The sequence below is a fragment of the Rhodopila sp. genome (genome assembly GCF_965277825.1).
Lineage (GTDB): Bacteria > Pseudomonadota > Alphaproteobacteria > Acetobacterales > Acetobacteraceae > Rhodopila.
Map to the genome: position 1 here is coordinate 170,846 of NZ_OZ255846.1, position 55,878 is coordinate 226,723.

55 protein-coding genes, 3 tRNA genes and 1 pseudogene (2 of these 59 only partly in view) are annotated in these 55,878 nt (G+C 64.9%); 42 read left to right on the forward strand and 17 right to left on the reverse strand.

Translation table 11 applies throughout. The features are described 5' to 3' along the window. From ACQY4T_RS01345 to ACQY4T_RS01365, 5 genes are all read right to left on the reverse strand, one after another. Positions 1-37, reverse strand: the start of a protein-coding gene (locus tag ACQY4T_RS01345) for an SDR family NAD(P)-dependent oxidoreductase (RefSeq protein ID WP_428536567.1). It extends 671 nt beyond the left edge of the window; only the first 37 of its 708 coding nucleotides appear in the window; it begins with the start codon at positions 35-37; its stop codon lies beyond the left edge, outside the window. Between the two features lie 16 nt (positions 38-53). Further along, complete coding sequence (gene purF, locus ACQY4T_RS01350; protein ID WP_428536569.1) at positions 54-1,571, reverse strand: amidophosphoribosyltransferase; 1,518 nt, start codon at positions 1,569-1,571, stop codon at positions 54-56. A 12-nt stretch (positions 1,572-1,583) separates the two neighbouring features. After that, positions 1,584-2,168: a CvpA family protein gene (locus tag ACQY4T_RS01355; protein ID WP_428536571.1), complete on the reverse strand. Its 585-nt coding sequence runs from the start codon at positions 2,166-2,168 to the stop codon at positions 1,584-1,586. A 117-nt stretch (positions 2,169-2,285) separates the two neighbouring features. Then, positions 2,286-3,680: a DNA repair protein RadA gene (gene radA, locus ACQY4T_RS01360; RefSeq protein ID WP_428536573.1), complete on the reverse strand. Its 1,395-nt coding sequence runs from the start codon at positions 3,678-3,680 to the stop codon at positions 2,286-2,288. 212 nt (positions 3,681-3,892) lie between these two features. Further along, the gene (locus ACQY4T_RS01365) at positions 3,893-4,840 is read right to left on the reverse strand and encodes an IclR family transcriptional regulator (protein WP_428536575.1); all 948 of its coding nucleotides are present in this window, start codon (positions 4,838-4,840) and stop codon (positions 3,893-3,895) included. A gap of 289 nt (positions 4,841-5,129) precedes the next feature. Between ACQY4T_RS01365 and ACQY4T_RS01370 the strand changes: the two genes are divergently transcribed. The 28 genes from ACQY4T_RS01370 to ACQY4T_RS01505 all read left to right on the forward strand — a co-directional run bounded on the left by ACQY4T_RS01370 (position 5,130) and on the right by ACQY4T_RS01505 (position 32,468). Beyond that, entirely contained in the window at positions 5,130-5,705 is a 576-nt protein-coding gene (locus ACQY4T_RS01370) for a VOC family protein (protein ID WP_428536577.1), read from the forward strand. A gap of 105 nt (positions 5,706-5,810) precedes the next feature. Continuing rightward, a tRNA-Leu gene (locus ACQY4T_RS01375) sits at positions 5,811-5,894 on the forward strand. Between the two features lie 98 nt (positions 5,895-5,992). Further along, complete coding sequence (gene tig, locus ACQY4T_RS01380) at positions 5,993-7,357, forward strand: trigger factor (RefSeq protein ID WP_428536579.1); 1,365 nt, start codon at positions 5,993-5,995, stop codon at positions 7,355-7,357. A gap of 112 nt (positions 7,358-7,469) precedes the next feature. Beyond that, positions 7,470-8,117: an ATP-dependent Clp endopeptidase proteolytic subunit ClpP gene (gene clpP, locus ACQY4T_RS01385; RefSeq protein WP_428542642.1), complete on the forward strand. Its 648-nt coding sequence runs from the start codon at positions 7,470-7,472 to the stop codon at positions 8,115-8,117. A gap of 207 nt (positions 8,118-8,324) precedes the next feature. Then, positions 8,325-9,578, forward strand: coding sequence for an ATP-dependent Clp protease ATP-binding subunit ClpX (gene clpX / locus ACQY4T_RS01390; protein WP_428536581.1), 1,254 nt, complete (start codon positions 8,325-8,327; stop codon positions 9,576-9,578). Positions 9,579-9,918: 340 nt separating this feature from the next. Further along, positions 9,919-12,297 (forward strand): endopeptidase La, encoded by a 2,379-nt coding sequence (gene lon / locus ACQY4T_RS01395; protein ID WP_428542645.1) that lies wholly within the window; start codon positions 9,919-9,921, stop codon positions 12,295-12,297. A gap of 299 nt (positions 12,298-12,596) precedes the next feature. After that, entirely contained in the window at positions 12,597-12,860 is a 264-nt protein-coding gene (locus ACQY4T_RS01400) for an HU family DNA-binding protein (RefSeq protein ID WP_428536583.1), read from the forward strand. A gap of 78 nt (positions 12,861-12,938) precedes the next feature. Beyond that, positions 12,939-13,013, forward strand: a tRNA-Val gene (locus ACQY4T_RS01405). Between the two features lie 66 nt (positions 13,014-13,079). Further along, positions 13,080-13,156: transfer RNA gene (locus ACQY4T_RS01410), tRNA-Asp, on the forward strand. Positions 13,157-13,367: 211 nt separating this feature from the next. Further along, a complete protein-coding gene (locus ACQY4T_RS01415; RefSeq protein WP_428489398.1) occupies positions 13,368-13,733 on the forward strand; it encodes an NADH-quinone oxidoreductase subunit A in 366 nt (121 codons plus the stop codon). Continuing rightward, positions 13,699-14,292: a NuoB/complex I 20 kDa subunit family protein gene (locus ACQY4T_RS01420; RefSeq protein ID WP_428536586.1), complete on the forward strand. Its 594-nt coding sequence runs from the start codon at positions 13,699-13,701 to the stop codon at positions 14,290-14,292. Before ACQY4T_RS01415 ends, ACQY4T_RS01420 begins: the two co-directional genes overlap by 35 nt. Positions 14,293-14,332: 40 nt before the next feature. Then, entirely contained in the window at positions 14,333-14,941 is a 609-nt protein-coding gene (locus ACQY4T_RS01425; RefSeq protein ID WP_428542648.1) for an NADH-quinone oxidoreductase subunit C, read from the forward strand. Positions 14,942-14,945: 4 nt separating this feature from the next. Next, positions 14,946-16,154 carry an NADH-quinone oxidoreductase subunit D gene (locus tag ACQY4T_RS01430; RefSeq protein ID WP_428536589.1) on the forward strand — a complete coding sequence of 403 codons (1,209 nt, stop codon included), beginning with the start codon at positions 14,946-14,948 and terminating at the stop codon, positions 16,152-16,154. Between the two features lie 3 nt (positions 16,155-16,157). Beyond that, positions 16,158-16,784 (forward strand): complex I 24 kDa subunit family protein, encoded by a 627-nt coding sequence (locus tag ACQY4T_RS01435; RefSeq protein ID WP_428536592.1) that lies wholly within the window; start codon positions 16,158-16,160, stop codon positions 16,782-16,784. Next, on the forward strand, positions 16,785-18,080 hold the full coding sequence (gene nuoF / locus ACQY4T_RS01440; protein ID WP_428536595.1) for an NADH-quinone oxidoreductase subunit NuoF: 1,296 nt from the start codon (positions 16,785-16,787) through the stop codon (positions 18,078-18,080). Between the two features lie 4 nt (positions 18,081-18,084). Beyond that, positions 18,085-20,142 (forward strand): NADH-quinone oxidoreductase subunit NuoG, encoded by a 2,058-nt coding sequence (gene nuoG, locus ACQY4T_RS01445; RefSeq protein WP_428536598.1) that lies wholly within the window; start codon positions 18,085-18,087, stop codon positions 20,140-20,142. A gap of 4 nt (positions 20,143-20,146) precedes the next feature. Continuing rightward, a complete protein-coding gene (gene nuoH, locus ACQY4T_RS01450) occupies positions 20,147-21,154 on the forward strand; it encodes an NADH-quinone oxidoreductase subunit NuoH (protein ID WP_428536601.1) in 1,008 nt (335 codons plus the stop codon). A 108-nt stretch (positions 21,155-21,262) separates the two neighbouring features. After that, positions 21,263-21,751 (forward strand): NADH-quinone oxidoreductase subunit NuoI, encoded by a 489-nt coding sequence (nuoI, locus tag ACQY4T_RS01455; protein ID WP_428536604.1) that lies wholly within the window; start codon positions 21,263-21,265, stop codon positions 21,749-21,751. Then, positions 21,748-22,440: an NADH-quinone oxidoreductase subunit J gene (locus tag ACQY4T_RS01460; RefSeq protein WP_428536607.1), complete on the forward strand. Its 693-nt coding sequence runs from the start codon at positions 21,748-21,750 to the stop codon at positions 22,438-22,440. The genes nuoI and ACQY4T_RS01460 overlap by 4 nt, the downstream gene beginning before the upstream one ends. Before the next feature lie 36 nt (positions 22,441-22,476). After that, a complete protein-coding gene (gene nuoK, locus ACQY4T_RS01465; protein WP_428536610.1) occupies positions 22,477-22,788 on the forward strand; it encodes an NADH-quinone oxidoreductase subunit NuoK in 312 nt (103 codons plus the stop codon). 58 nt (positions 22,789-22,846) lie between these two features. Further along, positions 22,847-24,775 carry an NADH-quinone oxidoreductase subunit L gene (gene nuoL / locus ACQY4T_RS01470; RefSeq protein WP_428536613.1) on the forward strand — a complete coding sequence of 643 codons (1,929 nt, stop codon included), beginning with the start codon at positions 22,847-22,849 and terminating at the stop codon, positions 24,773-24,775. Between the two features lie 7 nt (positions 24,776-24,782). After that, on the forward strand, positions 24,783-26,315 hold the full coding sequence (locus ACQY4T_RS01475) for an NADH-quinone oxidoreductase subunit M (RefSeq protein WP_428536616.1): 1,533 nt from the start codon (positions 24,783-24,785) through the stop codon (positions 26,313-26,315). A gap of 13 nt (positions 26,316-26,328) precedes the next feature. Next, a complete protein-coding gene (gene nuoN / locus ACQY4T_RS01480; protein WP_428536619.1) occupies positions 26,329-27,750 on the forward strand; it encodes an NADH-quinone oxidoreductase subunit NuoN in 1,422 nt (473 codons plus the stop codon). A gap of 407 nt (positions 27,751-28,157) precedes the next feature. Further along, positions 28,158-29,177: a hypothetical protein gene (locus ACQY4T_RS01485; protein WP_428536622.1), complete on the forward strand. Its 1,020-nt coding sequence runs from the start codon at positions 28,158-28,160 to the stop codon at positions 29,175-29,177. Between the two features lie 111 nt (positions 29,178-29,288). Beyond that, the gene (locus ACQY4T_RS01490; RefSeq protein WP_428536625.1) at positions 29,289-30,206 is read left to right on the forward strand and encodes an NAD(P)-dependent oxidoreductase; all 918 of its coding nucleotides are present in this window, start codon (positions 29,289-29,291) and stop codon (positions 30,204-30,206) included. Next, positions 30,203-31,279 carry an alpha/beta fold hydrolase gene (locus ACQY4T_RS01495; protein ID WP_428536628.1) on the forward strand — a complete coding sequence of 359 codons (1,077 nt, stop codon included), beginning with the start codon at positions 30,203-30,205 and terminating at the stop codon, positions 31,277-31,279. The genes ACQY4T_RS01490 and ACQY4T_RS01495 overlap by 4 nt, the downstream gene beginning before the upstream one ends. After that, positions 31,273-31,452, forward strand: coding sequence for an alpha/beta fold hydrolase (locus ACQY4T_RS01500; RefSeq protein ID WP_428536631.1), 180 nt, complete (start codon positions 31,273-31,275; stop codon positions 31,450-31,452). Before ACQY4T_RS01495 ends, ACQY4T_RS01500 begins: the two co-directional genes overlap by 7 nt. A gap of 236 nt (positions 31,453-31,688) precedes the next feature. Then, entirely contained in the window at positions 31,689-32,468 is a 780-nt protein-coding gene (locus ACQY4T_RS01505) for a class II aldolase/adducin family protein (RefSeq protein WP_428536634.1), read from the forward strand. Positions 32,469-32,500: 32 nt separating this feature from the next. On the opposite strand, the gene ACQY4T_RS01510 is transcribed toward ACQY4T_RS01505, so the two are convergent. After that, positions 32,501-33,958: a transglycosylase SLT domain-containing protein gene (locus tag ACQY4T_RS01510; RefSeq protein ID WP_428536637.1), complete on the reverse strand. Its 1,458-nt coding sequence runs from the start codon at positions 33,956-33,958 to the stop codon at positions 32,501-32,503. 470 nt (positions 33,959-34,428) lie between these two features. Between ACQY4T_RS01510 and ACQY4T_RS01515 the strand changes: the two genes are divergently transcribed. Continuing rightward, entirely contained in the window at positions 34,429-35,802 is a 1,374-nt protein-coding gene (locus ACQY4T_RS01515; protein ID WP_428536640.1) for a putative O-glycosylation ligase, exosortase A system-associated, read from the forward strand. Between the two features lie 63 nt (positions 35,803-35,865). On the opposite strand, the gene ACQY4T_RS01520 is transcribed toward ACQY4T_RS01515, so the two are convergent. Next, positions 35,866-36,978, reverse strand: a complete 1,113-nt coding sequence (locus ACQY4T_RS01520) for a serine hydrolase domain-containing protein (protein ID WP_428536643.1) — start codon at positions 36,976-36,978, stop codon at positions 35,866-35,868. 166 nt (positions 36,979-37,144) lie between these two features. Here ACQY4T_RS01520 and ACQY4T_RS01525 point away from each other — a divergent pair, with 166 nt between their 5' ends. The 5 genes from ACQY4T_RS01525 (at position 37,145) to ACQY4T_RS01545 (ending at position 41,881) form a co-directional block, all read left to right on the forward strand. After that, complete coding sequence (locus ACQY4T_RS01525) at positions 37,145-37,450, forward strand: HepT-like ribonuclease domain-containing protein (protein ID WP_428542651.1); 306 nt, start codon at positions 37,145-37,147, stop codon at positions 37,448-37,450. 105 nt (positions 37,451-37,555) lie between these two features. Beyond that, a complete protein-coding gene (locus ACQY4T_RS01530) occupies positions 37,556-38,014 on the forward strand; it encodes a DUF3237 domain-containing protein (RefSeq protein WP_428536646.1) in 459 nt (152 codons plus the stop codon). 2 nt (positions 38,015-38,016) lie between these two features. Then, complete coding sequence (gene mmsB / locus ACQY4T_RS01535; RefSeq protein WP_428536649.1) at positions 38,017-38,916, forward strand: 3-hydroxyisobutyrate dehydrogenase; 900 nt, start codon at positions 38,017-38,019, stop codon at positions 38,914-38,916. Positions 38,917-38,941: 25 nt separating this feature from the next. Beyond that, positions 38,942-40,678 carry an AMP-binding protein gene (locus tag ACQY4T_RS01540; protein WP_428536652.1) on the forward strand — a complete coding sequence of 579 codons (1,737 nt, stop codon included), beginning with the start codon at positions 38,942-38,944 and terminating at the stop codon, positions 40,676-40,678. A gap of 129 nt (positions 40,679-40,807) precedes the next feature. Next, positions 40,808-41,881, forward strand: coding sequence for an LLM class flavin-dependent oxidoreductase (locus tag ACQY4T_RS01545; RefSeq protein WP_428536655.1), 1,074 nt, complete (start codon positions 40,808-40,810; stop codon positions 41,879-41,881). A gap of 157 nt (positions 41,882-42,038) precedes the next feature. On the opposite strand, the gene ACQY4T_RS01550 is transcribed toward ACQY4T_RS01545, so the two are convergent. The 3 genes from ACQY4T_RS01550 to ACQY4T_RS01560 form a co-directional block, all read right to left on the reverse strand. After that, positions 42,039-42,191 carry a hypothetical protein gene (locus ACQY4T_RS01550; RefSeq protein ID WP_428536658.1) on the reverse strand — a complete coding sequence of 51 codons (153 nt, stop codon included), beginning with the start codon at positions 42,189-42,191 and terminating at the stop codon, positions 42,039-42,041. Between the two features lie 522 nt (positions 42,192-42,713). Beyond that, positions 42,714-43,556, reverse strand: a complete 843-nt coding sequence (locus tag ACQY4T_RS01555; protein ID WP_428542654.1) for an ISNCY family transposase — start codon at positions 43,554-43,556, stop codon at positions 42,714-42,716. Further along, positions 43,466-43,894 carry a helix-turn-helix domain-containing protein gene (locus ACQY4T_RS01560; protein ID WP_428536661.1) on the reverse strand — a complete coding sequence of 143 codons (429 nt, stop codon included), beginning with the start codon at positions 43,892-43,894 and terminating at the stop codon, positions 43,466-43,468. Before ACQY4T_RS01560 ends, ACQY4T_RS01555 begins: the two co-directional genes overlap by 91 nt. Positions 43,895-44,255: 361 nt before the next feature. Between ACQY4T_RS01560 and ACQY4T_RS01565 the strand changes: the two genes are divergently transcribed. Together ACQY4T_RS01565 and ACQY4T_RS01570 are read left to right on the forward strand one after the other, a co-directional pair. Further along, positions 44,256-45,194 (forward strand): TrmH family RNA methyltransferase, encoded by a 939-nt coding sequence (locus tag ACQY4T_RS01565; RefSeq protein WP_428536664.1) that lies wholly within the window; start codon positions 44,256-44,258, stop codon positions 45,192-45,194. Between the two features lie 2 nt (positions 45,195-45,196). Then, a complete protein-coding gene (locus ACQY4T_RS01570) occupies positions 45,197-45,979 on the forward strand; it encodes a 2-keto-4-pentenoate hydratase (protein ID WP_428536667.1) in 783 nt (260 codons plus the stop codon). Positions 45,980-46,146: 167 nt separating this feature from the next. Here the strand turns inward: ACQY4T_RS01570 and ACQY4T_RS01575 are convergent, their stop codons facing one another. Continuing rightward, positions 46,147-46,836, reverse strand: coding sequence for an outer membrane protein assembly factor BamE (locus ACQY4T_RS01575; protein ID WP_428536669.1), 690 nt, complete (start codon positions 46,834-46,836; stop codon positions 46,147-46,149). 38 nt (positions 46,837-46,874) lie between these two features. Between ACQY4T_RS01575 and ACQY4T_RS01580 the strand changes: the two genes are divergently transcribed. The 3 genes from ACQY4T_RS01580 (at position 46,875) to ACQY4T_RS01590 (ending at position 50,141) form a co-directional block, all read left to right on the forward strand. After that, positions 46,875-47,414, forward strand: coding sequence for a ubiquinol-cytochrome C chaperone family protein (locus tag ACQY4T_RS01580; protein WP_428536672.1), 540 nt, complete (start codon positions 46,875-46,877; stop codon positions 47,412-47,414). Next, a complete protein-coding gene (locus ACQY4T_RS01585) occupies positions 47,411-47,896 on the forward strand; it encodes a YceD family protein (protein ID WP_428536675.1) in 486 nt (161 codons plus the stop codon). Before ACQY4T_RS01580 ends, ACQY4T_RS01585 begins: the two co-directional genes overlap by 4 nt. A 253-nt stretch (positions 47,897-48,149) precedes the next feature. Continuing rightward, positions 48,150-50,141: a BTAD domain-containing putative transcriptional regulator gene (locus ACQY4T_RS01590; protein ID WP_428536678.1), complete on the forward strand. Its 1,992-nt coding sequence runs from the start codon at positions 48,150-48,152 to the stop codon at positions 50,139-50,141. 21 nt (positions 50,142-50,162) lie between these two features. Here the strand turns inward: ACQY4T_RS01590 and ACQY4T_RS01595 are convergent, their stop codons facing one another. Both ACQY4T_RS01595 and ACQY4T_RS01600 read right to left on the reverse strand, forming a co-directional pair. Then, on the reverse strand, positions 50,163-50,567 hold the full coding sequence (locus ACQY4T_RS01595) for a hypothetical protein (RefSeq protein WP_428536681.1): 405 nt from the start codon (positions 50,565-50,567) through the stop codon (positions 50,163-50,165). Positions 50,568-50,837: 270 nt separating this feature from the next. Next, positions 50,838-51,233 (reverse strand): hypothetical protein, encoded by a 396-nt coding sequence (locus ACQY4T_RS01600; RefSeq protein ID WP_428536684.1) that lies wholly within the window; start codon positions 51,231-51,233, stop codon positions 50,838-50,840. Positions 51,234-51,352: 119 nt separating this feature from the next. Between ACQY4T_RS01600 and ACQY4T_RS01605 the strand changes: the two genes are divergently transcribed. Next, entirely contained in the window at positions 51,353-52,672 is a 1,320-nt protein-coding gene (locus tag ACQY4T_RS01605; RefSeq protein ID WP_428536686.1) for a YcaO-like family protein, read from the forward strand. A gap of 3 nt (positions 52,673-52,675) precedes the next feature. Here ACQY4T_RS01605 and ACQY4T_RS01610 read toward each other — a convergent pair. Next, positions 52,676-53,773 (reverse strand): annotated as a pseudogene (locus ACQY4T_RS01610) (NAD(P)/FAD-dependent oxidoreductase). Positions 53,774-53,886: 113 nt separating this feature from the next. Between ACQY4T_RS01610 and ACQY4T_RS01615 the strand changes: the two are divergent. Beyond that, complete coding sequence (locus tag ACQY4T_RS01615; RefSeq protein WP_428536689.1) at positions 53,887-54,126, forward strand: type II toxin-antitoxin system Phd/YefM family antitoxin; 240 nt, start codon at positions 53,887-53,889, stop codon at positions 54,124-54,126. Continuing rightward, positions 54,120-54,563, forward strand: a complete 444-nt coding sequence (locus ACQY4T_RS01620; RefSeq protein ID WP_428536692.1) for a type II toxin-antitoxin system VapC family toxin — start codon at positions 54,120-54,122, stop codon at positions 54,561-54,563. Before ACQY4T_RS01615 ends, ACQY4T_RS01620 begins: the two co-directional genes overlap by 7 nt. 111 nt (positions 54,564-54,674) lie before the next feature. Here the strand turns inward: ACQY4T_RS01620 and ACQY4T_RS01625 are convergent, their stop codons facing one another. The 3 genes from ACQY4T_RS01625 to ACQY4T_RS01635 all read right to left on the reverse strand — a co-directional run. After that, positions 54,675-55,151, reverse strand: coding sequence for a DUF1178 family protein (locus tag ACQY4T_RS01625; protein WP_428536695.1), 477 nt, complete (start codon positions 55,149-55,151; stop codon positions 54,675-54,677). Between the two features lie 77 nt (positions 55,152-55,228). Next, positions 55,229-55,489, reverse strand: a complete 261-nt coding sequence (grxC, locus tag ACQY4T_RS01630) for a glutaredoxin 3 (protein ID WP_428536698.1) — start codon at positions 55,487-55,489, stop codon at positions 55,229-55,231. A 5-nt stretch (positions 55,490-55,494) separates the two neighbouring features. Continuing rightward, a protein-coding gene (locus tag ACQY4T_RS01635; RefSeq protein ID WP_428536701.1) for a CCA tRNA nucleotidyltransferase crosses the window boundary here: on the reverse strand, positions 55,495-55,878 show its 3' portion. It continues 768 nt past the right edge of the window; 384 of the gene's 1,152 nt are visible here — the last part of the coding sequence; the start codon falls outside the window, past its right edge; it ends in the stop codon at positions 55,495-55,497.

Here is a 55,878-nt window from a genome sequence, read left to right on the forward strand (position 1 = left end):
TGACCAGTGCGATCGTCCCCTCGGCGAAACCCGACATCAGTTCACGCCCGACATCAGTTGTTGGCGACCAGCAGGCTGAGCTGGCGATCCGCGTTGTCCTGCTGATCGGGCAGCGGGATCGGGTAGTCTCCGGTGAAACAGGCGTCGCAATAGTACGGCTTGTCCGGATCCCGACCGGGTTTGCCCAACGCGCGGTACAGCCCGTCTATGGAGATGAACGCCAGGCTGTCGGCGCCGATCAAATCAGCCATTTCCGCCACGCTATGGCTCGACGCCAGCAGCTTGCTGCGTTCCGGGGTATCGATACCGTAGAAGCAGGAATGCGTCGTCGGCGGCGACGAGATCCGCATGTGTACCTCTTTCGCGCCGGCCGCCCGGACCATCTCCACGATCTTCTTGCTCGTGGTGCCCCGCACGATCGAGTCATCCACCAGCACCACCCGCTTGCCCTCCAGCACCGGGCGGTTGGCGGAATGCTTCAGCTTCACCCCAAGATGGCGGATATGCTCCGTCGGCTCGATGAAGGTGCGCCCGACATAGTGGTTGCGGATGATCCCAAGCTCGAACGGAATGCCGCTCTGGATCGAGTAGCCCATCGCCGCCGGAACCCCGGAATCCGGCACCGGAACGATCACGTCGGCCGGGACGTCCGCCTCCACCGACAATTCGGCGCCGATCCGCTTTCGAGCGTCATAGACCGGCATTCCTTCCATCACCGAATCGGGCCGCGCAAAATAGATGTATTCGAACACGCAGAACCGTTCCTTCTGCTTGTTGAATGGTTTGACGCTATGGACGCCCTTGTCGTTGATGACGACGATTTCCCCCGGCTCGACATCACGGATGAAGTCGGCGCCGACGATGTCCAGCGCACAGGTCTCGCTGGCCAATACCCAGCCGCCGGTGCCCTCCGATCCGATGCGGCCCAGGATCAGCGGCCGCACCCCCAGCGGGTCGCGAACCCCCATCAGCGCCTCGTTCGACAGCGCCACCAGCGAATAGGCGCCGACCACCTGTTTCAAGGCGTCGATCAGCCGGTCCACCACGGTCGAGTAAAGGCTGATCGCGATCAGATGGACAAACACCTCTGAGTCGGTGGTGGATTGGAACAGGCAACCCCGTCGCACCAGCGCGCGGTGCAGCACGTGCGCGTTGGTCAGGTTGCCGTTATGCGCCACGGCGAACCCGCCGAACTCGAAGTCGGCATACAGCGGCTGGACATTGCGCAGGATCGTGTCACCGGTCGTGGCATAGCGGTTATGCCCCAGCGCGATACGGCCGGGGAGTTTCTCGATCACCCTGGCGTCGCTGAAATTATCCCCCACCAGACCCATGCCGCGATGCGAATGGAAGCGAGCGCCGTCAAAGCTGGTGATGCCGGTGGCTTCCTGGCCGCGGTGCTGCAAGGCGTGCAGCCCAAGCGCCGTCACCGCCGAGGCGTCGGGCACATTCCAGACACCGAATACGCCGCACTCCTCGTGCAGCGAGTCGTCCGAGTCGCCGGCCCCAAAAGGGTCGCCCGAAGAAGCGTCGCCCGATGCAGCGTCGATACTGCGGCTGTTGAACGCCATCTGTAACAACTCCTACTCGCGATCAGGTGGTTTACCGGTTGCCCGTCCCTGCGGATTGGCGTGCAACAGTGCTTCCGCGGTGGTCGCTCGGCCCAACGGAGGCGCCTCAAAGGCATGTGGGCGGTAGGTCTCAGGCAATTGCTCCCCTACCCAGCGAGCCGCTTCATAGGTCGGCGTCAACGTCCTGGCGTTCAGCACCGCCTCCGGCCAACGCTCGATCGGCAACACCATCTGCCCCAGAATGTAGGCAACTATGACCACCGCCGCACCCCGGGCCAGACCGAAAACCAGCCCCAGCGTACGATCAATCCCGCCCAGTGCCGAACGTCGCGTGATGCGCCCCAGCATTCCGGCGATCACCATCAGCACGATCAGGCTGACCAGGAACACCACGATGAAACTGACCGGATCGACCCAGTCCGGAGTCGGGAACAACTGGCGCACCAGCGGGCGCATGTTGGGCAGCGCCAGGATCGCCACGGCGACCGCACCGACCCACGCGCCCACGCCCAGCACCTCCCGCACGAAGCCGCGCGCGAACGCGAGCAACCCCGAGATCGCCACAAAACCGAAGACCGCGAGGTCAACCCAGGTCATGCCACCGCCCAAGAGCAAGTTCGCGTCGCACCGAACATCCGCGGCGCGGCGTTCCTGCGTCCAGCTAACGCAAGTCAAGCGGGGTTATCGTCCCGCCGGCGCCTCTCGCCAAGCGCATCATGGGGTCCGTTTGACGGATTCAGGGGCAAAACGCGCCACGAGATCGGCAATGTGACCGACTTCCTCCAGTCGCAGGCCCTCGGGCGCCGCCAATTTGCGATTGCCGTGCGCCACCCGCCGGGGCAGCGCAGCCGAGTCGAAGCCCAGCTTGGCGGCCTCCTTGAGACGCGCTTCGGCCTGCGCAACCTGGCGCACCTCGCCCGACAATCCGACCTCCCCGAAATACACCATCCCCGGGCTGGTCGGTGTCGCGAACGCCGCCGAGGCGATCGCCGCCGCCACCGCAAGGTCGGCGGCTGGTTCGCTGACCCGCAAGCCACCGGCAATGTTCAGGTACACGTCGGTCTGGTTCAGCCTCACGCCGGCTCGGGTTTCCAGCACCGCCAGCAGCATCGACAGCCGGCCGCTGTCCCAGCCGATGACGGAACGCCGCGGCGATCCGCCGGGGTTCGGCGCCAGCAGCGCCTGGACCTCCATCAGCACCGGGCGGGACCCTTCCAGCCCGGCGAAAACCGCGCTGCCGGCGATGTTGCCGCGACGTTCGGCCAGGAACAGCGCCGAAGGATTGGGCACTTCGGCCAGGCCGGCCTCGGTCATCTCGAACACCCCGATCTCGTCGGTCGCGCCGAATCGGTTTTTCACCGCGCGCAGGATACGGAACTGATGCCCGCGGTCGCCTTCGAAATACAGCACCGCGTCGACCATGTGCTCCAGCACGCGCGGCCCTGCCAGGGCGCCGTCCTTGGTAACGTGGCCGACCAGTACCAGGGCAAAGTTGCCGGCTTTTGCCAGCCTGATCAGTTCGAACGAGGCGGCGCGGACCTGGGTCACGGTTCCCGGAGCGCTCTCGATCGTATCCATCCACATGGTCTGGATTGAATCGATCACCACCAGCGTGGTGTCCTTGGCCTGTTCCAGGCTGGCCACGATGTCGCGGACATTGATCGCGGCGGCCAGTTCGATCGCGCACTCGGCGACCCCCAGACGCCTGGCCCGCAGCCGGATCTGATCGATCGACTCCTCGCCCGATACATACAGCACCCGCCGCCCGGAGCGCGCCAAGCACGCCGCCGCCTGCAGCAGCAAGGTCGATTTGCCGATGCCCGGATCGCCGCCCACCAGCACCGCCGAGGCCGGCACCAGCCCGCCTCCCAGCACGCGATCCAATTCAGCGATGCCGACACTCGCGCGCGCCGGCGGTTCGGCGCTTCCCGCCAGCCCGACGAAAGCGACGGACCGGCCCGGTGGCGCCTTGGCCGCGGGCCCGGGGCGGGCGACGACGGTCTCCTCCTGCACGGTATTCCACTCGCCACAGGTCTCGCAGCGTCCGGCCCACTTAGGCGTGACGGCGCCGCAAGACTGGCAGACGAAGCGCGACGCTGGCTTGGCCAAATAGGCTTCCCGGTTGAGGCAGGCGAAGGCGGTTCCGGCGCGTGCCTATGCGCGGCCGACCTTCGCGTGATGCGTGGTTCGACGCCGGTCACTTAGGCTGGATCGAGGGTGGGCAACAAGCGCGCACGTACCACGCTCGCCCGGTTGGCCCGAACCGGCCGCCCGCGGCAAAGCCCCCGCGCCGCCCGCGGCAACGCCCCCTGCGCGGTGCCTTACCGGAAGATCGTATGCGGCCGCGACGACGTCAGCATGCCGCCGTTCAACGGCCAGCCCGCTGGGGCCGGCTCGTCGCGCATCAGCCCGCCGCTGGGGGCCGGCTTGGCCGCGGCACCCAGCGCCTGCGACAGCCGGGCTGCGGCGTCGATCACCTGCGGCAGCAGGTTGCGCGGACGCGGCGGGCGCATCCGCATCGACGGAGAACTGATGTAAAGCACCGCGACCACCGCCGCCGCCGCATCACGCACCGGGGCCGCGATGCCCACCGCGCCGGCCACAACCTCGTCCGATGTAATCAGATAGCCGCGTGAGCGAATGCGCTGCAGGTCCGCGGCGATCCAGGTGGCATCGATGCGCGTCGCCGGGGTATAGCGGTTGAGCCGCTGCGCCAGCAGTTGCGTCTGAACCGACTCCGGCGCGAAAGCCAGCAGGATGCGGCTGCTGCCGGCATGCAGCGGACCGCGCTTGCCGACCTCGGAATACATCCGCAGGGTCGGGTCGGTCTGGTAGATCGAAACGGTCTCACTTTCCATCCCGTCGCGCACGCGCAGGTAGACGTTCTCGCCGGTGGCTTTGCCGAGCGCCGCCAGGAACGGCATCGCCGTTGCCGCCAGCGCGCCCTGTTCCGAGGCCGCCCGACCCAGCGCACTCCATCGCGCCCCCAGGCGCCACAACCCACGGGCATCGTCCTGGATGGTAAAACCGCGCGACTGCAGCGTCCGCAACAGACGAAACGCGGCAGTGCGAGTGCAACCCGCGCTTTCCGCCAGCGCCGCCAGCGACGCCGGGCCAAGTCGTGAAAGCGCTTCCAGCAGGTCGATGGTCCGATCGACCGCGGCTATGTTGTAGTCACGCGGGGCCGAGTCTGAAAACCGATCCGGAAGGGTAGGGGGCGCCTTAAGCTTTGGCTTGGAAGTTCCATTGCTACTCTTGGCTATCCCCATCTGTCCGATCCCTTCGCTTTAGGTGCGCGGTAGTGGCTCTCGTACCTCAATTCGCACGAAAGCACCGCACTCGCACCAAAATTACTCGCTAGTAGACTTACATCCCGCAAACGCTCGAGCAAAAGGCCTAAACGCATGGGTGCTATGCGTTCCGCTGGTCGTCCCCTGGGCGTTCCGCTGGTGAACCCGGATCCGCGGGCGCCAAGGTGACCCGGCCGCTTGCACGACGCCGAAGTGTGCGGGACGCTCGAGGCCAACGCGAGGAACGTCCAAAAGCAGGAGGAATGCGATGACCAGGCTGTTGTCCCGCCCCCCGGAACGACTGCATCACCACGCCTACGTGGTCAAGGATCAGGAGGCCAACCGGCGGTTCTTCGAGGATGTGCTGGGCATCCCGCTGACCGCAACTTGGTGCGAGCGGCATTTCAACCCGTGGGTCAACCGCGACGTGGCGTTCTGCCACACCTTCTACAGCTTGGGCGACAGCGGCGCGCTGGCGTTCTTCTCATTCGCCGACGATGAGGTGTATCGGAAGTGCCAAGCCGAGCGGCCGCCGGAGATCGGCAACTTCGATCACATCGCGTTCAAGGTCGACGACGCGATCTACGATGAATTGTTGGCCAGGGTGGAAGCAGCGGGCGAGCCCGTGCGCGAGAGCGATCACGGCTACTGCCGCTCTATATACTGTAGGTCCCCATACTGTAGGTCCCCCGACGGCCTGATCGTCGAATTCACCGTCGATCCCCCAAATGCCGCCCAGATTGACGCGGCGCGCCGCGTCAACGCCCATTCTGAATTGGCGCGCTGGATCGCCGGGGACCACCGAACCAATAACGATCTGCGGACCCACCAGGCGGCCGAATAGCGGGGCTACAATCCTGCTGTAGCGCGTGACATTGCTTGTGGCGCCGCGGAGCCTGCGCTAAAGCGCCGCGTTCGGTCGCATCACGCGATCCCGAACGGTGGCCGCGCGGGCGTGGTGAAATGGTAGACACGCCAGATTTAGGTTCTGGTGGCGAAAGCCGTGGGGGTTCAAGTCCCTTCGCCCGCACCATCCGCGCACGAGCATCCGCTCCGTCCGCATCGCCCACGCGGGGCGCTCTCGGGCGGTGACGTGGTTGAACAGATGATTTGGCAGGAATGGCTGAAAAAATGCATGTTACCGAGACGCTCGCCGACGGATTGAAGCGCAACTACACGGTGGTGCTACCGGTCGCGGACCTCGAATCCCGCCGCACCGAACGGCTGACCTCGATCGGCAAGACGCTGCGCCTGCCGGGGTTCCGTCCGGGCAAAGTGCCGTTCCCGATCGTCAAACAGCGCTACGGCACCGCGGTTTCCGCCGAAGTGCTGGAACAGTCGGTTTCTGAAGCCAGCCGCCAGGTGCTCAGCGAACGCGGCTTGCGCCCCGCACAGCAGCCCAAGGTCGATGTGGTGACGGAAAATCCCGCCGCGCTGGCCGCCGATCTTGAGTTCACCATGATGCTGGAATTGTTGCCCGAGATCGCCCTGCCCGATTTCAGCAATATCGAGCTCACTAGGGTCAAGACCGAGGTGGCGCCTGAAGCGGTCGACAAGGTACTGGAACAGATCGCCAAGGCGAACCACTCCCTGACGCCCATCCCAGCCGAGGCCATCGACGCTCGCGGCCACGGCGCGGCGGCCGGCGAGGTGCTGACGATCGACTACCTGGGCAAGATCGACGACGTGCCGTTCGAGAACGGCGCCGGCAAGGATACCCCCGTGGAAATCGGCGCCACCGGCTTCATCCCCGGCTTCGCCGAACAACTGGAGGGCGCGCGTCCGGGAGAAACCCGGACCATCAACGTCAGCTTTCCCGAAAACTACGGCAAGGCCGATCTGGCGGGCAAGGCGGCGACCTTCGACATCACCGTGCAACAGCTCAGCACCCAGATCATTCCCCCGATCGACGACGAATTGGCGAAAAAGCTCGGTGTCGATGACGTCCCCGCGCTGCGCGAAGCGGTGCGCACCCGCCAGCAGCAGGAATACGATGGTATCTCCCGGCTGCGGCTGAAGAAAGCGCTGCTCGATGAACTGACCAAATTGGCCGACTTCCCAGTGCCCGCCTCCATTGCCGACCAGGAATTCGACCAGATCTGGCAGCGCCTCGAGGCCTCCCGCAAGGAGGGCACCGAGGACGAGGCGGACAAGACCAAGGACGACGAGACGCTGCGTCGGGAATATCGCGAGATCGCCGAACGGCGGGTTCGGCTTGGCCTGTTGCTGGCCGAGATCGGCCGTATCAACAATATCACCGTTTCCGATCAGGAACTCGATCGTGCGCTCTATCAGCGCGCGATGCAGTATCAGGGTCAGGAGATGCAGATGCTGGAACTTTACCGCAAATACCACCAGCTCAGCGACTCTGTCCGTGGCCCGCTGCTGGAGGATAAAGTCGTTGATTTCGTGGTCGAATTGGCCAAACTCACCGATACGGTGGTGACACCGGAGGAACTCGCCAAGGAGCCGGAAGCTGAAACGGTCCAAGTCTAATCGCCTGCGGGCCTGGCACCGGCCGATCATCCGGGTTGCTGGAAATCGCGCTCGGTGCGCCTACTTACGCAATGGCTAACCTGTTCGATCCTTGGAACGTTAGGTGATCAAGATGCGCGACCACGACCCCGTCGAAGTCTATGCCAACTCCCTGGTGCCGATGGTGGTCGAGCAGACCGCCCGCGGCGAGCGCGCGTTCGACATCTATTCGCGGCTGTTGAAAGAGCGCATCATTTTCCTGACCGGAGCGGTTTACGATCAGGTCAGCGCCCTGATCTGCGCCCAGTTGCTCTATCTGGAGTCGGAGAATCCGGGGAAGGACGTCTCTTTTTACATCAACAGCCCGGGCGGTGTGGTATCCGCCGGCCTGGCGATCTACGACACCATGCAGTACATCCGCAGCCCGGTCAGCACGGTCTGCATCGGCCAGGCGGCATCCATGGGCAGCCTGTTGCTGACCGCCGGTGCCAAGGGCAAGCGGTACGCCCTGCCGAACGCCCGCGTCATGGTGCATCAGCCGTCCGGCGGCGCCCAGGGGCAGGCCACCGACATCGAGATCCAAGCCCGCGAAATCCTCACCCTGCGCAAACGCCTGAACGAGATCTATGTCAGGCACACCGGGCAGCCGATCGAAGCCATCGAACGCAAATTGGAGCGTGACACCTATATGTCAGCCGAGGAGAGCCGCGATTTTGGTTTGGTTGACGAAGTGGTGGAGAGCCGGCCATTGCCCGAATCGTCCGATACCTCAAAGAGCTAAACCCGGTTATCCACAGGATCGGCCAGGCGGGTGGCGCCCCGCCGCCCCCGAATCGTGTTTCCGTTCAATTCATTGTGGTCTGCGCGGTCGGTTTCGCCGTATGATTGATGGCGTTTCCAGGGTCTGACCACCCGCGGTGCTTGTCCCGACCGCCTGTCAGGGGTTATCGTTCCCCATTGTGCCCCTGTGTTCGGGGGAGGAGTACGCATGAGCAAGTCCGGCGATTCGAAAAACACCCTCTATTGCTCGTTCTGCGGCAAGTCGCAGCACGAGGTTCGCAAACTCATCGCCGGTCCGACCGTCTTCATCTGCGACGAGTGCGTCGAGCTTTGCATGGACATCATCCGTGAGGAGCACAAGACGCATCTGGTCAAGTCCCGCGACGGCGTCCCGACCCCGCGGGAGATCTGCAAGGTGCTGGACGACTATGTCATCGGCCAGGACCATGCCAAGCGGGTATTGTCGGTCGCGGTGCACAACCACTACAAGCGCCTGGCGCACGGCCAGAAGAACAACGACGTCGAAATCGCCAAGTCCAACATCCTGCTGGTCGGCCCCACCGGATCGGGCAAGACCCTGCTGGCACAGACCCTGGCTCGAATTTTGGACGTGCCGTTCACTATGGCCGACGCCACCACGCTGACCGAGGCCGGCTATGTCGGCGAGGATGTCGAAAATATAATCCTGAAGCTGTTGCAGTCGGCCGACTACAACGTGGAACGGGCGCAGCGCGGCATCGTCTATATCGACGAGGTCGACAAGATTTCGCGCAAGTCCGACAACCCCTCGATCACCCGCGACGTCTCCGGCGAAGGCGTGCAGCAGGCGCTGCTGAAGATCATGGAGGGCACCGTCGCCTCGGTCCCGCCGCAGGGCGGCCGCAAACATCCGCAGCAGGAGTTCCTGCAGGTCGACACCACCAACATCCTGTTCATCTGCGGCGGCGCCTTCTCCGGGCTCGAGCGCATCATCGGTGCCCGCGGCAAGGGTTCGGGGATCGGTTACGGCGCCGAAGTCCGCTCCCCGGATGAACGCCGCATGGGTGCCATCCTGCGTGAGGTGGAACCCGAGGATCTGTTGAAATTCGGTCTGATCCCCGAATTCATCGGCCGTCTCCCGGTGGTCGCCACGCTGGAGGACCTCGACGAAGGCGCCCTGATGGAGATCCTCACCAAGCCGAAAAACGCCCTGGTGAAGCAATACGGCCGGCTGTTCGAGATGGAGGGCGTCAAGCTGTCGTTCACCGACGACGCACTGAAATCCGTCGCCACGCGCGCCATAGCGCGCAAGACCGGCGCCCGCGGGCTGCGCTCCATCATGGAGCAGATTTTGCTCTCGACGATGTTCGACCTGCCCGGCCTGGACGGCGTCGAAGAGGTCGTCATCAACCGCGAAGTGGCGGAGGTGCGCGCCAATCCGCTGTACCTTTATGGCAAGGAGCGGGCAGAAAACTCCGCCTGATCGAACGCCCGACCCGGAATACGTCTCGCGGCGGCGCGACCACGGATTTCAAGGGCTTGCGGCACCCCGTCTGGCGGCCATATCCGGCCAACGAGTTGTGACAGACCCATGAAAGCGTCTTCCGTGCCGCTACCGGGCGGAAATCCACGCTGACTGTCCCTTTAGGAGGTCAAACATGACGGAACAGGATCGACCCTCGGACAAGCCAGGGCCTTCGGACAAATCAGGGCCTTCGGACAAACCAGTCACCGCGGACAAGCCCGCCGCCGACAGACCCGCCGCGGACAATCCCGCCACGGACAAACCGGCCGCGCTGGCAAAGCCAGGCCACGGCGACCTGATGGCGGTACTGCCGCTGCGTGACATCGTCGTCTTCCCGCACATGATCGTTCCGCTGTTTGTCGGGCGAGAAAAATCCGTGCGCGCGCTGGAAGCGGTGATGAAAGAGGACAAGCAGATCCTGCTGGTGGCGCAGAAGAATGCCTCGCAGGACGATCCGTCGGTCGAGGACATCTTCCGCATCGGCACGGTGTCCACCATCCTGCAACTGCTGAAGCTGCCGGACGGTACGGTAAAGGTGCTGGTCGAGGGCGGCCGCCGCGCCAAGATCGCCAGCTTCCAGGAAACCGAATCACACTTCGAGGCGACCACCGAACCGCTGCCGGATGTCGGCGGCGAGAAGAAGGACCTGGAAGCGCTCGGCCGCACTGTCGTCTCGCAGTTCGAGCAGTACATCAAGCTGAACAAGAAGATCGCCCCCGAGGTGCTGGTCTCGCTGAACCAGATCGAGGAGCCTTCGAAGCTGGCCGACACTGTTGCCAGCCATCTCAACCTGAAAATCCCCGAAAAGCAGGACCTGCTGGAAATCGCCAAGATCAGCGAGCGGCTGGAACGCGTGTTTGGCCACATGGAGTCCGAAATCGGCGTGCTCCAGGTCGAGAAGCGCATCCGCAACCGCGTCAAGCGGCAGATGGAGAAGACCCAGCGCGAGTATTACCTGAACGAGCAGTTGAAGGCGATCCAGAAGGAACTGGGCGAAGGCGAGGACGGCAAGGACGAAAACGCCGAACTCGAGGCCCGCATCAAGAAGACCAAGTTCTCCAAGGAAGCGCGCGAGAAGGCCGTCGCCGAATTGAAGAAGCTGCGCACCATGAGCCCGATGAGCGCCGAGGCCACCGTGGTGCGCAACTACCTCGACTGGATGCTATCGATCCCTTGGAAAAAGCGTAGCAAGATCAACAACGACGTGGTCGCCGCCGAAAAGGTGCTGGAATCCGATCACTACGGCCTCGACAAGGTCAAGGAACGTATCATCGAATACCTCGCGGTGCAGGCCCGCTCGCCAAAGGTGCGCGGCCCGATCCTGTGCCTGGTCGGACCACCCGGCGTCGGCAAGACCTCGCTGGGCAAATCCATCGCCAAGGCCACCGGGCGCAACTTCGTCCGCATGTCGCTGGGCGGCGTGCGCGACGAGGCGGAAGTGCGCGGCCACCGGCGGACCTATATCGGCTCGATGCCGGGCAAGGTCATCCAGGGCATGAAGAAGGCCAAGACCTCCAACCCGCTGTTCCTGCTGGACGAGGTCGACAAGCTGGGCTCCGACTGGCGCGGCGACCCGTCCTCGGCGCTGCTGGAAGTGCTGGATCCGGAACAGAACTCGACCTTCGCCGACCATTATCTGGAGGTCGACTACGACCTGTCGGACGTGATGTTCGTCACCACCGCCAACAGCCTGCGTATGCCGCAGCCGCTGCTGGATCGCATGGAGATCATCCGCATCCCCGGCTACACCGAGGACGAGAAGGTCGAGATCGCCAAGCGCCACCTGATCAACAAGCAGGGTGAGGCGCATGGCCTGAAGAAGGAAGAATGGAGCATCACCGAGGATGCCCTGCGCGACGTGATCCGCTACTATTCACGCGAAGCCGGCGTCCGCAACATGGAACGCGAGATTGCCAACCTGGCACGCAAGTCGGTCAAGGAGATCGTCACCAAGCACACGGCGAAGGTCTCGATCACCCGCAAGAACCTGGAGAAGTTCGCCGGCGTGAAGAAGTTCCGCTTTGGCGAGACCGAGGCCGAGGACATGGTGGGCGTGGTCACCGGCCTGGCCTGGACCGAGGTGGGCGGCGAGATCCTCACCATCGAATCGGTGCTGCTGCCCGGCAAGGGCAACGTCAAGCAGACCGGCAAGCTGGGCGACGTGATGCAGGAAAGTGTGTCCGCCGCGCTCAGCTACGTCCGCAGCCGCTCGCTGCGCTTCGGCATCAAGCCGACGCTGTACGAAAAGCGCGACATCCATGTCCATGTGCCCGAGGGTGCCACGCCGAAGGACGGCCCGTCGGCCGGCGTCGCCATGGCAACCTCGATCGTGTCGATCCTCACCGGCATACCGGTGCGCCGCGACGTGGCAATGACCGGTGAGATCACCTTGCGCGGCCGGATCCTGCCGATCGGCGGCCTCAAGGAAAAACTGCTGGCGGCGCTGCGGGCTGGGATCACCACGGTCTTCATCCCGAAGGAAAACGAGAAGGACCTGGCCGAAATCCCGGACAACGTCAAAAAGCACCTGAAACTGATTCCGGTGGCCGACGTCGACGAGGTCATTGCCCAGGCCCTGGCTCGTCGCCCGATCCCGATCGAGTGGGAAGAACCGCCCGAACCGCCCGTGCCGACGCCGGCCGCGCAGCCGGCGACACAGGCCTCGCTACCGCACTGACGGCTCTCAGAACCCCGGGGTGGCTTGGCCGCCCCGGGGGCCCGCGCCAGCCCAAATCGCGTCCTCAGCTCCCTAAGGTCCTTCTTGCGTCGGCGGCAGAGGCTGTTCGGCCAAGCCCTGGGCGCGGCACCGCCGATATCCGCAAAACCCGCCGCGCAGGCCGGTTTTCCCCAGAAATCCGCGCCCTTAGCATTGACGCGGCAGAAATCCCGCCGGTAGTGTCCGCGCGTTCTTGCGGGCGACCCTTCGGTAGCCCCGATTCGCGATCTTGCAGATTGAGAGGAAACGCCGTGAACAAAATGGACCTCGTTGGCGCGGTGGCCGACGGAACCGAACTCTCCCGCGCCAAGGCGGGCGAAGTCGTCGATGCCGTCTTCGGTGCCATCGGCGATGCGCTGAAAAAGAAGGAGGAGGTCCGCCTCGTCGGTTTCGGCACCTTCGTCGCGGCGGTCCGCAAAGCCAGCACCGGTCGCAACCCTCGCACCGGCGAGGAAATGGCGATCCCGGAATCCACCACCGTCCGCTTCAAGGCCGGCAAAGGCCTGAAGGATTCCGTGGGATGATCCGCCTCGCCCGCCGGCGGTCCCCTGCTCTTGCGTGGTCGGACCGCGTTACGTGATGGGTCACGAGACGAGCAAATAGGGCGGTTAGCTCAGCGGTAGAGCGTCTCGTTTACACCGAGAGGGCCGGCGGTTCGAACCCGTCACCGCCCACCACGACGACCGGCGCGCAACGCCCTTGACGCCGATATAAGCCCAGCATAAACGCTCCCCCCTGCCGCTGCGGGTGTAGCTCAGTTGGTTAGAGCGCCGGCCTGTCACGCCGGAGGTCGCGGGTTCGAGCCCCGTCACTCGCGCCAGCGGCGACCACCCCGTCCTTTCTCCAACCGCCGGCTCGGCTATCGCCCGGCGCGGGCATCGATTTGCCGCTGTCCCCTATGGCGGTGCCGGCGAGATCGGTCTACTGTCCGCCTCGTGCTGCATCGCGGGAGGGGACAGGCTGGCGCCACCGGCGTTTGGCTCGTCCCGTGCTGCACTGGCAGCAACTCGACTTAGCGCGGACCCCCCCTCATGCAGCCAGTTCTCTTCGGATATCTGCCGATCCTGGTGTTCCTCGTGATCGCCGGGGGTATCGCCCTCGCCATGGTCACCGCCTCACTGCTCGCCGCCCGCCAGAAACCGTACCCGGAAAAGCTGTCGGCCTACGAATGCGGGTTCGAGGCATTCGACGATGCCCGCCGCCGGTTCGACGTCCGCTACTACCTGGTCGCCATCCTGTTCATCATCTTCGATCTCGAAGTCGCCTTCCTGTTCCCCTGGGCGGTTGCGCTGAAAGGAATCGGCGCTTTTGGCTTCTGGTCGATGGTCGCGTTCCTTGGCGTTCTCACCGTGGGCTTTATCTATGAGTGGTGCAAAGGCGCGCTGGAGTGGGAGTAGCAGCATGAACGATGCCACCGAATTGGCCTGGAGCCCCGACCATCTGCCGCCGGCTGAGCAACAGGACGCCGTCATTAAGGGCATCACCGGCGAAATCGCCGATAAGGGTTTCCTGGTTGCCAACCTCGACAAGGTGGTGAACTGGGCGCGAACCGGCAGCCTGTGGCCGATGACCTTCGGCTTGGCCTGCTGCGCGGTCGAGATGATCCACGCCTACATGCCGCGCTACGACCTCGACCGGCTGGGCGTCATCCCCCGAGCCTCGCCGCGGCAGAGCGACGTGATGATCGTCGCCGGCACGCTGACCAACAAAATGGCGCCGGCCCTGCGCAGGGTGTACGACCAGATGCCGGAACCGCGCTGGGTGATCAGCATGGGAAGCTGCGCCAACGGGGGCGGCTATTATCACTATTCGTACTCCGTCGTGCGTGGCTGCGACCGCGTGGTGCCGGTGGACATCTACGTGCCCGGCTGCCCGCCGACCGCCGAGGCCCTGGTCTACGGCATCATGCAGTTGCAGAAGAAGATCCGCCGCACCGGGACCATCCTGCGTGGCTGAAGAGACCCCCCCAACCGCCGCACCGCCGCCACCCTCGGCAATGGAATTGCTGGGACAAGCCGTCGCCTCAGTCCCCGGCGTGTCCGGCGTCCGCATCGAGGCCGGCGAACTGGTCGCCCAGGCCGCCCGCGACTCGCTGCTGTCGGTCATGACCACGCTACGCGACGACCCCCGCCTGGCGTTCGAGCAGATGATGGACCTGTGCGGCGTCGATTGGCCGGAACGCGGCGAACGCTTCGACGTCGTCTACAACCTTTTGTCGGTGTCGCTGAACCAGCGGGTGCGGGTGATCATCACCACCGATCCGAACACCCCGGTGCCGTCGGTCCACACCGTCTGGCCGGTCGCGACCTGGTGGGAACGCGAGGCCTGGGATCTGTTCGGCATCGCCTTCTCCGGCCAGCCCGACCTGCGGCGCATCCTCACCGACTACGGCTTCGAGGGCCACCCGCTGCGCAAGGATTTCCCGATGACCGGCTATGTCGAGGTCCGCTACGACGAGGACCGCAAGCAGGTGATCAACGAACCGGTGCGGCTGACGCAGGATTTCCGCAGCTTCGACTTCATGTCTCCGTGGGAGGCGATGACGACCCTGCCGGGCGACGAGAAGGTGTTCACCGAACGGGGCGCCGAACAGGCGAAAGGCTAGGGCTATGAACGACGCGACGGGCACGGTGCCCTCCGCCAAGACGGTCGAGATCGACAGTCATTCGATCAATTTCGGTCCGCAGCATCCGGCCGCACATGGCGTGTTGCGGCTGATCCTCGAACTCGACGGCGAGGTGGTCGAACGCGCCGACCCGCATATCGGACTGTTGCACCGAGGCACCGAAAAGCTGATCGAGTACAAGACCTACATGCAGGCGGTGCCGTATTTCGATCGCCTCGATTATGTCTCGCCGATGTGCGAGGAGCATGCTTTCGCGCTGGCGGTCGAGAAACTGCTGGGCATCACCGCGCCCGATCGCGCGCAATGGATCCGCGTGCTGTTCGCCGAAATCACCCGCGTGTTAAATCACTTGCTTAATGTCACGACCTACGCTCTCGACGTCGGCGCCATCACGCCAAGTCTTTGGGGCTTCGAGGAACGCGAAAAGCTGATGGAATTCCACGAGGCGGCCTCCGGCGCTCGGCTGCACGCCAACTACTTCCGCCCCGGCGGCGTGGCGAAAGACCTGCCCGCCGGTCTGTTGGGCAGGATCGAACAATGGTCGAAGACCTTCCCCAAATTCGTCGACGAACTGGAAGACCTGCTGACCGGCAACCGGATCTGGAAGCAGCGTACCGTCGACATCGGGATCATGTCGTCGGAACTCGCCCTGGCCTGGGGTTTCAGTGGCCCACCGCTGCGCGCCTCCGGCGTCCCCTGGGACCTGCGGCGGTCCCAGCCCTACGACAAATATTCCGAGGTCGAGTTCCAGATCCCGGTCGGCCGCAACGGCGACTGCTACGACCGCTATCTGGTGCGCCTGGCCGAGATGCGGGAAAGCGTGAAAATCATCCAGCAGGCCATCGGCCTGATGCAGCCCGGCCCGATCAAGGTGCAGGACAGAAAGTTCTCTCCGCCCACGCGCGGCGAAATGAAACGCTCGATGGAAGCCTTGATCCATCACTTCAAGCTGTTCACCGAAGGCTATCACGTGCCGCCCGGCGCGACTTACACCACGGTGGAAAGCCCCAAGGGCGAGTTCGGCGTCTATCTTGTCGCCGATGGGTCCAACCGCCCATATCGCTGCAAGATCAGGTCCACCGGTTTCGCCTTCCTGCAGGCTACCGATGTGATGACAAAGCGCCACATGCTGGCCGATGTCAGTGCGATCGTCGGGTCCATGGACGTCGTGTTCGGCGAGATCGACAGGTAGACCATGGCACAGACCAACGGATCGGCATCCCAGCCGTCCAGCTTCGCCTTCGATGACGCCAGCGAGGCTGAAATCAGCAGGATTGTCTCCCGCTACCCGGCCGGCCGCCAGGCCAGCGCGGTGATCCCGGTGCTATACGTCGCGCAGAATCAGATGCGGCGCCAGACCGGCAGCGCCTGGGTGCCGATCAAGGCGATGGATGCGGTCGGCGCTCGGCTTGGCATGCCGCCGATCCGGGTCTACGAGGTCGCCACCTTCTACCTGATGTTCAACACCAGCCCGATCGGCACCTATCATCTGCAGGTCTGCACCACCACGCCGTGCTGGCTGCTCGGGTCCGACGACATCACCGAGGCCTGCCGCAAGGCGACCGGCATCAAGGGCTGGGGCGAGACCAGCGAGGACGGCGTGTTCACGATGACCGAGGTGGAATGCCTCGGCGCCTGCGTCAACGCACCGATCCTGCAAGTGGACGATGATTTCTACGAAGACATGGACGCCGAAAGGGTCGACCAACTGCTGGCCGCGTTGCGTCGCGGCGACCGGCCCAAGCCGGGCTCGATGACGGGTCGGCAAACCTCGGCCCCCGAAGGCGGACCAACCACGTTGACGACTGTGCAGGAGGGTTAGATGCTGCAAGACAAGGACCGCATCTTCACCAACCTGTACGGCGTGCACGACCCATTCCTGGCGGGCGCGCGTGCCCGCGGCGACTGGGATGGCACCGCGGCGATCCTGGCGCGCGGCCGTGACGCCCTGATCCAGGAAATGAAGGACTCCGGCCTGCGCGGCCGCGGCGGCGCCGGCTTCCCCACCGGCCTGAAATGGTCGTTCATGCCCAAGCAGTCCGATCGGCCGTGCTACCTGGTGGTGAACGCCGACGAATCCGAACCGGGAACCTGCAAGGATCGCGACATCCTGCGCCACGATCCGCACAAGCTGATCGAAGGCTGCCTGGTCGCCGGTTTCGCGATGGGCGCCACCGCCGCCTACATCTACATCCGCGGCGAGTTCTACAACGAAGCCTTGGTGCTGAAACGCGCTATCGACGAAGCCTACGAAGCCGGGTTGATCGGCAAGAACGCCTGCGGCTCCGGCTACGACTACGACGTCTTCCTGCACCGCGGCGCCGGCGCCTATATCTGCGGCGAAGAGACCGCGTTGCTCGAAAGCCTCGAGGGCAAGAAGGGCATGCCGCGGATGAAGCCGCCATTCCCCGCCGGCGTCGGGCTGTATGGCTGTCCGTCAACCGTGAACAACGTCGAATCGATCGCCGTGGCGCCCACCATCATGCGCCGCGGCGGGTCATGGTTCGCCAGCCTCGGCCGGCAGAACAATACGGGAGAAAAAGTTTTCTGCATCTCCGGCCACGTCAACAAACCCTGCAATGTCGAGGAGGAACTCGGCATCCCGCTGCGCGAACTGATCGAGCGCTACGCCGGTGGCGTGCGTGGCGGCTGGGACAACCTGCTGGCGGTGATTCCGGGTGGCGCGTCGGTGCCGCTGATCCCGAAATCGGTCTGTGACGACGTGCTGATGGACTTCGACAGCCTGCGCGCCGCGCGCAGCGGCTTGGGCACCGCGGCGGTCATCGTGATGGACAAATCCACCGACGTGATCAAGGCCATCACCCGCCTGTCCAAGTTCTACATGCATGAAAGCTGCGGCCAGTGCACGCCCTGCCGCGAGGGCACCGGCTGGATGTGGCGGGTGATGACGCGCATGGGCGAGGGCCGCGCCACGCCGGATGAAATCGATACGCTGGAGCAGGTGACGCGCCAGGTCGAGGGCCACACGATCTGCGCCCTCGGCGACGCCGCCGCGTGGCCGATCCAGGGCCTGATCCGGCACTTCCGCCCGGTGATGGAAGCCCGCATCGCCGCCTACAAGAAGCCCGCCCGGCCGATGCCGATGGCGGCGGAGTAGCAGAATGGCCAAGGTCACCATCGACGGCATCACCATCGACGTCGCCAACGGCTACACCATTCTGCAGGCCGCCGAACAGGCCGGCGTGGAAATCCCGCGCTTTTGCTACCACGACCGCCTGTCGATCGCCGGCAACTGCCGCATGTGCCTGGTCGAGGTGGAAAAAGCCCCGCCCAAGCCGATCGCCTCCTGCGGTTATCCGGTCGCCGACGGCATGGTGGTGCACACCGACACCAAGATGGTCCGCAACGCCCGCCGCGGCGTGATGGAGTTCCTGCTGATCAACCACCCGCTGGATTGCCCGATCTGCGACCAGGGCGGCGAGTGCGACCTGCAGGACCAGGCCATGGGCTACGGCATGGACCACTCGCGCTACGAAGAAAACAAGCGTGCCGTGCCGGACAAGAACCTCGGCCCGCTGGTCAAGACCTCGATGAACCGCTGCATCCACTGCACCCGGTGCATCCGCTTCATCACCGAGGTCGCCGGTGTCCCCGACCTCGGCGCCACTTCCCGCGGCGAGCACATGGAAGTCGGCACCTACGTCGAAAAGGCGCTGGGTTCCGAACTGTCCGGCAACATCATCGACCTCTGCCCGGTCGGCGCGCTGACCTCGAAGCCCTACGCCTTCGTCGCCCGCTCCTGGGAATTGGCCAAGGTCGACAGTGTCGACGTGCTCGACGCGGTCGGCAGCAACATCCGCATCGACGCCCGCGGCACCGAGGTACTGCGCATCCTGCCGCGCATCAATGAAGACGTTAACGAGGAATGGATCGGCGACAAATCCCGCTTCGCCCTCGATGGCCTGCGCCGCCGCCGGCTCGATCGTCCGTGGCTGCGCCAGAACGGCAAGCTGCGCCCCGCCACCTGGAATGAGGCGTTCGACGCCATCGCCGCCAAACTCAAGCCATTATCCGGCGACCGCATCGGTGCCATCACCGGTGACCTGTGCGATGCCGAGAGCGTGCTGGCACTGAAAGACCTGTTCACCAGCCTGGGCTCCGCCAACCTGGACTGTCGCCAGGACGGCGCCAAACTGGATGCCTCACGGCGTGACTTCTACTGCTTCAATACTTCGATCGCCGGCATCGAGCAGGCCGACGCGATCCTTATCGTCGGCTCCAACCCGCGCCACGAGGCACCGGTGCTGAACGCGCGGATTCGCAAGGCGTGGCTGGCCAGCGGTATGCCGATCGGCCTGATCGGCGAGGACACCGACCTGACCTACGCAACGACCCACCTCGGCGCCTCGCCCGCGCTGCTCACCGACCTGCATGCTGGCTCGAATGACTTCGCCAAGGTGCTCGCTAACGCATCAAAGCCGATGATCATCCTCGGGCAGGGGGCGCTGGCGCGTCCTGACGGCAGCGCGATCCTGGCCGCCGCCTGGCGGCTGGCGGCGCAGGTCGGCGCGCTGTCACCCGACTGGCACGGTTTCAACGTGCTGCACACCGCGGCGGGCCGCGTCGGCGCCCTGGATCTGGGTTTCGTCCCCGGACCAAATGCCAAGTCGGTCGACGCCATGCTGTCCGGCGGCGTCGATCTGCTTTGGCTGCTGGGCGCCGACGCGATCGACGCGGCCCGCATCGCTGCGGGCACTTTCGTCGTATATCAAGGCCATCATGGCGACGCCGGCGCGCAACGCGCCGACGTGATCCTGCCCGGCGCCGCCTACACCGAGAAATCCGGCACCTACGTCAACACCGAGGGGCGCGTCCAGCGCGGCTTCCGCGCGGTCTATCCGCCGGGCGATGCGCGCGAGGACTGGACCATCCTGCGCGCATTCAGCGCGGTGATCGGCAAGACCCTGCCCTACGACACCATCGAGGCCCTCCGCACCCGGATGGAACAGATCAACCCGGTGTTCGGCCGCATCGGCTCGCTTGCCCGGTTCGGCTGCTCCGATCACACCGGTCCGGTCGGCGATCCGGCGGTGCTGTCCGATGCGCCGCTGACTTCAAACGTGCCAAACTATTACTTAACCGATCCGATAAGCCGATCCAGCCCGACCATGGCGGCGTGCGTGCAGGCTCAGTCGGCGCCAGCCTTGGCGGCGGAATAGGCCGATGTACGACTTCTTCCACAACACCAATATCGGCCTCGTCATCCTTACATTCGCCGAGTCGCTGGCACTGATCGTGCCGCTGCTGATCAGCGTCGCCTACCTGACCTATGCCGAACGCAAGGTCCTCGCCGCGGTGCAGTTGCGCAAGGGTCCGAACGTGGTCGGCCCGTTCGGACTGTGGCAGCCGTTCGCCGACGCGCTGAAGATGCTGATGAAGGAGACCATCATCCCCTCGGGGGCGAACCGCCTGCTGTTCCTGATGGCACCGATGCTGACCTTCGGCCTGGCGATGATCGCCTGGGCGGTCATCCCGGTGAACCAGGGCTGGGTCGGTGCCGACATCAATGTCGGCATACTCTATCTGTTCGCGATTTCCTCGCTGGGCGTCTACGGCATCATCATCGCCGGCTGGGCGTCGAACTCGAAATACGCCTTCCTCGGAGCCATGCGTTCGGCCGCGCAAATGGTCAGCTACGAGGTCTCCATGGGCTTCGTTCTGGTCTCGGTGCTGCTCTGCGTCGGCAGCCTGAACCTGTCCGACATCGTTCGCGCGCAGCATACCGTGTGGTTCTGCATCCCGCTATTCCCGATGTTCGTCGTGTTCTTCATCTCGGCACTGGCGGAAACCAACCGCTCCCCGTTCGACCTGCCGGAAGGCGAATCCGAGATCGTTGCCGGCTTCTTCGTCGAATACTCCTCCATGAGCTTCGCACTGTTCTTCCTCGGCGAATACGCCAACATGATCCTCATGAGCGCGATGACCACCATCCTGTTCCTCGGCGGCTGGTTGGGACCGTTCGGCCTGCTGCCGCAAATCGGTGTCATCTGGTTCGTGCTGAAGGTCTGCTTCGTGCTATTCTTCTTCCTCTGGGTGCGGGCCACCTTCCCGCGCTACCGTTACGATCAACTGATGCGACTGGGCTGGAAGGTGTTCCTGCCGCTTTCGCTGCTCTGGCTGGTGATCACCGCCGGCGCGCTGATGGCGTTCGGCTGGCTGCCCAATGCATGATGGCCCAACGCATAATTGTCTGAACAATCTGTCGGTGCCTCGAACCACCCGACCAGCCGGACTCGGCCCGCTCAGCGTCGGCACCGACGAAGTCAAGGATTCCCGCTAATGGCATTCCTCGACCGCACCGCGCGCAGCCTGGTTCTTGGCGAACTCGCCGCCGGCATGTGGCTGACGCTGCGCTACTTCTTCCGCCGCAAGGCGACGATCAACTATCCGTTCGAAAAAGGCCCGATCAGCCCGCGCTTCAAGGGCGAACACGCCCTGCGCCGCTACCCCAACGGCGAGGAACGCTGCATCGCCTGCAAACTGTGCGAGGCGATCTGTCCGGCCCAGGCCATCACCATCGAAGCCGAACCGCGCGCCGACGGATCGCGCCGCACCACCCGCTATGACATCGACATGACGAAATGTATCTACTGCGGCCTGTGCGAGGAAGCCTGCCCGGTCGATGCCATCGTTGAGGGTCCGAACTTCGAATTCGCCACCGAGACCCGCGAAGAGCTGATGTACAACAAGGACAAGCTGCTGGAGAACGGCGACCGGTGGGAGCCTGAACTCGCCCGCCGGCTGGAACTGGACGCCCCCTACCGATGATCACCGCGATCCTGTTCTACCTGTTCGCCGCGATCCTGTTGGCCTCGGCGGCGATGGTGGTCACCGCGCGCAATCCGGTCCACTCGGTGCTGTTCCTGATCCTGGCGTTCTTCAACGCCGCCGCTCTGTTCCTGATCGCCGGGGCCGAGTTCCTGGCGATGATCCTGGTCATTGTCTACGTCGGCGCGGTCGCGGTGCTGTTCCTGTTCGTGGTGATGATGCTGGACGTGGACTTCGCCGAATTGCGCGGCGGCTTCCAGCGCTACTGGCTGATCGGCGCCACGGTCGGCGCAGTGCTGTTCGTCGAGCTCGCCGCGGTGCTCGGCGGCTGGGCACTATCGCCGGGGGCAGTGCAGTTGCGGATGTCGCCGACCCCCGCCGGGATGTCCAATACCGAGGCACTCGGCCGGATTCTCTACACCGACTACGTCTTCCTGTTCCAGACCGCCGGCCTGATCCTGATGGTGGCGATGATCGGCGCCATCGTGCTGACGTTACGAGACCGCAAGACATCCCGCCACCAGAATATCCGGCGGCAAACCGAACGCACGGTGGCCGAGACACTGCAGATGATGTCGGTATCGGTCGGCGCCGGCACCACCGCCTCCGGCGGAAACCTGCCGCCCAAACAATCCGAACCCGAACCGGTCGAGGAACACGCCGCGACAGGAGCCGGCCATGGCCACTGACCGCGCAACCCTCATCCCACACCAGGTCCCGCAACCATGACACAGGTCGGCCTCGGCCCCTTCCTCGTGGTGTCCGCCATCCTCCTGGTGCTGGGCATCTTCGGCATCTTCCTCAACCGCAAGAACGTCATCGTCATCCTGATGTCGATCGAGCTCATCCTGCTCGCGGTAAACCTGAATTTCGTCGCCTTCTCCGCCGCCCATAACGACCTCGCCGGCCAGGTCATGGCCATGCTGGTGCTCACCGTCGCCGCGGCCGAGGCAGCGATCGGTCTCGCCATCGTCGTGATCTACTTCCGCAATCGCGGGTCGATCCAGGTTGAAGACGTCAACCTGATGAAGGGCTGAAACCGGTGGCCGCGTCTCAGACGACCCGACAGCGCCCAGCCGCGCCAAGGATTTGCCCATGATCTTCCCGATCGCCGTCTTCGCCCCGCTCGCCGGCGCCCTGGTCTCCGGCCTGCTCGGCCGCGCGATCGGCGACAAGGCCGCGATGAGCGCCTCCATCCTCGGCATGGTGATCGCCGCCATCTGCGGCCCGCTGGCATTCTTCCAGTTGGTCGCCGGCGCCGATCCCGGCGTGCTCGACCTCGGCAGTTGGATCGAGGCCGGCCGCTTCCACGTCGAATGGGCGCTACGCTACGACACGCTGTCCGCGGTCATGGTGGCGATGGTTTCATTCGTGTCGATGCTGATCCACATTTATTCGATTGGCTACATGGGACACGAGACCAACCCGAAATACCGCTTCTTCGCCTACCTGTCGCTGTTCACCTTCGCCATGCTTATGCTGGTCACCGCCGACAATCTGACCCAACTGTTCTTCGGCTGGGAAGGCGTCGGCCTCTGCTCCTACCTGCTGATCGGCTACTGGTATGATCGCCCGGCTGCCAATGCCGCCGCGATCAAGGCCTTCGTCGTCAACCGCGTCGCCGACCTGCCGTTCGCGGTCGGCCTGGCACTGATCTTCTTCAAGTTCGGGTCGCTCGATTTCGGAGTGATCTTCCCCGCCGCCGCCCAGCACGCCGCCGACAGCTACACCCTGTTCGGCACCACCTTCCCCGCGCTCGAGGTCATCGGCTTCCTGCTGTTCATCGGCGCCATGGGCAAGTCGGCCCAGCTCGGCTTCCACGTCTGGCTGCCCGACGCCATGGAGGGTCCCACCCCGGTCTCCGCCCTGATCCATGCCGCGACGATGGTGACCGCCGGCGTGTTCCTGATGGCGCGGATGTCGCCGCTGATGGAATACGCCCCCACCGCGCTGGGATTCGTGACCTTCATCGGCGCCTCCACCGCACTGTTCGCCGCCACCATCGGCTGCGCCCAAAACGACATCAAACGGGTCATCGCCTACTCCACCTGCTCCCAGCTCGGCTACATGTTCGCCGCCGCCGGCGTGGGTGCTTTCCAGGCCTCGATATTCCATCTGATCACCCACGCCTTCTTCAAGGCGCTGCTGTTCCTGTCCGCCGGGTCCGTCATCCATGCGATGTCGGACGAGCAGGACATGCGCAAGATGGGCGGCCTGGCGCGGGTCATTCCCATCACCTGCACGGTGATGTGGATCGGCAACCTGGCACTGGCCGGCATTCCGCCGTTCGCCGGCTCGTATTCCAAGGACGCGATCATCTCGGCGACCTATGCCGCCGGCACCGGCATCGGCATCTACGCCTTCATCTGCACCGTGCTGGCCGCGTTCTTGACCGCGTTCTACTCCTGGCGGCTGCTGTTCATGACCTTCCACGGCAAGTCGCGCGCCGACCACCACGTGCTGGAGCACGCCCACGAAAGCCCGTGGGTCATGCTCGGCCCGCTCATCGTGCTCTCGATCGGCGCGATTTTCGCCGGCTGGGCACTGGACAACTGGTTCATCGGCGCCGACTGGCAGCATTTCTGGAATGGCGCGATCTTCAATGCCCCGAACAACCACGTCATCGAAAACCTCGAGCACGTCCCCGCCTGGGTCGAATTCGCCCCCCTGGTCTTCGCCCTGCTCGGCATCGCCGCGGCCTTCCTGATGTATATCGTCAACCCGCTGCTGCCGGTGCGCCTGGCACAAAGTTTCAACGGCATCTACCGCTTCGTGCTGAACAAATGGTACTTCGACGAACTGTATAACACCATCTTCGTGCAGCCGGCGATCCGCCTGTCGCGCCTGTTCTGGCAGGTCGGCGACGCCACCATCATCGACGGCGTGCCCAACGGCCTCGCCGAACTGACCACCGACGGCTCGCGCCAGGTGGTGAAGATCCAGACCGGCTCACTGGCGGTCTACGCCTTCGTCATGCTGATCGGCGTCGTCGTGCTGGTCGGCATCTTCATGCTGAGCCGGTGAGGTTGCCATGAACCCCGTCACCAACGCCGCCGGCTTCCCGGTCCTCTCACTGATCACCTGGCTGCCGCTGGTCGGCTGCCTGATTATCATGTTGGTGCGCGGCGACGAGCAGACCGTCGCCAGCAACGCCCGCTGGACCGCGTTGTGGACCAGCCTGCTGGTGCTGGTCCTCTCGCTTGTACTGTGGGTCAAGTTCGACCAGTCCGAGGCCGGCTTCCAGTTCAACGAACGGGTCACCTGGCTGCCCGACTACAAGGTCGGCTACAGCATGGGCGTCGACGGCATCTCCGTGCTGTTCGTGCTGCTGTCCACCTTGCTGACGCCGATCTGCATCCTGTCCGCCTGGGACGCCATCCACACCCGCGTGCGCGAGTTCATGATCAGCTTCCTGGTGCTGGAAACCATGATGGTCGGCATGTTCTGCGCCACCGACTTCGTGGTGTTCTACATGTTCTTCGAGGGCGTGCTGATCCCGATGTATCTCATCATCGGTGTCTGGGGCGGCCCCCGCCGAGTCTACGCCGCGGTCAAATTCTTCCTCTACACGCTGACCGGCTCGCTGCTGATGCTGCTGGCCCTGCTGGCGATGTGGCTGCACGCCGGCACCACCGACATCCCGACCCTGATGCACACCAGCTTTCCGGCCGGGATGCAGAACTGGCTGTTCCTCGCCCTGTTCGCCTCGTTCGCGGTCAAGGTGCCGATGTGGCCGGTCCACACCTGGCTGCCCGACGCCCACGTCGAGGCACCGACCGCCGGATCGGTCATCCTGGCCGGCGTGCTGCTGAAGATGGGTGCGTACGGCTTCCTGCGTTTCTCGCTGCCGATGCTGCCCAACGCCGCCGCCGCGTTCGCCCCGTTCATGTTCACCCTTTCAGTCGTGGCGGTGATCTACACCTCGCTGGTCGCCTTGGCGCAGCAGGACATGAAGAAGCTGATCGCCTACTCCTCGGTCGCCCATATGGGCGTCGTCACCATCGGCATGTTCACCTTCAACGTCCAAGGCATCACCGGGGCGCTGTTCCAGATGCTGTCGCATGGGATCGTTTCGGCCGCGTTGTTCCTGATCGTCGGGGTGGTCTACGACCGCATCCACACCCGCGAGATCTCGCGCTACGGCGGCCTCGCCGACCGCATGCCGGCCTACTCGCTGATCTTCATGCTGTTCATGATGGCCTCGGTCGGCCTGCCCGGCACCGCCGGTTTCGTCGGCGAGTTCCTCGTCATCATCGGCTCCCTGCAAGTCAATTTCTGGCTCGCCTTGCTCGGCGGCATGGGGATGATCCTGGGCGCGGCCTACATGCTGTATCTCTACCGCCGCATCATCTTCGGCCGCATCACCCGCGACGACCTGCGCAACATCCTCGACCTCACCCCGCGCGAGTGGGCGGTATTCGCGCCGCTGATCGTCCTGACCTTGTGGATGGGGATCTATCCGTCCAGCTTCACCGGCTACTTCGACGCCAGTGTTGGGGCGATGGTGCAGCAGCACACCGCGGCGCTCGCCGCCACCACCAAGCTCGCCGCGGCGATGCACTGATCGGGATGCACGGATGAACTGGACCCTCGCCCTGCCCGAGATCGTGCTCGCCGCCATCGGCATGGCGACGCTGATCTTCGGCGTGCTGCGCAAGCAGGACAGCACCTCGCTCTGCACCATGTTCGTCATCGGCGGCTTCCTGATCGCCGGCCTTCTGGTGCTGACCCGAACCAACGGCTTCGGCTTCCGCGGCCAGTTCGTGTCGGACCCGTTCAGCGCCTTCAATCAGATCCTCATCCTGGCCGGCGCGGCCCTGTCGTCGATCATGGCGCTGGACTGGAATCGCTCCGAGGGAATCGCCCGCTTCGAGTTCCCGGTGCTGATGCTGTTCTCCACCGTCGGCATGATGATCATGGCCTCGGCGTCCAACCTGATGACGCTGTATCTCGGCCTGGAACTGCAATCCCTGGCGCTCTATGTGCTCGCCGCGTTCGCCCGCGACGATCTGCGTTCGTCCGAGGCCGGGCTGAAGTATTTCGTGCTTAGCGGTCTGGCCTCCGGCCTGCTGCTCTACGGCATGTCGCTGGTCTACGGCTTCTCCGGCACCATGGATCTGTATTCGCTGCGCGACCTGCTGGTGCATCCGCAAGCCGCTTCCCCCGGCCTGGTGGTCGGCATCGTGTTCGTCCTGGTCGGGCTGGCATTCAAGGTCTCGGCGGTGCCGTTCCACATGTGGACGCCAGACGTCTACGAAGGCGCACCGACCCCGGTCACCGTATTCTTCGCCACCGCCCCGAAGGTCGCCGCGATGTCGCTGCTGCTGCGCGTGATGGGCACGTCGTTCGCTTCCCTGGTCGGCGCCTGGCAGATCCTGGTGGTGATCGTCTCGATCGCCTCGATGCTGCTGGGCGCGTTCGCCGCGATCGGGCAGACCAACATCAAGCGGCTGATGGCGTATTCCTCCATCGGCCACATGGGCTATGCGCTGATCGGCCTGGCGGTGGGCAACGCCGCCGGGGTGCGCGGCACCCTGGTCTATATGGTGATCTACGTCTTCATGACCGCCGGGACGTTCGCCTGCATCCTGGCGATGCGCCGCCGCGGCCGAGCAGTTGAGCAGATCTCCGACCTCGCCGGCCTTGCCGCCAACGATCCGGCCTTGGCGCTGGCGCTGGCCGTCTTCATGTTCAGCTTGGCCGGCATCCCGCTGATGTCGGGCTTCTTCGCCAAACTTTACATCTTCCTGTCAGCCGTGCAGGCCGGCCTGTGGACGCTGTCGGTGATCGGCGTGCTGACCAGCGTCGTAGGCGCGTTCTATTATATCCGCATCATCAAGGTAATGTACTTCGATCCGGCGGCAGAACGCTTCGACCCGAGGCCCGCCTCATTGTCCTTCGTGGTTGCGGCAACCGGACTGTTCACCGGGTTCTTCTTCCTGTTCCCGGCCCCGGTCGTGTCCGCGGCGCAGGCGGCGGCCGGGGTATTGTTCCACTGACAGCTTTCCACTGGCAGCCTGGCCCCTGGCAGTTTTGCCCGTAGCGGTTTTGCCCCCTGGCGGTTTTGCCCCCTGGCGGTTTTGCCCCCTGGCGGTTTTGCCCCCTGGCGGTTTTGCCCCTGGCGGGTTTGCCCCTGGCGGGTTTGCATTGAGCGAGCGTGTGCTGCCGGCCTATACCCGACCGATCCGCTAGCCGATCGCAGAAAAGCGTGAGGCGCCGAACGTCCACGATTTGCCGCGTGAATCGGATACTTTAACAAGTAACGACGTATCGCGCGTCTCTGACGCGGGATACTAGTCAGGAGCGAAATCCGCTGATGGACGCTGACCCGAACCACGCGTCGCTCGACGACCGCAGCCTGGTGCTACAATTCGAAAGCATCGGCGACAACTGCGAGCTCGGCCTCGTGCAGCGCCGCGCCGGGGAAGAACCGCTGGGACTGCTTCGTTTCGCCGGCGTCCCTTTGCGAAATCTGTTGCGCGGGCTGAAAGCAGGTTTCGCCAATATCGCCGATCCCAACCATATCCGCCTCAGCCCCGAAAACGGCGAGTACATGGTCAAGCTGACCAAGTACGACTTCACCTATCATGCGCACGTCAAGCTCAACGAAATGGCGCCGGAGGCGCTGCACCGGCAGCAGTGCCGCACCGTCGGTTTCCTCGCCCAAAAGCTGCTCGACGACCTGCGCCATCCCGTCAAGATATTGGTCTTTCGCCAAAACGAACCGCTGCTGGCGGGCGATCTGATCGACCTGCGCATCGCGCTGTCCGGCTACGGCCCAAGTCTCCTGCTGTTGGTGCAGGCCGCCTGCACCGGCCACCCTCCAGGAACGGTGGAGGTCGCGGATGACCGCATGATGGTCGGCTACGTGCGCCGCCTCGCCGAACGCGAGGCCGTGCCGGACCTGGACTTCGACTCCTGGATGCGGATGCTCCGCCGCGCCCATGCGCTCTGGTCGCACGCCCGGGACGGCCGCCTGGTGCGCCAGGCCGTCGAACCCGCACGGCGCACCGCACTGACCTTCGGCACCGAAGGCAACGCCGGCGCCTCGCTCGGCTACGGTTGGTCCGGACCCGAGGCCGGCCACCAATGGGCGGTCGACGAGCGTAGTCTGATCACCGTCGAAGTCCCTGGGCCAGCCGAAGAGTATTGGCTGGAAATGGATGTCCTGCCATTTGTCAGGCCGCCATTGCTGCCGCGCCAGCGGCTGGACGTGGTCGTCGGCGGAACCCTGGTGCGCAGTTTCGCCCCATTGCCGCGTGGCGAGGTGGGCTGCGTATTGCCAGGCCATCTGCTGGCCGATCGCCCGACAGTGGACATCGTCCTGCACCACCCCCACGCCGCCAGCCCCATGCTGGTGGCGGGAGAGGCCGACGACAGGCGCCTGGCCGTCTCGTTCCGCCGGCTCGCCCTGGTGTGCGCCTGATCGGGGTGTGCGCCTAACCGGGGTGTGCGCCTAATCGGGGTGTGCGCCTAACCGGCTTTTTGACATCGGCCCAGCGCGCGCGGAAAACCTCCCCATCGAGGAGCACCGCCCATGCCCGCATCGCCCGCCGCGCCTGCTTCCACCGCAACGCCATCACCCGGACCGGCGATGGCCGCGATCGGCTTCATCGGTCTCGGCGTGATGGGGGAACCGATGTGCGGCCACCTCGCACGCCGTTCGGGAATACCGATCCTCGCCCACGACCTGCGGGCCGAACCGTTGCAGCGGCTTGCGGCCCACGGTGTGAAGGCCGGATCGCTGCACGACATCGCCGCCGCCGACGTGATCCTGCTGTCGCTGCCCGACGGCCGCGCCGTCGATGCCGTCGTCGGTCAGCTCGAGCCGCATCTGCGCGCCGGCCAATGCGTCGTCGACACCAGCACGTCCTCGGTCGAACTCACCCGCCGGATCGGCGCCCGGCTGACCGCGAACGGCATCCTCTACGCCGACGCACCGGTCGCCCGCACCCGCGAAGCGGCATCGCGCGGCGAGCTCAGCATCATGGTCGGCGCCACCGAGGACACCTTCGCCCGCATCCGCCCGATCCTGCAGACGATGGGAACCGACGTCACCCATTGCGGCCCGGTCGGCTGCGGCCAGGTGGTGAAGATCCTCAACAACATGCTGGTGTTCCAGCACTGCGGCGCCCTGGCCGAGGCGATCGCCATCGGCCGCCGCCACGGCGTCCCGCCCGACATATTGCTGCCCACCATGGCAATGGGTTCCGGCGACAGCTTCGTGCTGCGCAACCACGGGCTCAAGGCAATGCTGCCAGGCGAGTTCCCCGACCGAGCGTTCTCCACCCGATATGCGATCAAGGACCTGTCCTACGCGTTGGAGATGGCCGCCACCTCCGGCCTCGACATGGCAGCGGCAAACCTGACCATGCAGCGGCTGAAGCAGGCCGAACAGGCCGGCCATGGCGAGCAGTACCATCCGGTCGTGCTGCGGGTGATCGATCCGCAATGACCCCGTTTCCGCCCGTCTCTTCCTGGCGCGAGGCATGCGCCGCCGACGCCTCGCTAGCGGCATGGCACGGCCCATGGTCGATCGACTTCGCCATCGCCAGCGACTCCGAAACGGCCGTGTTCAGCGTATTGGATGGTAAGCCTCAACCCAACACCGCCGGCGAACCCGCGTTCACCCTCGCCGCGCCCCAGGCAGTGTGGCGGAAATTCCTGCAACCGATCCCGCCAAGACACCACCACGGCATCTTCGCGATGCACTACCGGGTGCCCGAATTCACCATCCAGGGCAACCAGTTGGCGTTCGTGCAGCACGCCCACATCGCCCGCCGCGTGCTGGAGATCGGCAAATGGCTGGCGCTCGGCAACCAACCTCCGGTACCGGTCAACCTGGCGCCCAGGCAGGGACCACGGCCGGCGCCGAACTCCCAGGGCGGCTACGTTCCGGTCACCATTGGCGGCATCACCCACCAGATCTACTACGAAACCGCCGGCACCGGCCGGGACGTGCTGTGCATGCACACCGCCGGTTCCGACGGCCGCCAATTCCACGGCCTGATGGCCGATAGCCGCATCATCGACCACCATCGACTGGTGGCGTTCGACATGCCATGGCACGGCAAGTCACCGCCGCCCGACGCCGCCGTTCCCGGATCGTGGCGCCTGAACACCGACTTCTACGTTGAACTCATCATGGGCTTCATGGCCGCTGCGCACCTGGACAAGCCGATCGCACTGGGCGCGTCGATGTCGGGTGAGATCTGCCTCGAACTCGCCTACCGCCATCCCGAGGCGTTCACCGGCATCGTCGCCTGCGAGGCCTGCGAGAAGATCGAGCGGCGCCAGACCAGTTGGGCGGCGCATCCCAGGTCAACCAGTCGCTGTTCGTTCCGGAATGGATCAGGGCACTCTGCGCGCCGCAAAGTCCCGCCGAATACCAGGAAGCAATCGCCTGGCACTACGGCCAGGGCGGTTCGGCGGTGTTCCATGGCGACATCGCACTCTATTCCGGCGACTGGGACGCCCGTGAGCGTATCGGCCGGATCGATACCAACCGGTGCCCGCTGTTCATGCTGACCGGGGAGTACGATTACTCGTGCACAACCGAAATGTCCGCCGCGACGGCCGCCAGGATCCCCGGCGCGAGATTCCAGGTGATGCCCGGCATCGGCCATTTCCCGTTCGCCGAGAATCCAACGCTTTTCGCCGAGTATCTGTTGCCGATCCTGCGCGAACTGAAATCCCAATAGTGGCCCGAGTCCGAAGTTCGCCACATCAGGCGAACAACAGCCTGGCGACACTGGTTCTTTGTCTTCCGTGGCCCGCTGTTCCACACGTCCGCCGCAAGCTGCGACAAACCTCTGGGGCAGACACTGGACCGAAGTGGCCCGTACCGCGGCCCTTTTGTGGGTACGCACCACTGGCGCCTTGACGCTGGCCATCGCTGCGTTGACCTTGGGACCATCATTTGCACGGACCGCATCGCATGAACATCACCACCTCCCCGGCGTCAGTCGCCGGCGTCTCCGAAGCCGAGTGGCAGATCCGCAGCGATCTCGCGGCGCTGTATCGCCTGATCGCCCACCACCGCTGGACCGACCTGGTCTACACCCACCTCAGCGCCCGCATCCCCGGTCCGGACCACCATTTCCTGATCAACCGCTACGGCGTCAATTTCCAGCACATGCGCGCCTCCGACCTGGTGAAGATTGACGTCGAAGGCAACATCGTCGAACCCCAGCGCGGGCTCAGCAGCCGCGACGTGAACGCGGCCGGCTTCACCATCCACTCCGCCGTCCACATGGCGCGCCACGACCTGATGTGCGTCGTGCACACCCACACCGCCGCCGGGATCGCGGTATCGGCGCAGAAGGACGGCCTGCTGCCGCTGTCACAGCACGCCTGCAAGTTCTACGGCCGGCTGGCCTACCACGGCTACGAGGGCATCGCGCTCGACATCGATGAGCGCCAGCGCCTGGTCGCCGATCTCGGCCAGCACAAGGCGATGATCCTGCGCAACCACGGCCTGCTGGTCGGCGGCACCTCGATCGCCGAGGCGTTCCACATGATCTACATGCTGGAGCGCGCCTGCGGCGCCCAGATCGCCGCGCTGTCCGGCGGCCGCGAGATCATCCTGCCACCGCCCGAGGTCTGCGCCCACACCGCCGCACAATTTGCCAGTCAGGAAAACGACGCGCATTACGCCATGGTCTGGGACGCCGCCCTGCGCCTGATCGAGGACGGCAAGCCCGACTATCGTTTCTGAACCATCGTCCGCCTCTCTGCGACGTCGACCGGTCAGAATGACCCGCGCGTTGGCGGCACGGTGATGCAGGCCATACCCCGGCCGCTGAGCCGTGTGCACGCATCCTCCGCCTGCGGCGCGGTCAGCCCGAACAGCCGCGCGCGAAATGCTCTCTGGTTGCCCAGCGGCGTGGTCGCGGGAAGCTCGATTTTCGCCGTCCGCAGCAGATCGGGCACCACCGACCGGGCGCCCTCTGCCGCTGCCTGAGCGCTGGCCAGGTTGGCGAATGCACCGACCTGGATCGCCCATCGGCCACGCGATGGTTCGGGTGAGAACGCCACCTGCCGAGCCACGCGCTCCTGCAGCGGTCGCATCTCCGCCGCATAACCGCCTTGGCGTCCCGGCAAAGCACTCGGCGGCGGCAGCGGCTGCGCGACGATCGCGGCCGGCGGCGGCAGGGCCTGCGCCACCATCACCGGAGCAGCCGGCACCGGACGGCACGGGTGTGTCGGATCATACGCGGCGCCCGGGTCACAGGCGCGCTCCGCGTATGCCGGAGCATACGCCGGCTCCGAAGCCGTCGCTGCCGGGGCGGCGACCACCGGGCGGCAAGGGTGCGTCGGGTCATAAGCGGCGTCCGGGTCACAGGCACCCTGCGCATATGCCGGAGCATACGCCGGCTCCGAAGCCGTTGCCGCCGGGGCGGCTGGCACCGGCCGGCACGGGCGCGTCGGGTCATAAGCCGCGTCCGGGTCGCACGCATCCTGGCCATAGGCGGCCGTATCAGCCGGCCCGGCCGCCGCGGTCGTCACCAACGCCGCTGGGCGCAATGGTGTGCACGGGCCGTCGGGATTATACGCCGCGTCCGGATCGCAGCCGGATACCGTGGCCCGGGACGCCAGGCGAATGCCGCGATCGGCGTAAACTGCCAGCGGGCCCGAGGCCGGCGTTCCAGGCCCCAGCAACGGCGCGATCGAAGCGACATAGTTGACCGTCTCGCTCGGCAACGCCCTGCCAGAACTCAAATAGGCGTCCAGCCGTTGCGGCCCGGCATTGTAAGCCGCCAGGAACCCCGGCGATCCGAACCGGTCATACATCTCACGCAGGTAGGCGGTCCCGGCCAGGATGTTGTTGTGCGGGTCGAACGGGTCCTCGCCAAGAGCGTAGCGGTCGCGCAGACCCTCGTAGGTGTCCGGCATCACCTGCATCAGCCCCATCGCCCCGGCCCAGGAGATCACATCCTCCTGCCCACCGGACTCCTGGCGCATGACCCGGCGTATCCATAACTCCGGCACACCGAACCGGCCGGATGCCTCGTGGATATATGGACCCCATGGGTCACTCGCCGGGCCCGGAGGCGGATAATAACGCGACGGATTGCGCTGCACACGTGCGTGGTGTCCAGGGTTACCGCCGCAACCACCCAGGGCCGCCAGCACGGTCAGGCAGGCAAACAAATGAACCCACCACGACCTCCAAGGCCGAGCAGCGGGCAAGACGCAGCGACTCATGGATGGACATCCGGCGCGGTGCTTTGGGTCCTGTTACCACAAAGCCTGAACAAAGCAGCGGAAATATTTGGCGGCGCTGCACAATTCACCCGCCCTGTTGCGCCAGGCCTCAGCCTGTTGGTGTCCCGCGGCCAATTGGACCGAGGAAATTCGGAATTTAGCAGCACCGTCGCCCGAACCATGTCATAACGTATTGGCAAGTTCCTGGAGCCACCGAGGCGTTCCGTCTCGCTGGTGCTCGTATCTGGGGTGCGCGTATCCGGTTCGGTTGTGGCGAGGGTCGTTGAATGGAAGCATTGCTGCTGTGCCTCGACGTCGGCATGTTACTCGGAGTGTTCGCCTGGGCGATCGGGAACCAAGGCGCCCCTGGCGCCACGACGGGTCTCTTTCGTTACAAGGCTGAACTACCCAGCCAATCCGCGCCAGCGCGACAGACCGCGCGGCCCTGGCGTCCATCGCGGTAGGCTGCCATGCGGGACGCCATGTTCCTGGCCGCGATCGTCGCCATCATTCCGATGGGGCTCAATCGACCAGACATCTGCATCGCGTTTTGGGCGTACGTGTCGCTGCTCGACCCCAACAACTTCCTCTATGGCTTCGGCGCCACGCTGCCCTATGCCAAATTCGCCACGGGCCTGACCCTGGTGGCGCTGCTTACCGGTCAGGAGAACAAGGCATTCCATTGCGACCGGACCACCGCGCTGGTGCTGATTTTCCTGGTGATAGCCGCTCTGGCCCAATTCACCGCATTGTCCGATGCGTCGCTGGGGTGGGACATCCTCGACAAACTCTGGAAGATCGTCGCCCTCAATCTGCTCGTGGTCTGCTTCATGCGTACCCGCTTGCGCATCCACCTGTTGCTGCTGACGATCTGCCTGGCAGTCGGATTTAATGGTGCCGGAGAAGCGCTGAAATACCTTCTCTCCGGCGGCGGCCACAAAGTCGAGGGGATGCCGAACTGGGGCGACAACAACCAGGTCGCGCTGATCGTCCTGATGACCATGCCGATGCTTGCCTATGTCCGCGAGGTATCAGAGGCCCGGTCATTGCGGCTTGGTGCGCTGGCAGGCATCATCCTGTTCGCCATTTGCGTGATCGCCACGGCATCTCGCGGTGGCATGGTCGGACTCCTCATTCTGGCGATGGCAGGCATAGCCAGGACGCGGCACAAGGTCCGATATATAGCCGCGCTGTTGATCGCTGGACTCGTGCTGGTCAAAACCGTGCCGGACAGTTGGACCCAGCGCATGGACACGATCCAGGATGCCGATCAGGATTCGTCGTTCATGGGACGAGTGGTGGTGTGGAAGCTGAGCACCCTTATCGCCCTCGATCATCCCCTGCTCGGCGGCGGCATGCACGCGGTGCAATCGCAAAATGTCTGGGACGCCTATGTTCCGAGCTTCGGAAAACTGTCGTTCATTCCGACCGAGGCGCCCGATGTCAGACCGCACGCCGCCCACAGCATCTACTTCGAAATACTCGGCGATACCGGGTTTCTCGGATTCCTGGTCTTCCTTGGCATCATCGCAAGCTGTGTCCGTGATAGCTTGCAGATCAAGGCAGCGGCACGAAACCGCCCTGACCTGCAGTGGGCCGCAAGGCTCGCGAGTATGCTACAGCTCAGCCTGCTTACCTTTCTGATCAGTGGGGCAGCACTCAGCGCGGCGTATCACGACCTGGTCTTTCTCCTCTTTGCGCTTTTTTCGACGGTTCATGCCGTGGTCGCCGCCGCGCCGAACTCCGATGCAGTTACTTCAAGCCAGGCGCAAGTCGCCGGGTGGCGGCAGCGCGGTCTCGGAGCGGCGGTGCCGTCATGGCGTCCGCGTTCCAGTAATTCTTGAAATTACGCTCGGCCCATAGGTTCTGACCAACCGAACGGCATTCCGCCCGATCGAGCGCAAAGCTCAATCGATCGCCGCATGCACCAGATTGGCCACCCGATCCAGCCGCGCCGAATGCCACGGATCGGGACGGACAAAGTTGGTCAAATAGCAGAACGAAACCCCACTGCTCGGGTCGGCCCACGAGTACGACGACCCGACCCCACCATGCCCGAACGTCACCGGCGCGCCGATCGTGCCCAGGCCGCGGATGCGATCGCTGTCGCCCCGCACGTGCGGTCCCAACCCGCGATGCATCGGGATACCCCCCATCTGCAGGTCCGGCGCCTCACCGGTATGACCACGCGACACATAAGCGATCAACCGAGGTGAAAACAGCCGCACCGTTCCCAGCCGTCCGCCATGCCCCAGCATCTGGTAGAACGCCGCCATGCCCCTCGCCGTGGCAAACCCACCCCCGCTCGGCAGCCCGGCCGCCCGCATCGCGGCGGAGTTGTCACGCTGCTCCGGCGCATAGGTATCGGCACACCGGCTCTGCTGCGCCTCCGGCACACCAACGAAAACGTCGTTACCCAGACCCAGCGGCTCCACCACCCGTTCGCGGATAACGTCGCGGTAGTCCTTGCCGGTCACCGCCTCGATCACCATCGCCTGCACCAGATGCGCCGCGCGGGAGTGATATTGCAGCCGCGTTCCCGGCGTCCATTCCAGCGAAAAGTCGCACACCTGCTGGCGCATCAGCGCGTGGTCGGTCCACGTCGCCTGCGTCACATCCCCATTCGGGAAGCCGCCCTGATGCGTCATCACCTGCTGCAGCGTGATCTCGCCTTTGCCGCGTTCGGCAAACGCCGGCAGGAAGTCGGCGACCTTGTCCATGAACGACAGCGTGCCGTCCTCCACCAGCGTCCACACCGCCGAGGACGTCAGCACCTTGGTCTGGCTGAACAGCAAGAACAGCGTCTCGTTGCTGGCCGCGACCTTGCCGCCCTCGGTCTTGGCGTCGCCATAGGTCCGCGACAACCCAAGCTTGCCGTTCCTAGCCAACGCGATTTGCGCGCCGGCATAGCGACCCTCGGCGATGTGGGACTGGATCAGCGCGTCCAGGTGGTCGAGCGGTTTGGCAGCGAATTCGAGTGCCGAAAGGTTGGATTCGGGCAGCGGGTAGCTGTCGGTCATGGTGGGTTCCTACTGCTTGTGAGTAAGCACGTCATTGCCCGAGGTTACGTCAGGTTTGCCCCAGGCACCAATCGGCGGCGCGGCGCCTGGATCGAGCACGCATCCATCATGGAACTGCTAGGCACAAATCACCGAACTCGAAGCCGTAACGCTAAGCTATGCCCTGATCGCGCCGCTTGCAGCCGCGTTCTCGGCGCTCAGAGCCCGCCCGCCCGCCTCCCTGTCATTGAAGCGCGGTCAATGCTTCGCTAGGACCCGCGTTGTAGCCAGCCATCCCGAACTGCCCAGGATCGAGATGCGCGGCATGCGCAGCAAAATGATCCATGAGTATTTCGATGTGGATTGGGATCTGGTCTGGGCCACTGTCAACACCGACCTGCCGCGGTTGCAGCAACAGATTGATCGCTTTCGGGTTCAGCGCCGTCCGGGGCCGGGACAGCAATCGGATGAGGACAACGACCGCCCGCCCTGACCGCTCCGCGATCGATTGCCGGTTCAGTATTCGTCCGGTCCCTACCTCCCTTGTCTGTCCACCTCGGATCATGTCTCATCCGCCCAACCCGGCGCAGGAGACCCGATGCCCGAGATCCGCACGTCCCATCTGCTCACCCTGGAGCTCGCCGTCAGCGGCATGCAGCCGATCGGCGAAACCCCCGCCGGCAACCGCCGCGTCGGCCTGGTTGCCGGGGGCACCTTCCAGGGCCCCAAGCTGCGCGGCACCGTGCTGCCCGGCGGCACCGATTGGATTATCGTGCGGCCCGACGGGGTCACCACACTCGACGTCCGCATCGTGCTGCAAACCGACGACGGCGCCGCGATCGGGCTGACCTACAAGGGCTTGCGCCACGGGCCGCCCGCGGTGATGGAAAAGGTCGACGCCGGCCAACCGGTCGATCCGTCAGAGTATTACTTCCGCATCGCCATAACCTTCGAAACCGCGGCCCCGAAATACGCCTGGCTCAACAAGGTGTTCGGTATCGGTAGCGGCAGCCGGCCGCCGCAGGGTCCGGTCTACGAAATCTTCGAGGTGCTCTGATCATGGCGACAATCGGATTTATCGGCCTCGGCAACATGGGTGCCCCGATGGCGGCCAATCTGGTGAAAGCCGGCCACACCGTCACCGGTTACGACCTGAACCCGGCGGCGTTAGACGCGCTGTCGAAGGCCGGCGGCAAGACCGCCAAAAGCGCCGCCGACGCGGTCGCTGGCGCCACCATCGTCATCACCATGCTGCCCGCCGGTGACCACGTCCGCGAGGTCTATCTGCACCAGGGCGGCCTGATCGAGGCCACCAAGGCCGCCGCGCCGCTGCTGATCGACTGCTCCACCATCGACGTCGAAACCGCCCGCGCCGTCACCGCCGCCGCCGAAACCGCCGGCCTGGCGATGCTCGACGCACCGGTCTCCGGCGGCACCGCGGGCGCGCGCAACGGCACACTGACCTTCATGGTCGGCGGCACCGAGGACGCCTTCACCAAAGGCAAATCCATCCTCGAGGCAATGGGCAAGAACATCTTCCACGCCGGCGGTCCCGGCGCCGGACAGGCGGTGAAGATCTGCAACAACATGATGCTCGCGATCAACATGGTGGGCGTCTCCGAAGGCTTTCTGCTGGCCCGGAAACTCGGCCTGGAGTTGGACAAGCTGCACCAGATCTGCGCCACCGCGACGGCCAATTCCTGGGCCTTGTCGAACTACTGCCCGGCACCCGGCCCGGTGCCCGCGGCGCCATCCAACCACGACTACGCCCCCGGCTTCGCCGCCGCGCTGATGGTCAAGGACGTCAAATTGTCGCAGGCCGCGGCCGACGCCACCGCCTCGCCCACCCCGCTCGCCGCCAAGGCACTCAGCTTTTACCAGCAGGTCGTCGACGCCGGCGACGGCAACAAGGATTTCTCGGTTGTGTTTCGTTGGCTGGCGCAGCAGAAGCGGGAATGAAAAACTCGTTCGGGAGGCGATAACAATGACAACCCAGGCGTTCAAGGCAGCCCGCGACTTCCTGTTCGCCCACCGCGAGGACTACGCCTCCGCCCACCGAGACTTCCACTGGCCCGATCTGCACCACTTTAACTACGCGCTCGACTGGTTCGACGCCGAACTCGCCCGGTCCCACCCGAACGACCTCGCGCTCAAGATCGTCGGTCCCGGCGCCGCGACCCGCAGCTTCGCCGAACTGTCCGAAGCCTCCAGCCGCGTCGCCAACGGCCTGGCTGCCCTCGGCGTCAAGCGCGGCGACCGCATCCTGCTGATGCTCGGCAACGTCGTCCCTTTATGGGAGTGCATGCTGGCGGCGATGAAACTCGGCGCCGTGGTGATCCCCGCCACCACGCTGCTGGCCGCTTCGGACCTGAAGGACCGCTTCGACCGCGGCCGCACCCGCCACCTCATCGCCGCCGCTTCCGATGCCGCGAAATTCGATGGCCTCGACCCCTCGGTCACCCGCATCGCGGTCGGCGAGGCGCCCGCCGGCTGGCACCACTACGACACCCTGCTGCAAGCGCCGGCCAGCTTCCAACCCGACGCCCCGACCAACGCCACCGACCCATTGCTGCTGTATTTCACCTCCGGCACCACCTCCCGCCCCAAGCTGGTCGAGCACAGCCATCAAAGCTACCCGGCCGGCCACCTGATCACGATGTATTGGATCGGCCTGCGCCCCGGCGACATGCACCTGAACATCTCCTCCCCCGGTTGGGCCAAGCACGCCTATAGCTGCTTCTTCGCGCCGTGGAATGCCGCCGCTACGGTGTTCATCGCCAATGAGCCGCGCTTCGACGCCGCCGCCATGCTGGACGCGATCACCGAACACAAGGTCACCACGATCTGCGCCCCGCCCACCGCCTGGCGCATGTTCGTGCAGCAGGACATGACCCGCTGGCAAACCTCGCTGCGAGAAGTCTGCTCCGCCGGCGAACCGCTGAACCCCGAAGTCATCGAGCACGTCCGCAAGGTCTGGAACAAGACCCCGCGGGAAGGCTACGGCCAGACCGAGACCACCCTGCAAATCGGCTGCTTTCCCGGCCAGCCGGTGAAGCCGGGCTCGATGGGCCAGGAGTCCCCAGGCTTCCGGGTCCGCCTGCTCGACACCGACGGTCGCGCCGCCGATGAGGCCGAAATCTGCCTCGAACTCGATCCCGCACCGATCGGCCTGATGCGCGGCTACCAGAACGACGACGGCAGCTTCGCCACCCTTGGCGATCAGGCCGGCAACCATCTGGCCTACCGCACCGGCGACGTGGCGACCCGTGACGCCGAGGGCTATTTCACCTATGTCGGCCGCGCCGACGATGTGTTCAAAGCCTCCGACTACCGCATCAGCCCGTTCGAGCTGGAAAGCGCCCTGATCGAACATCCAGCCGTCGCCGAGGCTGCCGTCGTGCCGGCTCCCGACCCGCTGCGCATGGCGGTGCCGAAAGCCTATCTCACCCTGGCCGCCGGGGCGGAACCGACCCGGGACACCGCGCTGTCGATCTTCCGCCACCTACGCGCCACCCTGGCTCCGTACAATCGGGTCCGCCGCCTGGAGTTCGGCGAACTGCCGAAAACCATTTCCGGCAAGATCAGGCGCGTCGAGCTGCGTCAGACCGAAAATCAGCGCGCTGCCACCGGGACCCGCCAACCCACCGAGTTCCGCGAGGAGGACTTTCCTGAACTATCCGCCGGTGCGCCGGCGCAACGGCCTACAACCACCCAAGGTTAGCGAAACGCGCGTCTATTTTGATCCAGGCTGTAACGACCTGCCGATCCGCCCCCGCGATCCCGGCGTCCCGGCGGATTGACGCCGCTCGGTCACGCCATAACCTGCGCGCAAATCCGAGGAACCAAGATCATGCAGTTCGGCATCGGCATTCCCACCGCCTTCGATAGCTGGAAGGTGGCACAGCGCGCCGAGGAACTCGGCTTCTCCCATGCCTGGTTCTACGACACCCAGATGCTGGTCGGCGATCCATTCGTGGCGATGGGGGCGGCGGCACTGAAGACCTCCCGCATCCACCTCGGCACCGGGGTATTGGTGCCGACCAACCGCATCCCGGCCGTCACCGCCTCGGCCTTCGCCACGCTCAACGCGATGGCGCCGGGACGCATCGACTTCGGCGTCGGCACCGGATTTTCCGCCCGTCGCGCCATGGGGCTGGGCGCGATGAAGCTCGCCGACATGGAGGAATACATCCGCATCGTCTACGCCCTGCTGAACGGCGAGATGACCGAAGCCGAGGTCGATCCCGGAGTGCGGAAAAAGCTTAAATTCCTCAACCCCGAGTTGGGCCTGATCAACATCAAGGACCCGATCCGCCTGCACATCTCCGCCCTCGGGCCGAAAGGACGGCAAATGACCGCGCGCCACGGCGCGGCATGGAAAACCGTGATGTCAGGCGTCGATGACGGCCTGGCGGCTCTGAACGGCATGCGCAAGACCTGGACCGACAGCGGCCGGCCCGCCAGCGATCTGTATGCCTCGGCCTGGATCTGGGGGTGCGTGCTGCGCGACGGCGAAACCCTCGACAGTCCGCGCGTCCGCGCACAGGCCGGTCCGCGCGCCGCGGTGCTGCTGCATCGCGCCGCCGACCTGGACATGGAAGGCTGGATCAATACCTCCCCCGTCGCCGACAGTGTGAAAGACACGCTGCAAGGCTACGTCGACGCGGCGCGCGAATTCGAACCCGCCGATGCTCGCTACCTGCTCAACCATACCGGCCACTGCATCGCGGTGAAGCCCGAGGAAGACCGCTTCATCACCGCCGAACTGATCCGCCAGACCACCTTCACCGGGCAAGAGCAGGACATCAAGCAACGCATCGAGGCGATGCGCGATGGCGGCCTTTCGCAACTCGTCATCCCGATCGTCCCGGGCCACGAGTCCGCGATCGAGGATTGGGGCCGCATCGCCAAGGCATTTCGCTGATACCGCCACTGCGTGGAGCCTCGACAAATACTGGGGGGAGCCTCGACAAATATCGCGCGGAGCCTCGACAAATACTGGGGGGCGCCTACAAATATGGGGAGAGCATCGACAAATACTGTGGGAGCCTAGACAAATACTTGGAGAGCCTCGACAAATACTAGCGCGGCCGCCGAGCCTCGACAAATACAGTCTCGAAGCCGAGGCGGATCGCGCGCTCGAGATCGGCCGGACGATCATCCCGCCGCTGGGCAATCAGCGCCAAAATGACCGTCCAAGCAAACTGTGGACGCATCCGCGCCGGCGCGGACATCGCCCGACCGCCACGTGCCCAGCGATGGTTTCGCACCCGAATGGCAACGCCAGGGCAATGGCATTTGCCTGAAACGCACGATGCTGGACCACGGATGTGGAAAGGATATGCAAGGTCTTTGAACCCAGTTTTCAGCGTAACTTCAATCTGCGTGCATCGGCGTTCATCCGCGGTTCCAAACCGCTTCTCCTGGCCACGCCGCGTCCGGCGAATAGCGCCGACAGAAAATCCAAATACGATGACCCTGCCAGGGCGCGTGTCGATAGCTAATTAACTTGTCCGGTTTAGGTAGCACTCTAATTGTCCGCTTGTTGCCGTTTTGTCCCCGCCTATCCGGCGTGGACAAACCGACGGTCGCTCTGGCGGCGCATCAGGCGACCGATGTTCGTCATCTCCCCGGGGGGCTGTTGCTTGGCGAAATAGACAGCGCTTGGGCTTGCTGCGGCTGATGCGGTGGCGGTGGGGTTGTGGGTAACGCGCTGGCGTTATCCATAAATCCACCGGCGCTGACTTGGTTGGGCGTCATGCCGCCGCGCCCAAAGCACCGGCCCGCAACGCGCCGTGCCCGTCGTAGCGGCCAAGGCAACGCGGCCCGTGGAAGATCGCGTGGCTGCCGTCGTGATACCGCCGCACCTTCACCGTCGCTTTGACAAAATGCGCCCGCAGCGGACTGGGCGGGATCTGCAGCCGCAGCTGGTGGAACACCACGGTGTTGTCGTGGCCCACCTGGCGGTCCTCCTGCACACACAAGATCTCCGCCAAATCGACCCCGCTGATCGCCACGAAGGCCGAGCCATCCTGCTCCGCCTGCACCGCAAACCGGGCGTTGTGGGCCGGCATATAGACCTCTCGGATGAAATCGTTGGCCGCCGCAACCGTGCCGATCCCAGCCAACGCCAACTCCTTCACCAGCCGGTCCTGCAAGGTCGCGAACAGACGCTCCGAACGGCCACGCGCCTCGGGGGAGTAGGCCGCGATGTGCTCCACACCCAGCTGCGCCAGCGCCCGCCCAACCTGGGTCGGAGATTTGCGATCGACCGGCCCATCCGCCCGCGGCGTGTGGAAGTAATGGCTGCCACGGTCGGTATACAAACTCAGCGGCAAGCCATGCTCGCCAAACACCTGCAGCAGCGCCTGGAACGTCGAGACGGTGCCCTCCTCGGGGCACACGAAGGCCGAGTAGATCGTGTTCGTCGCATCATCCATGGTCACGATCAGGTCCATCGCATCGAGCCCGCCAATCCAGCCGTGGCGCGAGCCGTCTTGATGCAGCATCATCCCGGGCAGCGGCCGGCGCGGCCGCTTGCGGCGATGCGCGCCGCGCGTTGTGGCGCGTGGCAGCAAGCCGTTCGATTGCAGAAACACCTTGGTCCAGGTGTAGCCCCAGGCGAAGCCGTGATCGCGCACCAGGGCTCGTGGAAGTGCTTCGCCGTGAAGCCGCTGTAGCGGGTGCGATACAGGGTCTCGATCTGCGCCTCGCGCTCGCTCGGCACCCGCTGGCCCGACACCTGGCCGAGACGCCGGTCCAACAGCCCGCTCTCGCCGGCGTCGTCGAACCGCACGCACCAACGCCGGAACGTCCGCTCGCTGACGCCCAGCAGCGCCGCCGCATCGATCTGGTTGAGCTCACTGGCTTCATGGCGCTCGAACTCGCTCCGGAACTTGATCACCCGAACACCCTGTAGGGCTTCCGTCCGGCGCATCCAGGCTCTCCAAAGAGCCCCGCATCACCGGACAGATCGTGTGCTACCTAAACCGGACATATCGTGTGCTACCGACAACCCTGCCAGGGCGCCTGTGCAGGCTTGCGATCGAAGGCTATAACCGCCTGCAATGAAACCTCCCCATGGCAATCGTTCAGGCGGCTCGAATCGCCCTCCGTCCGATCGGGGGCCTTATCGCGGGCCCGGCGGACCAGGACCTCGGCCACATCAGCCGGGAGGCGGCCAGGGTTCCCAAGATGGCGGCAGACACCGCGGCTCAGGCGGCGGTGGACCCCGATCGGAACCGACGAAGGGCTACGCCCAGGCCAAACCCACGACGGGCTATGCCCAGGCCACCAGCATGGCCGGCTCAGCCCACCGCGACCATGCCAAGCCTGGCCGCGACACGCCACGCCACGGCGTGCAAAGCCAAGACCGGCCGCAGCAGAACGGCGGCGGCAGGCTAGGTCTCCATGGCGGCGCCCCGCGCGGCGAAATCGAACCCCGCCTCCCCAAGGCAACCCACGGCGCAACACTTCACCGTTCCCCGCCGCGCCACCACGATGGTTCGCGCAACATGCCGGATGCGCCCAAGGGCACGTTATGGCTGTATGGCCATCACGCCGTCGCCGCCGCGCTGGCAAATCCCAACCGCCGGCTGCGCCGCCTGCAACTGACCGAAGAAGCCCAGGCAGCGATCGGCAAGCAACTGCCGCCGCCCTGGGCGGTCTCGCCGGAACGGGTCGATCGCGCACGATTGGACCATCTGCTCGGCCGCGACGTGGCGCATCAGGGCGCCGCGTTGCTGGCCGATCCGCTGGCGCCCCCAAGCCTGCAATCGGTGCTGGAAAAGCCCGGCGTGATCATCCTGCTGGATCAGGTCACCGACCCTCGCAATGTCGGCGCCATCATGCGTTCGGCGGCCGCGTTCGGCGCCGCCGCCGTGATCACCCAGGACCGCAACGCCCCCGAGGAAACCGGCGCCCTGGCCAAGGCAGCATCCGGCGCGCTGGAAACCATGCCGCTGTTGCGCGCGGTCAATATCGCTCGCACCATCATCGCGCTGAAGGCGGCGAACGTCTGGTGCATCGGACTGGATGCGGCGGGAGCACCGCTGTCCGGCCCCGCTTTCGCCGATCGTCGCGTGGCCCTGGTGCTGGGTGCCGAAGGCGAGGGCCTGCGCCGGCTGACACGCGAGACCTGCGATGAAATCGCCGGACTGACCATCAAGGGCGCCGTCGAAAGCCTGAACGTATCGGCCGCGGCATCGGTGGCGTTGTACGAACTGTCCCGGCGCTGACGGTGTTCGATCCGCTTCCAGCCGCCCGCCTGCTGCACCAACTCAGGCAGGATCGCACCCCGCTCACCCGCCTGCCCGCCGCCATCGCGCCCAGCACCGCGGCCGAGGGCGCGGCGGTGCAGGTTGCCCTCGCCGCCCTTGTGGACAACCAGCGCCCGGCCGGGTTCAAGATCGGCGCCACCGGCAAGCGGATGCAGGCCTATCTCGGCGTCGATGCCCCGATCGCCGGCTTCATCCGCCACGCCGACCTGTATCGGCATCAGGCGACACTGCGATTCGACGACTTCATCAAGCCCGGGGTGGAATGCGAGGTCGCGGTGCGGCTGGCGCGCGATCTGCCGCCCGGCCCGTGCTCATTGCCGCGGGCGCTGGCCGCGGTCGGCGACTTCTTCGCCGGCATCGAGATCGTCGATAACCGCTATGGCGATTTGGCCGAGCTCGGCACGCCGACGCTGCTGGCGGATCAGATGTATCATGGCGCTGCGGTGATCAGCGATCGCCATGACATCAATTGGCGAGAGTTGCCGATCGACGCACTGCACGGGCGCATCTGGCTCGACGACGGCACCGCCGATGCAGGCATCACCTCGGATCTGCTCGGGCATCCGCTAAATGGATTGGCATGGCTGGCCGGGTCGGCCGAGGCGGCGGTGTTCGGTGGCCTCAAGGCCGGTCAGGTGGTGCTGCTGGGCAGCGTAACGCCGCCGCTCTGGCTACGCGCGCCGGCGACGGTGACCGTTGCCTTCCCGCCATTGCCGCCGGTGACAGTCCGGTGGCACGCCTAGAGGCCAGCGCCGCTGCCATCGAAGCAACCCGGTGCGTCCCCTGGCAGGCCGTCGTCTTCAAGCTAAGCTGATCTGTCGACTACACGGCACCGCAATCGACTACGCGGCACCGCAATCGACGACGCGGCACCGCAATCTGCCCAACCTCGTTCGTGGCAACACCGCCGCTACGGCGCGCCCGGTGCTCCGCCGGCCGTTCCGCCGCCGGCGGCGGTTCCCGGCGCCGTCGCGCCCGCCGGGGTGAAGCGGCCGATATTGCCCAGAAGCTGCTGCATGAAGGAAGCCTCGGTGCCCGGCGATGCCGTAGTCCGAGCAATCACCGACACCGGAAGCGAATCGTCCTTGTCCAGCGCCTTGATCGTCTTCAACACGCCCTTGTCATCAAAATTCAGCACCACGACGTTCTGCTTGAGCTCCCCCAGGGTGCGCCCGATGCGCTGCTGCGTCAGCTCGCTGATATACAGCCATGTGTTGTCGTCGAACGTGTCGCGCGCGGTGGGGGACCCGATGATCGCCGACACGTCGGCCTTGGTGGAAGTCCCCGGCGTCAGCTCCTTCATCGAGTCCGGATCGACCTTGTTGCCGCGGACCTGCGGCGGCGGCATCAACCAGCCGCACGACGACAGTAGCAGGCAACCCACTAGCACCAGGCGTCGAGCGGAAAACCGCCGATTGGACGGCGGCCGACGGAAGCTACGGGTAAGCAACTGCTGCATCCTGCGATTTTCGCTGACCGTCTGGTTGGATCGATAGCCGGACTTATCTATACCCGGGCTGCCTGTCACGGCCGCCCGCGCCGTGTCAATGAACACATCGCCTTCGGTCGGGTCAATAAGCGGTTGGGCCGCGGGCGGCATGACCCAGCACCCCGATAGGCCAAAACAAAGAGGCTCGATTGGCCGGTTTTCTTCGCAAACGCGACAAGCAGGAACGAGCCGCCTTCCAGCTCTACGCAACGTCCGTGGTCGCCGCGCGCGACGCTTTCCTCTATGCCACCCTGGGCGTGCCGGATACGCTCGACGGGCGGTTCGACGCCATCGTGCTGCACGTCTATCTGCTGGTTCGCCGCATGGATGGTGAACCGCAACCGGCCCCCGCGCTGGCCCAAGGCGTGTTCGACGCCATGTTCCTGGACATGGACATCAACCTGCGCGAAATGGGCGTCGGCGACCTGTCCGTCGGCAAGCGCAACCGAGCGATGTGGGAGGCATTTCACGGCCGAAGCGCCGCCTATGCCGCGGCTTGGCAGGATCCGCCGGCGCTGGCGGCTTCGTTCGCCCGCAATGTCTGGCGCGGCGCACCGCCGCCGACCGGATCGGCCGAGGCGCTGGTGCGTCTGGCCGCCGCTCAGGCGGCCTGCCTCGCCGCCCAGCCGCTGGACGCGATGCTGAACGGCGAAGTCCACTTTCTGGCAGCGGAGCAAGCGGCACGATGAAACCCGAACTGCACCGCCCGCTCTCGCTCGACCATATCGGACCGCGCGGGCTGGACCTCACCGTGGAGGCGAACCCGGCCGAGTGTTCGGCACTCGCCATCCGGATGAACATTGCCGCCGTGCTGGCGCTGTCCTGCGCCTTCCACCTGATCCGCCAAGGCCGCGATGTCGTTCTCGCCCGCGGCACCCTGCGCGCTCGGGTGACGCAGACCTGTGTCATCAGCCTGGAGGACTTCGACGCGCCGGTGCAGGAGACCTTTCAGGTCCGCTTCGTCCCATCAGAGCAGCAATCCGATGAGATCGACCCCGAAGCGGACGACGAAATCCCTTTCGAGGGCAACCAGATCGATCTCGGCGAGTTAGCGGCGGAGCAGCTTGGGCTGGCGCTGGACCCCTATCCCCGCATGCCGGGCGTCGAGATTCCGGCTGCCGAGGACGATCCCGAACCGCATCCGTTCGCGGCGCTTCGCCGTCTGAACTGAGACCGCCTGCCTGACGCCACTAGGGCGATGGCGCTCCGGCACGCCCGAACGTCGGTTTCACCAGGATTTCTGCCCGACCATGCCCATCAAGCCGCGCGTTGCCGGAAGTTGCGCGGCCACGGACCCATTCTTGCACAAAGGTGCGCCGCGACGCGCGCGACGGGTTGACCCTGAGAGTGCATCGCGCTTGCATATACCGTGGGGGTGCAATATGTCGGGTCCGGATCCGGGGGGCGGAGCAACGCTGCTGCGAATGGGCCTGTTCGGCCCAACCACGTTCAGTATCGGCGGCCGTGAACTCCGATTCAAAAGCCTCAAGCTGCGGGCGATTCTGGGCTACATCGCGCTGAACGAGGCACTGGCCGAAACCCGCGAACGCCTGGTCGGTCTGTTATGGAGCGAATCCGGGGAAGACCACGCCAGGGCATCGCTGCGGCAGAATATTCGCGAACTACGGGTCGCCATCCAGGCTTGGCAGGACGGCCTGCACATCGACGTCCGCGAAATCGGTTTCCGGCCTCGCTCGATCGAGGTGGACGTTTCGGCGGTGATCAACGCCGCTGAAGCCGGGCAGGTGCATCCGCTATTGCTGGAACGGCGAAATCTCGCCGACGAGTTGATGGCCGGGCTGGAGGACCTCGACCCGTCGTTCCGTTCTTGGCTGCTGGCGAAACGCCATACCATCCGAGATCGCCTGCTGCGGGCGCTGGAAAACGCCCTGGCGTCGGAAGCCGGTGATCTGGCCGCGCAGGGCAAGTTGGCGCAGGCCATCCTGAACCTGGACCCGACGCACGAGGACGCCGCCCGCCGGCTGATGCGGGCACGGGCGATGATCGGCGATACCGGAGGCGCGCTGCGGGTCTACAAGGCGCTGTGGGACCTGCTGGACGAAGACTACGGCATGGAGCCGGCCGAGGCCACGCAGAAGCTGGTCGCGGATATCAAGACCGGGCTATTGGAACCGGTATCAGAGGCAATGCCCGCCTCCATTGCTCCACCACCCGCCGCCGCGCCGGTGGTCCAGCCGGCGACGCAATTGTGGCTGGCAGTCCAAACGGTCTCCATCCGCGACATCAATCCGGCTAAAGCCCACCTGGTTCTGGAGTTTCGTCAACATCTGATCGGGTCGCTGCTCAAGTTCCGAGAGTGGCGAGTGACCGACGCGCCAACACGGTCTGAGGCCGCAGGAACCGGTCCCCACCTGGCCGGCCATTACGAAGTCCAAATGGTGGCCTTCCAGGCCGGCGCTGATGTGGAAATGATGGTCACGCTAAAAGATTTGGAGTCCGACCATTACATCTGGAATGAGAACTTCGAGCTGAAACTGGAGAACTGGTTCATCTATCAGCGCCGCGTCGTTCGCCGCATCGCCATGGGTCTCAACGTGCATCTATCGGCCGACCGGCTGCGGCGCTTTTCCGATAGCCAGGATGTGTCGCTTGGCCTGTATGACCGGTGGCTACGGACTCGGACCCAGGCTCTGACCTACAACCCCCACCTGTGGGACCGTCTGAAGCAGCAGTTCAGCGAAATCATACGCGAAGCGCCTGATTTCGGGCCTGCACACCAGGGCTTGGCTGACCTCCATAATACGGAACATATTGCCCACCCGGGTGTTTTTCGAACAGCCGAACGCGATCAGGCGGCATTTGCCTACGCTCGCGAAGCGGTCCGGCTCGATCCCTCAGACATGCGCGCCCATCGTTGCATGGCCTGGTCTCATAGCATGATCAATCAACACGATCAGGCAATTATGCATTTGGAGGTGGGTTACGAATTAAATCCTAACGATTCCTGGTACGCTATTTCAGGGGCAAATTTATTGGCGTTTTGCGGCCAGCTTGATCGCGCGGCGGAGATCGCCTCGGCAGCGATGGATATGACGCTGGCTCCGAGCCTGACCCATTGGGCTTATAATGCCGAAATACACTATCTCAGGGGCGACTATCAGGCCGCCATACAGGCCGCGGACCTGTCCCAGAATGTCATTTGGGACATTCCAGCCTGGCGGGCCGCCGCCTTTGCCATGCTTGGTCGACCGGCAGAGGCGGCGGCAGAGGCCGAACATTTTATTAGTCGAATCCGGGCAAATTGGTTTGGCTCGCAACCGGCGACGCCGGAGGCGATCGTGAAATGGCATCTGCACGTCCATCCGATGCGCCGCGGCGAAGAATGGAAACATCTTCGCGACGGTTTGGCTCGCGCCGGTCTGCCGACCAACTCGATCGAGCAAGGCGTTTGGTAAGCATAGCCTTGCCTGTTGCTGTCACATGCAGTTGTTGATGGTATATTCGCCGACCCGGCAGTTGGCGAATTCAATATCCTCGTCAGGGGTCAGCACGGCGCGTTGTCCGGTGTAGGCATCATCATAAAAGACCGGCAACGGATAGGGCCCCGGCTTCACCTGAGCGCGCGCCGCGTTGAGCATGGACTCGGTTGGAAGCATGAACGCGAGCTCCTTTGTCTGGTCGTAGAAATAGATTTTGACATTGCGGTTCTGATTGCCGGGAACTGATGCGCCGGATATGCAATGTTTTTCGGCTTGATCCACGAGGTCTTTGACCTCGGTTGGCAGCGGTTGAAGCCCGCAAATCCAAAGCTCGACGAGTTGACCCCACCGCCGCCAGTTCTCTCTGGTGTCATCGAAATTAACCATCATTGACGGGTCCATAGAACTCTCTCCTTCAATTTGATATTGTTTCGTTAAAGGTCTGATTCGACAAGTGGACGACTTGGCCTCAAGCCCGTTTGTTGACATTGAGGCCGGCTTGCCGCAGCGAGCCATGCAAGCTTAGACGTGATTCGAACGTGATCGGCTGGGCCTCCGAATCGCAAGCGCTACTCTCGCCGACCACGCAAGGATCTAAAATGGCTCGATCAAATCTTGTCGCTGTTGTTGCGACTGACTGATCTAACGTCACCGCATTCCCTAACCAACCAGCTACCCGCCCTGATTAATGATGTATTCACCGATGCGGCAGGCAATGAACAGCGTATTTTCATCAGTAGTAAAAGCCTTGCGTGACGCAGTATAGGCCGCGTCGTAGAACACCGGCAGCGGATAGAACTCGCCCGGGTTGGTACTTTTCAGAGCCTGATCGAGCATGTTTCGGGTTGGCAGCATTAAGACGAGCGAACCATCCTCTTCCGACGGGTAGAATGTAATCTTCAGGTCTGGCGGCCCATCAATGCTGGCACCCTTGATGCAATGATCGGTCATCTGCTTGACCAACGCCGCAGCCGTCTCGGGCCTTGGCAGCATCTTTCGGGCCCAGAGTCCGACAAGCTGACCCCACAGGCACCAGTTTCCCTGTTCGTCGTTGAAGTTGACCTTCATTGGGGTTTGCATAGTGTTAAGCTACCCTATTCTCGGTTGCAGGGCGAACCTTCAACTCCAGCTTGCCGAAACCAACAACACGGCGTCAACCATGATGCGAAACCGATCGGCGGCAGGCGTTGGCCGATTCTGAAAGATCCTGGTCCGATCGGCTGAATGCCGCGGCGCACACCATAAGTCGTCCCGATGCGGATGCGCGGGCGGGCGGGCTCCTTAAGTATCTCGGTTACGATGACGGTGAGACGCTTGCAGCGCCCACACGCGCGCGGATGCTGCGCGCCGCCGCGACGTTTCGCCGATTGTTCCGCTTGCCGGCACCGGACGCGCCCGGTCTGGTATTCTTCGGCGCCGAGGCCGATCCCGCGCGCCTCGGCTCCCTTAACGCCGGCCTCCCCGTTGGCGGATTCTCCGGCTCGGGACTGGACCCGCGCCGCGCCTTCGAATCCTGCGTCGGCGAAGGCATCGAATACCTAAGCCAGTTCGCCCACCCCGAAGATCCATTGGCAACCGGACCGATCGCCGCCTATGCCGCATCGCTCGACCCAGCCTCGCACGGATATGCCAAAGCCGCGCTTGCCGCTGCCGGCATCACCGCCGATTGGCCCATCGCCTGGATGCCGGTCCACCGCATCACCGACGGCGCCGCATCCTGGTTCCCCGCCGATCTGTGCCTGCGCCGCGCCGCCAGCGATTTCGTCCCACCGCTGAAGCTGAGCACCGGCTGCGCCGCCGGCGTCACACCCGGCGCCGCGACACTGCACGCGATGCTGGAACTGATCGAGCGCGACGCCGTGGCGCTATGGTGGCGCGGCGGTCGCCGAGGCCGCTCGATCCCCGCGCACAGCGAGGCAGGGCAGGCCGCCGCCGGCTTGCTGGCGCAACTGCGCCGCGGACAGCACAACCGGCAGACGGTCCTGTTCGATATCACCACCGACCTCGGTGTCCCTGTCGCGGCCGCCTTTTCCACCTCGCCCGACGGCCACGGCTTCGCCCTCGGCCTCGGCGCCCGGCCAACTCTGGCCGACGCCGTCGGTTCCGCGATCTTCGAGCTATGCCAGTCGGAGCTCAGCCTGCACGTGATCGCAGCGAAGCGCCGTGAGTCAGGGGACTCGGCACTGAACGACAGCGACCAACGCCAGCTTGCCCGAGCGGCGCTGAATCCCCGGGCCTGTCTGCTGCTGCAGCCAGACGAGGCCGCCAGCGCCGCGGCGTCACTGGCCGGCGACCCAATCAGCGCAATCGTGCAATCGCTGGCAACCCACGGAATCGTTGCCTATTCACTGGACCTGACCCGGCCCCGGTTCAGCGTGCCGGTCGTCCGCGTGCTCGCCCCCGGCCTGCAATCCGATCCAGGTGAAATCGTCAGTGACCGATTGGCCCGCACGATCGCGGCAACCGGCGGCGGCGCGCGGCACCACGGCGGCATCGCGCTGCTGTAATCCTCAGGCCACCGGACCATGCACGAATCGCGCACTGCCGAAGGCCGCCAGCGCCGCCGGAAGCGCGCCATCCAGGATCGCCGGAGCCAACGCCAGCGCATGCGCCCCCGCCAACGTCACCCCGCTGTGGCAGGTGGCGGCAAAGGCCCCCGGAAACCGCCGCGACTGTTCGTAGATCGGCAAGCCATCCGGCGACATCACCCGCAGCGCCGCCCACATGCGGATGATCGAGGCATCCTTCAGCGCCGGAAAAATCCGTGTGTTGCGATCGGCGATCTGCTTCAGCACCGCAATCCGCGTTCGGGTGTCGAAGCCGACATCCTCCTGACTGTCCCCAAGCATCACCGTGCCCTCGTCGGTCTATCGCAGCAGGTGGGTCGGGTAGTCGAGCAGCGGCCGCAGCCGTTCGGTGACAATGATCTGGCCTTGCAACGGCGACACCGGCATGTGCAGTCCGACCATGCCGGCAAGTTGCCGGCTTCCCAGCCCGGCCGAGATGACGATACGCGGCGCGATGTATGTCTCATCCGCGGCGCGGACGATGAACAGGTTGGGTCTCGCCTCGATGGCGCCGACCTTGCGGTTCGGCCGGTAATCCAGCGTCTGGTGCAGCGCCTTCAGCAAACGCAGCGGATTGGCGTGTCCGTCGATCGGACAGAAGCTCGCGCCCCTGACCTCGTCGCCCAGCCCCGGAACCATGGCTCTGGCCTCCGCGCGGCTCAGCATGCGGCTGCCGATATCGCCGCTTTCATTGTGCATCCGGCGGATCATCAACTCGCGCTGCTCGAACTCGTCGTCGGACAGGCAGAACGCCAGACCGCCGGGCTGATGCAGGCCGAGGTCGGTGCCGGTGGCATCGCCCAGCGCAGCCGCGAGGTTCGGCCACAGCGCCGCCGAGTCTCGCGTCCACCGCGCGTAAGCCGGCATCCCGGCGCCTTTGCTCTGCACCCACACAAGGCCGAAATTGCCCCGCGCCGCGCGATAGGCAATATCGCCTTCGTCGAGCAACACGACAGCCGCACCCCTGGCCTTGGCTCCCCAGGCGATCGCACCCCCCACCAGCCCACCGCCGATAACGATCAGATCGTATCTCCCAGGCATCGCCACGACCTCCGCATGCACGCAAAGCCTACCGGCAACGACCTCGGCGAACAAAGCCTTGAAACGCCCACAAACCCATACTAGATTGCGTCAACTGGTTGGAGACTGGTTGGATGGAGACCATCGGCGCCTTCGACGCCAAAACCCATCTCTCGGCGTTGCTGGAGCGTGTGGCCAAAGGTGAACGGTTTACCATCACCCGGCACGGCACCCCCGTGGCCCAGCTTGTGCCGGTGACGCGACGCGATCCAGAGCAGATCAAAGCGGTGGTCCAGCGCATGCAGGACATCGCCGCAGATGTCACCCTGGACGGCGACTGGAAAAATTTTCGCGATGCCGGGCGGAAATGGTAGATCTCGCGAAGGTCGGCTCAGCCGTCACCCCGGTCGTCGTGGATGCGTCCGTCACCGCCGCTTGGTGCTTTCAGGACGAGGCCACGGACGCCAGCCGCGCATTACACCAAAGCCTGCCGCATCGCCAAGTCGTGGTGCCGCTGCTGTGGCACGCTGAATGTGCCAACCTTCTGCTGACCGCCGAACGGCGCAAGCGCCTGTCCACAGAACGCTGTTCGGAACTGCTCGAGTTGCTCGGCGAACTACCGATCGAAACGGACGACGAAACACCGCACATTGCAGGGCCGGTGATCCGGCTGGCCAGGACGCACCGGCTTACCGTGTACGACGCAATCTATCTCGATCTCGCCATGCGGCGAGGCATCGCCCTCGCAACCCGCGACAATGACCTGCGCCGGGCCGCCGCTTCACTGAATATTACGCTGATCCAGACGTGAGCAAGGAGCGCTTCCAAGGTGAGCGTAAACGGTCACCGCGCCCTGGCTCGTTGTTTGAGCGAGCAACTCTATCAGCCTGACTTTCCAGCCAACCTGATGTCGCTCTTGGCGCTACCCGTCGGCGCGCGGCACCCACGGGATCTTGGCAACCGCGACACCCTCCTCGGCCAGGCTCTCCGCCTGTTCCTCGGTCGATTCGCCGTAAATCCCCTTGGGCTCGATCTCGCCGCGATGCATAGCCCGCGCCTGATCGGCGAAATCCGGCCCGACATAATCGCAATTCTTCTCCACTTCGGCCCGCATGCGCTGCAGCGCCGCCAGCATCTGCGCCGGCAGCCGACCCCCGGCGACCTTCGCCGGTGCCGCGACCGCCGGGGCCTGCGCCGGAGCCGCCGGCGCCTCGACCGCGACCGGCGTCACATCACGTTTCGTCAGCGCCGGCGCCATCAGCGCTCGGTCGATCTCGGTCCCGCCACATTCAGGGCACTCGATCAGTCCGCGTTTCGCCTGCTTCTCGAAGCTGGCGCTATCCTTGAACCAGCCGTCGAACCCATGCGCCTGACGGCATTGCAACTGGTAGTGAATCATACGCGGCGACCAACACCCGATCTCATGACGAACCCATGACGTAATCTGGCACTCTCAGTGCCGGAGTGCCAGCACTTTCATGCCAATCCCAGCAGAGTGTTCAGTGTCCCGGCACGATCCAGCGCCACCATGTCGTCGCAGCCACCAATGTGCTCACCGGCGATAAAAATCTGCGGCACCGAGGTGCGGCCACCCGACCGCTGCCGAGCCTCCGCCCGGGCCGCAGACCCATGCGGGGCGTCAATTTCGCGGAACGCCACCCCCTTGGTGGACAGCATATGCATCGCGCGTTCGCAGAACGGGCACCAGGGTTGGGTATAGATTTGGACATCCGCCATTTGCGTCACCTCTTTGACACCATGTTGGCAAGATTGACCCTGCGCGCAAGTTCGGCGCCGCACGCGGCGCGATCCGCGCTGCATCCGCCGCCCAGCCACCACTGCCGGACCTCGCGCAACAACGCCCCAACCGCCGGGCCCGAGGCCACACCCAGCGCCACCACATCGCGCCCCTCCAACGCAAACACCGGCCGCGCCATGGCGGACAAACGACGCCTCGCGTCCGCATCGCCGTCGAGCCACGTGCGATCGACCAGGTCGTCCGGCCGGTGATCCGCCAGCAGGCGGCGCAGCGCGGCATCCGAACCGGAGATCCGCGGCGTTGCCAGCAACCGGATCAACCGGTCGCGGTCCTCGTTGGAAAGTTTCAGCCGCGTCGCCAACGTGGA

What these genes read in the sequence shown, in the direction of transcription:
- ACQY4T_RS01550 (WP_428536658.1), bottom strand. Translation starts at nt 42,191, where the DNA reads ATGTCCGCGCCGGCGCGGATGCGTCCACAGTTTGCTTGGACGGTCATT.
- ACQY4T_RS01475 (WP_428536616.1), top strand. Translation starts at nt 24,783, where the DNA reads ATGAACCCCGTCACCAACGCCGCCGGCTTCCCGGTCCTCTCACTGATC.
- ACQY4T_RS01495 (WP_428536628.1), top strand. Translation starts at nt 30,203, where the DNA reads ATGACCCCGTTTCCGCCCGTCTCTTCCTGGCGCGAGGCATGCGCCGCC.
- ACQY4T_RS01365 (WP_428536575.1), bottom strand. Translation starts at nt 4,840, where the DNA reads ATGGGGATAGCCAAGAGTAGCAATGGAACTTCCAAGCCAAAGCTTAAG.
- purF (WP_428536569.1), bottom strand. Translation starts at nt 1,571, where the DNA reads ATGGCGTTCAACAGCCGCAGTATCGACGCTGCATCGGGCGACGCTTCT.
- ACQY4T_RS01585 (WP_428536675.1), top strand. Translation starts at nt 47,411, where the DNA reads ATGAAACCCGAACTGCACCGCCCGCTCTCGCTCGACCATATCGGACCG.
- ACQY4T_RS01565 (WP_428536664.1), top strand. Translation starts at nt 44,256, where the DNA reads ATGGCCGGCTCAGCCCACCGCGACCATGCCAAGCCTGGCCGCGACACG.
- tig (WP_428536579.1), top strand. Translation starts at nt 5,993, where the DNA reads ATGCATGTTACCGAGACGCTCGCCGACGGATTGAAGCGCAACTACACG.
- ACQY4T_RS01420 (WP_428536586.1), top strand. Translation starts at nt 13,699, where the DNA reads ATGAGTGGTGCAAAGGCGCGCTGGAGTGGGAGTAGCAGCATGAACGAT.
- ACQY4T_RS01430 (WP_428536589.1), top strand. Translation starts at nt 14,946, where the DNA reads ATGAACGACGCGACGGGCACGGTGCCCTCCGCCAAGACGGTCGAGATC.
- nuoF (WP_428536595.1), top strand. Translation starts at nt 16,785, where the DNA reads ATGCTGCAAGACAAGGACCGCATCTTCACCAACCTGTACGGCGTGCAC.
- nuoH (WP_428536601.1), top strand. Translation starts at nt 20,147, where the DNA reads ATGTACGACTTCTTCCACAACACCAATATCGGCCTCGTCATCCTTACA.
- ACQY4T_RS01545 (WP_428536655.1), top strand. Translation starts at nt 40,808, where the DNA reads ATGCAGTTCGGCATCGGCATTCCCACCGCCTTCGATAGCTGGAAGGTG.
- ACQY4T_RS01435 (WP_428536592.1), top strand. Translation starts at nt 16,158, where the DNA reads ATGGCACAGACCAACGGATCGGCATCCCAGCCGTCCAGCTTCGCCTTC.
- ACQY4T_RS01620 (WP_428536692.1), top strand. Translation starts at nt 54,120, where the DNA reads ATGGTAGATCTCGCGAAGGTCGGCTCAGCCGTCACCCCGGTCGTCGTG.
- nuoL (WP_428536613.1), top strand. Translation starts at nt 22,847, where the DNA reads ATGATCTTCCCGATCGCCGTCTTCGCCCCGCTCGCCGGCGCCCTGGTC.
- ACQY4T_RS01490 (WP_428536625.1), top strand. Translation starts at nt 29,289, where the DNA reads ATGCCCGCATCGCCCGCCGCGCCTGCTTCCACCGCAACGCCATCACCC.
- ACQY4T_RS01625 (WP_428536695.1), bottom strand. Translation starts at nt 55,151, where the DNA reads ATGATTCACTACCAGTTGCAATGCCGTCAGGCGCATGGGTTCGACGGC.
- ACQY4T_RS01400 (WP_428536583.1), top strand. Translation starts at nt 12,597, where the DNA reads ATGGACCTCGTTGGCGCGGTGGCCGACGGAACCGAACTCTCCCGCGCC.
- ACQY4T_RS01575 (WP_428536669.1), bottom strand. Translation starts at nt 46,836, where the DNA reads ATGCCGCCCGCGGCCCAACCGCTTATTGACCCGACCGAAGGCGATGTG.
- ACQY4T_RS01370 (WP_428536577.1), top strand. Translation starts at nt 5,130, where the DNA reads ATGACCAGGCTGTTGTCCCGCCCCCCGGAACGACTGCATCACCACGCC.
- nuoI (WP_428536604.1), top strand. Translation starts at nt 21,263, where the DNA reads ATGGCATTCCTCGACCGCACCGCGCGCAGCCTGGTTCTTGGCGAACTC.
- ACQY4T_RS01415 (WP_428489398.1), top strand. Translation starts at nt 13,368, where the DNA reads ATGCAGCCAGTTCTCTTCGGATATCTGCCGATCCTGGTGTTCCTCGTG.
- ACQY4T_RS01595 (WP_428536681.1), bottom strand. Translation starts at nt 50,567, where the DNA reads ATGGACCCGTCAATGATGGTTAATTTCGATGACACCAGAGAGAACTGG.
- nuoN (WP_428536619.1), top strand. Translation starts at nt 26,329, where the DNA reads ATGAACTGGACCCTCGCCCTGCCCGAGATCGTGCTCGCCGCCATCGGC.
- ACQY4T_RS01530 (WP_428536646.1), top strand. Translation starts at nt 37,556, where the DNA reads ATGCCCGAGATCCGCACGTCCCATCTGCTCACCCTGGAGCTCGCCGTC.
- ACQY4T_RS01590 (WP_428536678.1), top strand. Translation starts at nt 48,150, where the DNA reads ATGGGCCTGTTCGGCCCAACCACGTTCAGTATCGGCGGCCGTGAACTC.
- ACQY4T_RS01520 (WP_428536643.1), bottom strand. Translation starts at nt 36,978, where the DNA reads ATGACCGACAGCTACCCGCTGCCCGAATCCAACCTTTCGGCACTCGAA.
- lon (WP_428542645.1), top strand. Translation starts at nt 9,919, where the DNA reads ATGGCGGTACTGCCGCTGCGTGACATCGTCGTCTTCCCGCACATGATC.
- ACQY4T_RS01515 (WP_428536640.1), top strand. Translation starts at nt 34,429, where the DNA reads ATGCGGGACGCCATGTTCCTGGCCGCGATCGTCGCCATCATTCCGATG.
- ACQY4T_RS01500 (WP_428536631.1), top strand. Translation starts at nt 31,273, where the DNA reads ATGCTGACCGGGGAGTACGATTACTCGTGCACAACCGAAATGTCCGCC.
- grxC (WP_428536698.1), bottom strand. Translation starts at nt 55,489, where the DNA reads ATGGCGGATGTCCAAATCTATACCCAACCCTGGTGCCCGTTCTGCGAA.
- ACQY4T_RS01600 (WP_428536684.1), bottom strand. Translation starts at nt 51,233, where the DNA reads ATGAAGGTCAACTTCAACGACGAACAGGGAAACTGGTGCCTGTGGGGT.
- ACQY4T_RS01510 (WP_428536637.1), bottom strand. Translation starts at nt 33,958, where the DNA reads ATGAGTCGCTGCGTCTTGCCCGCTGCTCGGCCTTGGAGGTCGTGGTGG.
- ACQY4T_RS01615 (WP_428536689.1), top strand. Translation starts at nt 53,887, where the DNA reads ATGGAGACCATCGGCGCCTTCGACGCCAAAACCCATCTCTCGGCGTTG.
- ACQY4T_RS01355 (WP_428536571.1), bottom strand. Translation starts at nt 2,168, where the DNA reads ATGACCTGGGTTGACCTCGCGGTCTTCGGTTTTGTGGCGATCTCGGGG.
- ACQY4T_RS01560 (WP_428536661.1), bottom strand. Translation starts at nt 43,894, where the DNA reads ATGCGCCGGACGGAAGCCCTACAGGGTGTTCGGGTGATCAAGTTCCGG.
- clpP (WP_428542642.1), top strand. Translation starts at nt 7,470, where the DNA reads ATGCGCGACCACGACCCCGTCGAAGTCTATGCCAACTCCCTGGTGCCG.
- clpX (WP_428536581.1), top strand. Translation starts at nt 8,325, where the DNA reads ATGAGCAAGTCCGGCGATTCGAAAAACACCCTCTATTGCTCGTTCTGC.
- ACQY4T_RS01540 (WP_428536652.1), top strand. Translation starts at nt 38,942, where the DNA reads ATGACAACCCAGGCGTTCAAGGCAGCCCGCGACTTCCTGTTCGCCCAC.
- ACQY4T_RS01505 (WP_428536634.1), top strand. Translation starts at nt 31,689, where the DNA reads ATGAACATCACCACCTCCCCGGCGTCAGTCGCCGGCGTCTCCGAAGCC.
- ACQY4T_RS01460 (WP_428536607.1), top strand. Translation starts at nt 21,748, where the DNA reads ATGATCACCGCGATCCTGTTCTACCTGTTCGCCGCGATCCTGTTGGCC.
- nuoG (WP_428536598.1), top strand. Translation starts at nt 18,085, where the DNA reads ATGGCCAAGGTCACCATCGACGGCATCACCATCGACGTCGCCAACGGC.
- ACQY4T_RS01425 (WP_428542648.1), top strand. Translation starts at nt 14,333, where the DNA reads ATGGAATTGCTGGGACAAGCCGTCGCCTCAGTCCCCGGCGTGTCCGGC.
- nuoK (WP_428536610.1), top strand. Translation starts at nt 22,477, where the DNA reads ATGACACAGGTCGGCCTCGGCCCCTTCCTCGTGGTGTCCGCCATCCTC.
- mmsB (WP_428536649.1), top strand. Translation starts at nt 38,017, where the DNA reads ATGGCGACAATCGGATTTATCGGCCTCGGCAACATGGGTGCCCCGATG.